General features: G+C 52.7%; 46 protein-coding genes, 1 tRNA gene and 2 pseudogenes (1 of these 49 cut by a window edge). 18 read left to right on the plus strand and 31 right to left on the minus strand.

Annotated features, from left to right (window positions below):
• Positions 1–991: 991 nt before the first annotated feature.
• The 5 genes from BMX58_RS04920 to BMX58_RS04940 all read left to right on the plus strand — a co-directional run bounded on the left by BMX58_RS04920 (position 992) and on the right by BMX58_RS04940 (position 6679).
• Positions 992–1441 carry a flavodoxin gene (locus BMX58_RS04920; RefSeq protein ID WP_068622735.1) on the plus strand — a complete coding sequence of 150 codons (450 nt, stop codon included), beginning with the start codon at positions 992–994 and terminating at the stop codon, positions 1439–1441.
• 83 nt (positions 1442–1524) lie between these two features.
• Positions 1525–2430: a hypothetical protein gene (locus tag BMX58_RS04925; RefSeq protein ID WP_068622734.1), complete on the plus strand. Its 906-nt coding sequence runs from the start codon at positions 1525–1527 to the stop codon at positions 2428–2430.
• A gap of 1254 nt (positions 2431–3684) precedes the next feature.
• Positions 3685–4929, plus strand: a complete 1245-nt coding sequence (locus BMX58_RS04930) for an aminopeptidase (RefSeq protein WP_068622733.1) — start codon at positions 3685–3687, stop codon at positions 4927–4929.
• A gap of 1174 nt (positions 4930–6103) precedes the next feature.
• Positions 6104–6367 (plus strand): hypothetical protein, encoded by a 264-nt coding sequence (locus BMX58_RS04935; protein ID WP_068622732.1) that lies wholly within the window; start codon positions 6104–6106, stop codon positions 6365–6367.
• A 239-nt stretch (positions 6368–6606) separates the two neighbouring features.
• Positions 6607–6679, plus strand: a tRNA-Arg gene (locus BMX58_RS04940).
• Positions 6680–6947: 268 nt separating this feature from the next.
• Here BMX58_RS04940 and BMX58_RS04945 read toward each other — a convergent pair.
• Together BMX58_RS04945 and BMX58_RS04950 are read right to left on the minus strand one after the other, a co-directional pair.
• The gene (locus BMX58_RS04945; protein WP_068622731.1) at positions 6948–7523 is read right to left on the minus strand and encodes an NADPH-dependent F420 reductase; all 576 of its coding nucleotides are present in this window, start codon (positions 7521–7523) and stop codon (positions 6948–6950) included.
• A 225-nt stretch (positions 7524–7748) separates the two neighbouring features.
• Entirely contained in the window at positions 7749–8654 is a 906-nt protein-coding gene (locus BMX58_RS04950) for a helix-turn-helix domain-containing protein (RefSeq protein WP_068622730.1), read from the minus strand.
• 112 nt (positions 8655–8766) lie between these two features.
• On the opposite strand from BMX58_RS04950, the gene BMX58_RS14635 reads away from it, so the two are divergent.
• Positions 8767–8928, plus strand: coding sequence for a hypothetical protein (locus BMX58_RS14635; protein WP_157077224.1), 162 nt, complete (start codon positions 8767–8769; stop codon positions 8926–8928).
• A 1401-nt stretch (positions 8929–10329) separates the two neighbouring features.
• On the opposite strand, the gene BMX58_RS04955 is transcribed toward BMX58_RS14635, so the two are convergent.
• Together BMX58_RS04955 and BMX58_RS04960 are read right to left on the minus strand one after the other, a co-directional pair.
• Positions 10330–11361 (minus strand): GMP reductase, encoded by a 1032-nt coding sequence (locus tag BMX58_RS04955; protein WP_068622729.1) that lies wholly within the window; start codon positions 11359–11361, stop codon positions 10330–10332.
• A gap of 226 nt (positions 11362–11587) precedes the next feature.
• Complete coding sequence (locus BMX58_RS04960) at positions 11588–12460, minus strand: LysR substrate-binding domain-containing protein (protein ID WP_068622728.1); 873 nt, start codon at positions 12458–12460, stop codon at positions 11588–11590.
• Between the two features lie 112 nt (positions 12461–12572).
• On the opposite strand from BMX58_RS04960, the gene BMX58_RS04965 reads away from it, so the two are divergent.
• Positions 12573–13643: a YeiH family protein gene (locus tag BMX58_RS04965; protein ID WP_068622727.1), complete on the plus strand. Its 1071-nt coding sequence runs from the start codon at positions 12573–12575 to the stop codon at positions 13641–13643.
• A 396-nt stretch (positions 13644–14039) separates the two neighbouring features.
• Here BMX58_RS04965 and BMX58_RS04970 read toward each other — a convergent pair whose 3' ends face one another.
• The 5 genes from BMX58_RS04970 to BMX58_RS04990 all read right to left on the minus strand — a co-directional run bounded on the left by BMX58_RS04970 (position 14040) and on the right by BMX58_RS04990 (position 18800).
• Complete coding sequence (locus BMX58_RS04970; RefSeq protein WP_068622726.1) at positions 14040–14342, minus strand: type II toxin-antitoxin system RelE family toxin; 303 nt, start codon at positions 14340–14342, stop codon at positions 14040–14042.
• 3 nt (positions 14343–14345) lie between these two features.
• The gene (locus tag BMX58_RS04975; protein WP_068622725.1) at positions 14346–14666 is read right to left on the minus strand and encodes a type II toxin-antitoxin system Phd/YefM family antitoxin; all 321 of its coding nucleotides are present in this window, start codon (positions 14664–14666) and stop codon (positions 14346–14348) included.
• Between the two features lie 278 nt (positions 14667–14944).
• Complete coding sequence (locus BMX58_RS04980) at positions 14945–16453, minus strand: DUF1538 domain-containing protein (protein WP_068622724.1); 1509 nt, start codon at positions 16451–16453, stop codon at positions 14945–14947.
• Positions 16454–16671: 218 nt separating this feature from the next.
• Positions 16672–17862 (minus strand): family 16 glycosylhydrolase, encoded by a 1191-nt coding sequence (locus BMX58_RS04985; protein WP_068622723.1) that lies wholly within the window; start codon positions 17860–17862, stop codon positions 16672–16674.
• Positions 17863–18080: 218 nt separating this feature from the next.
• Positions 18081–18800, minus strand: coding sequence for a hypothetical protein (locus BMX58_RS04990; protein ID WP_068622722.1), 720 nt, complete (start codon positions 18798–18800; stop codon positions 18081–18083).
• A gap of 278 nt (positions 18801–19078) precedes the next feature.
• Between BMX58_RS04990 and BMX58_RS04995 the strand changes: the two genes are divergently transcribed.
• From BMX58_RS04995 to BMX58_RS05010, 5 genes and pseudogenes are all read left to right on the plus strand, one after another.
• Positions 19079–19852, plus strand: a complete 774-nt coding sequence (locus BMX58_RS04995) for a sulfite exporter TauE/SafE family protein (RefSeq protein ID WP_068622721.1) — start codon at positions 19079–19081, stop codon at positions 19850–19852.
• Positions 19853–19882: 30 nt separating this feature from the next.
• A complete protein-coding gene (locus BMX58_RS05000) occupies positions 19883–20470 on the plus strand; it encodes an AEC family transporter (RefSeq protein ID WP_068622720.1) in 588 nt (195 codons plus the stop codon).
• A 61-nt stretch (positions 20471–20531) separates the two neighbouring features.
• Positions 20532–20627, plus strand: a pseudogene (locus BMX58_RS15110) (ABC transporter permease); the annotation flags it as partial.
• Between the two features lie 314 nt (positions 20628–20941).
• Positions 20942–21595 (plus strand): TetR/AcrR family transcriptional regulator, encoded by a 654-nt coding sequence (locus BMX58_RS05005; RefSeq protein ID WP_068622719.1) that lies wholly within the window; start codon positions 20942–20944, stop codon positions 21593–21595.
• A 92-nt stretch (positions 21596–21687) separates the two neighbouring features.
• Entirely contained in the window at positions 21688–23742 is a 2055-nt protein-coding gene (locus BMX58_RS05010; protein ID WP_068622718.1) for an ABC transporter ATP-binding protein/permease, read from the plus strand.
• A 171-nt stretch (positions 23743–23913) separates the two neighbouring features.
• Here the strand turns inward: BMX58_RS05010 and BMX58_RS05015 are convergent, their stop codons facing one another.
• Positions 23914–25107: a glycoside hydrolase family 16 protein gene (locus tag BMX58_RS05015; protein ID WP_068622717.1), complete on the minus strand. Its 1194-nt coding sequence runs from the start codon at positions 25105–25107 to the stop codon at positions 23914–23916.
• Between the two features lie 118 nt (positions 25108–25225).
• Positions 25226–25933: a hypothetical protein gene (locus BMX58_RS05020; protein WP_068622716.1), complete on the minus strand. Its 708-nt coding sequence runs from the start codon at positions 25931–25933 to the stop codon at positions 25226–25228.
• A gap of 296 nt (positions 25934–26229) precedes the next feature.
• Here BMX58_RS05020 and BMX58_RS05025 point away from each other — a divergent pair.
• Positions 26230–26349: pseudogene (locus tag BMX58_RS05025) on the plus strand (type II toxin-antitoxin system HicB family antitoxin); the annotation flags it as partial.
• 100 nt (positions 26350–26449) lie between these two features.
• The gene (locus BMX58_RS05030) at positions 26450–27244 is read left to right on the plus strand and encodes a Fic family protein (protein ID WP_068622767.1); all 795 of its coding nucleotides are present in this window, start codon (positions 26450–26452) and stop codon (positions 27242–27244) included.
• Positions 27245–27366: 122 nt separating this feature from the next.
• Here the strand turns inward: BMX58_RS05030 and BMX58_RS05035 are convergent, their stop codons facing one another.
• From BMX58_RS05035 to BMX58_RS05125, 19 genes are all read right to left on the minus strand, one after another.
• Positions 27367–28692 carry a 6-phospho-alpha-glucosidase gene (locus tag BMX58_RS05035; protein ID WP_068622715.1) on the minus strand — a complete coding sequence of 442 codons (1326 nt, stop codon included), beginning with the start codon at positions 28690–28692 and terminating at the stop codon, positions 27367–27369.
• A gap of 32 nt (positions 28693–28724) precedes the next feature.
• Positions 28725–30314, minus strand: coding sequence for a PTS transporter subunit EIIC (locus tag BMX58_RS05040; RefSeq protein ID WP_068622714.1), 1590 nt, complete (start codon positions 30312–30314; stop codon positions 28725–28727).
• 141 nt (positions 30315–30455) lie between these two features.
• Positions 30456–31241, minus strand: coding sequence for a MurR/RpiR family transcriptional regulator (locus BMX58_RS05045; protein ID WP_068622713.1), 786 nt, complete (start codon positions 31239–31241; stop codon positions 30456–30458).
• A 269-nt stretch (positions 31242–31510) separates the two neighbouring features.
• Positions 31511–33001 carry a glycoside hydrolase family 32 protein gene (locus tag BMX58_RS05050; RefSeq protein ID WP_068622712.1) on the minus strand — a complete coding sequence of 497 codons (1491 nt, stop codon included), beginning with the start codon at positions 32999–33001 and terminating at the stop codon, positions 31511–31513.
• Between the two features lie 24 nt (positions 33002–33025).
• Positions 33026–34456, minus strand: a complete 1431-nt coding sequence (locus BMX58_RS05055; protein ID WP_068622711.1) for a sucrose-specific PTS transporter subunit IIBC — start codon at positions 34454–34456, stop codon at positions 33026–33028.
• Positions 34457–34828: 372 nt separating this feature from the next.
• Entirely contained in the window at positions 34829–36181 is a 1353-nt protein-coding gene (locus BMX58_RS05060) for a leucine-rich repeat domain-containing protein (RefSeq protein WP_068622710.1), read from the minus strand.
• Positions 36182–36458: 277 nt separating this feature from the next.
• Entirely contained in the window at positions 36459–37694 is a 1236-nt protein-coding gene (locus BMX58_RS05065; protein WP_068622709.1) for an L-lactate MFS transporter, read from the minus strand.
• Positions 37695–38157: 463 nt separating this feature from the next.
• A complete protein-coding gene (locus BMX58_RS05070) occupies positions 38158–39069 on the minus strand; it encodes an AEC family transporter (RefSeq protein WP_068622708.1) in 912 nt (303 codons plus the stop codon).
• Between the two features lie 183 nt (positions 39070–39252).
• The gene (locus BMX58_RS05075) at positions 39253–40074 is read right to left on the minus strand and encodes a carbonic anhydrase (RefSeq protein ID WP_068622707.1); all 822 of its coding nucleotides are present in this window, start codon (positions 40072–40074) and stop codon (positions 39253–39255) included.
• A gap of 190 nt (positions 40075–40264) precedes the next feature.
• Positions 40265–41608 carry an adenosylmethionine--8-amino-7-oxononanoate transaminase gene (gene bioA, locus BMX58_RS05080; protein WP_068622706.1) on the minus strand — a complete coding sequence of 448 codons (1344 nt, stop codon included), beginning with the start codon at positions 41606–41608 and terminating at the stop codon, positions 40265–40267.
• A 10-nt stretch (positions 41609–41618) separates the two neighbouring features.
• Positions 41619–42311, minus strand: a complete 693-nt coding sequence (bioD, locus tag BMX58_RS05085) for a dethiobiotin synthase (RefSeq protein ID WP_068622705.1) — start codon at positions 42309–42311, stop codon at positions 41619–41621.
• Positions 42304–43275, minus strand: coding sequence for a biotin synthase BioB (gene bioB / locus BMX58_RS05090; protein ID WP_068622704.1), 972 nt, complete (start codon positions 43273–43275; stop codon positions 42304–42306). Before bioB ends, bioD begins: the two co-directional genes overlap by 8 nt.
• 17 nt (positions 43276–43292) lie before the next feature.
• On the minus strand, positions 43293–43892 hold the full coding sequence (locus BMX58_RS05095) for a biotin transporter BioY (RefSeq protein ID WP_084253872.1): 600 nt from the start codon (positions 43890–43892) through the stop codon (positions 43293–43295).
• Positions 43893–44316: 424 nt separating this feature from the next.
• The gene (locus BMX58_RS05100) at positions 44317–45297 is read right to left on the minus strand and encodes a LacI family DNA-binding transcriptional regulator (RefSeq protein WP_068622702.1); all 981 of its coding nucleotides are present in this window, start codon (positions 45295–45297) and stop codon (positions 44317–44319) included.
• A 588-nt stretch (positions 45298–45885) separates the two neighbouring features.
• The gene (locus tag BMX58_RS05105; protein ID WP_239420544.1) at positions 45886–47211 is read right to left on the minus strand and encodes a DEAD/DEAH box helicase; all 1326 of its coding nucleotides are present in this window, start codon (positions 47209–47211) and stop codon (positions 45886–45888) included.
• A gap of 76 nt (positions 47212–47287) precedes the next feature.
• Positions 47288–48289, minus strand: a complete 1002-nt coding sequence (locus tag BMX58_RS05110) for a Gfo/Idh/MocA family protein (protein WP_068622701.1) — start codon at positions 48287–48289, stop codon at positions 47288–47290.
• Between the two features lie 139 nt (positions 48290–48428).
• Positions 48429–49130 carry a DNA-3-methyladenine glycosylase family protein gene (locus BMX58_RS05115; protein WP_068622700.1) on the minus strand — a complete coding sequence of 234 codons (702 nt, stop codon included), beginning with the start codon at positions 49128–49130 and terminating at the stop codon, positions 48429–48431.
• 275 nt (positions 49131–49405) lie between these two features.
• Positions 49406–50284, minus strand: coding sequence for an aldo/keto reductase (locus BMX58_RS05120; protein ID WP_068622699.1), 879 nt, complete (start codon positions 50282–50284; stop codon positions 49406–49408).
• 99 nt (positions 50285–50383) lie between these two features.
• Positions 50384–51262, minus strand: coding sequence for a metallophosphoesterase (locus BMX58_RS05125; RefSeq protein ID WP_068622698.1), 879 nt, complete (start codon positions 51260–51262; stop codon positions 50384–50386).
• 236 nt (positions 51263–51498) lie between these two features.
• Here BMX58_RS05125 and BMX58_RS05130 point away from each other — a divergent pair, with 236 nt between their 5' ends.
• From BMX58_RS05130 to BMX58_RS05145, 4 genes are all read left to right on the plus strand, one after another.
• On the plus strand, positions 51499–52986 hold the full coding sequence (locus tag BMX58_RS05130) for a DUF1538 domain-containing protein (RefSeq protein WP_068622697.1): 1488 nt from the start codon (positions 51499–51501) through the stop codon (positions 52984–52986).
• Positions 52987–53655 (plus strand): P-II family nitrogen regulator, encoded by a 669-nt coding sequence (locus BMX58_RS05135; RefSeq protein WP_068622696.1) that lies wholly within the window; start codon positions 52987–52989, stop codon positions 53653–53655.
• A gap of 522 nt (positions 53656–54177) precedes the next feature.
• Positions 54178–55065: a transporter substrate-binding domain-containing protein gene (locus BMX58_RS05140; RefSeq protein ID WP_068622695.1), complete on the plus strand. Its 888-nt coding sequence runs from the start codon at positions 54178–54180 to the stop codon at positions 55063–55065.
• Positions 55066–55089: 24 nt separating this feature from the next.
• Positions 55090–55770, plus strand: a complete 681-nt coding sequence (locus BMX58_RS05145) for an amino acid ABC transporter permease (RefSeq protein WP_068622694.1) — start codon at positions 55090–55092, stop codon at positions 55768–55770.
• A 447-nt stretch (positions 55771–56217) separates the two neighbouring features.
• Here BMX58_RS05145 and acnA read toward each other — a convergent pair whose 3' ends face one another.
• Positions 56218–57671 carry the 3' portion of an aconitate hydratase AcnA gene (acnA, locus tag BMX58_RS05150; RefSeq protein ID WP_084253870.1) on the minus strand. 1240 nt of this gene lie beyond the right edge of the window, so the window shows 1454 of its 2694 coding nt (coding positions 1241–2694); its start codon lies off the right edge, out of view; its stop codon occupies positions 56218–56220.

Raw genomic sequence — 57671 nt, forward strand, 5'->3', positions numbered from 1 at the left:
GTCCTCCGTCGAACCTAGCCTCATCGGAGGTAAGGATTTCGCGTTCGTGTCAGCTCCGGCGTGGGGGTTCCCGCCGGCGTTCAGGTCGCGGCGCCTCGTCCTCCGGTGAACGCCGTCTCACCGGAGTTGCGGTTCCCGGTAATAGTCCTTCCTCCTGTGAACGAATGTTGGCCGGAGCTGGGCGCGCGAGCGGATGCTGTCCTCCGGCGAACCAGGCCTCGGCGGAGGTGGCGACTGTAGTGCACTCGCCAGCTCCGGCGTGGGGGTTCCCGCCGGCGTTCAGGTCGCGGCGCCACTTCCTCCGGTGAACGCCCCCTCTCCGGAGTTGCGCTTCCCGGTAATAGTCCTTCCTCCTGCAAGCGAATGTTGGCCGGAGCTGGGCGTGAATCCCGAGGCTGTCCTCCGGCGAACCAGGCCTCGTCGGAGGTGGCGGCTGTCGTGCACTCGTCTGCTCCGGCGTGGGGCTTCCCGCCGGAGAACAGGTCATGGTGCTTTTTCCTCCGGTGAACGCCCTCTCACCGGAGTTGCGGTTCCCGGTAATAGTCCTTCCTCCGAGGAGCGAATGTTGGCCGGAGCTGGACGCGCGGGTGGATGCTGTCCTCCGGCGAACCAGGCCTCGTCGGAGGTGGCGACTGTCGTGCACTCGTCTGCTCCGGCGTGGGGGTTCCCGCCGGTGATCGGGTCATGGCGCCTCTTACTCCGGTGAACGCCCTCTCACCGGAGTTGCGGTTCCCGGTAATAGTCTCTCCTCCTGCGGACGAATGTTGGCCGGAGCTGGACTCCCGGTCGGAGGCTGTCCTCCGTCGAACCAGGCCTCGTCGGAGGTGGCGATACCCCTCCCCGCGCCAGCTCCGGCGAAGGCCGCGCTCGTCGGAGCTGCGCGGCCTGGAAACCTCCGCCCTTTTCAATTCTGCGATTATTAGATGCCAACCACGCGGAACTTTGGTATACTTTGATTAGAAAGCAATCGCGAAAGAAAGAAGGAAATACAATGGCATCAGCATTGATCGTATACGCAAGTTTGACCGGAAATACCGAAGAAATCGCCGACATCGTCGCAGACCAATTGGAAGCATTGGGAGTCGACGTCGAAGTCAAGGAATGTTCGCAAGCCGCGCCTGAGGACTTTTTGGAGTACGACATGAACATCATCGCCACCTACACTTATGGCACGGACGGCGACCTGCCCGACGAATTCATGGACTTCTACGAGGAGATGGAAGACGTCGATTTCAGCGGCAAAATCGCCGGCGTCGTCGGCTCCGGCGACACCTTCTATGAATACTACTGCAAAGCGGTGGATGATTTTGAGGAACAATTCAAGAAGTTCGGGGCAACAATCGGCGCAGAAAATGTCAAAATCGACTTGAACGCCGAAGAAGAAGACATCGCCAACCTGCAGAAGTTCTCAGAAGCGATGGTAGCGGCGCTGGAAAAATAAAATCAAAAAAACATAAAGAAGAGTTAGCATTCGGGAGTACCTGCATCTGGCTCTTCTTTTTTACAACAGAAAGGAGGATACCGATGGATGTCGGGATGGAATATGAAATTTTGATGCTCCAGCTGGGGTCGCTGGCCCGCAAGCTGTTCAGCGCCGAGGAAAATCTTGCCAAGTATCAGGAAGCTTTGGAAAAGGCGATTGCCTCATTGGAAAAAGAGAACCGCGACCTCGAAAAGCTCCGGCACGACAGTTTTTCGAACACGCTGCTGAAGCTGTTCGGCAATTTCGACCGCCGCTACGACAAGGAGTACCGCGAAATCGTCGGCGCCAAGGTCGAGTTCGATAAGGCCTACGCGATGAAGATCGCCGCCGCGCGCCGGGTCAAGGAGATCGAGGCGGACATCGAGGAGAAGAAGCTGCGCCTGCGCAACATCAAAGAAGACGTGCTACGCAAGCATCCGGACATGGGCAAGGTCATCAGCGAACGCCAGCAGCAGATCCTCGCCCTGCAGCACGAATGGCGCGAGACGAACGAGGCCGAGCAAGCCGGAATCGCGGTGCTGGAATCCCTCTCGGACATCATCAGCGGCCTCGATGCCGCCGACGCGATTTCGACCTGGGACCTGATCACCGACACCAGCCTGATCCTGGATTTTTTGAAGCAGGACAAACTCGACGCCGCCGAAGCTTCGCTCTTGCACCTCGAGCAGACCGTCTACACGTTTGCCCGTGAGCTACGCGACCTGGATTTCGTCTTCGAAAGCGATCTCGAGACCATCTCCTCCACCCAGCGCGCGCTCGACATCTTCTTCGACAACCTCTTCTCTGACTGGGGCACCAAAGCCATCATTGAAAAGAACATCGAGAACCTGAAGAAGCTCCAGGACAGCACCGAGGACGTCATGGAGAACCTGGCCGAGAAGAAACGCGAACTGGAGACGACGCTGAGTGTACTGGCAGACGAAGAGGACCCAGTAGCGCCATCCTAGAGGTGGCGCTTTTTGTGTGCTCCGATGGACCGAGGGTTCACCGGAGTTGGGGTGCCGGTGACCGGATTTCCTCCGGTTACCGGCTGCCGGCCGGAGCTGGGCGCGTGGACGGATGCTGTCCTCCGGCGAACCAGGGGTCGTCGGAGGTGGTAACTTCGTGCGCTCGCCTGCTCCGGCGAAGGCAAACCTCATCGGAGCTGGTGCTCTCCTCCGGTGAGCGCCCTTCTCACCGGAGTTGCGGTTGCCGGTATCGGTTGTCCTCCTGCAAGCGAATGCTGGCCGGAGCTGAGCGCGACCGCGGATGCTGTCCTCCCGCGAACCAGCGCTCGTCGGAGGTGAAAACATCGTGTATTCGCCTGCTCCGGCGAAGGGGGTCCCCGCCGGAGAACAGGTCGAGGCGCCTTTTTCTCCGGTGAACGCCCTCTCACCGGAGTTGCGGTTGCCAGTAATAGTCTCTCCTCCTGTGGGCGAATGTTAGCCGGAGGTGGGCGTGGGAGCGGAGGCTGTCCTCCGGCGAACCAACGCTCGTCGGAGGAGAGAATATCCTGCGCTCGCCTGCTCCGGCATAGCGGGTCCCCGCCGGAAATCAGGTCTGGGCGCGCTCTTCTCCGGTGAATGTTCTCTCACCGGAGTTGGGCTTTCCGGTATCAGTTTTCCTCCTGTGGGCGAATGTTGGCCGGAGCTGAGCGCGGATTCGTATGCTGTCCTCCGGCGAACCAATGCTCGTCGGAGGTGGGGATGTCGTGCGCTCGCCTGCTCCGGCGAAGACAACCCTTATGGGAGCTGGTGCTCTTCTCCGGTGAACGCCCTCTCACCGGAGTTGCGGTTGCCGGTAATGGTCTTTCCTCCTGTGGGCGAATGTTGGCCGGAGCTGGGTTGGTTTGGGGCAGCGGTTCCTCCGGTTAACGAGGGTCTCGTCGGAGTTAGGAGCACCGACTGCGCTCCAGCTCCGGCGTAACGGGCACCCACCCATTTCCGCAACAAATTTGTTCATTTTTTAAAATGATATTGCATTTCCGGCGTATTTATGCGAATATAGTCATTGTAATCGATTTTATATCAATTACAGGAGCCCTTGTGGTTCCAGCTTCTGTTTAATCCCCCCAAGGTTAAATAGACAAAGCTCAGCTTCGGCTGAGTTTTTTTGCGTTTTGGGGTCAATTTCGCACAAATATAAAGGAAACTTATCTATTTTCTGGTGGTAAGTTGTGCTATGATAGTGCCAGTACGTTTTAGAATATGGGAGTGAAAATAATGGTATTACCGAATTTCGAGGAAAATCTGCAAAAATACGCCAAACTGTTGGTTTCGAAGGGGATCAACGTCCAGAAAGGCCACACGATCGTCATCAACATCGACGTCGAGCAGGCACCGTTCGCGCGGCTGCTGACGAAGGAAGCGTACGATTTGGGCGCCGAGGAGGTCATCGTCAAGTGGACCGACGATTTCGTCACCCGCGAAACCTACCTGCACACGTCCGAAGAACGAATGACGAACGTTCCGGCTTACAAGGTTGATGAAAGCCTCGACATGATCGAAAAGAAAGCCAGCCGCCTTTCGGTGCGCTCGGCCGATCCGGACGCGCTGAACGGCGTCGACGGCAAAAAGCTGGCCGCTGTGCAAAAAGCCAACAATGTCGCTTTCGAAGCGCAACGCATCGCGACCCAAGCCAACAAAGTGAGCTGGACCGTGGCTGCCGCGGCTGGCGCGAAATGGGCGGTGAAAGTCTTCCCGGATTTGGCGACGGAAGAGGAACAGGTCGATGCCTTGTGGAACGAAATCTTCAAGACTTGCCGTGTCTACGAAGCCGACCCGGTTGCTGCCTGGGATGCGCATGAAGCGCGCCTGTTGTCGAAAGCCGACGTGCTGAACGCGGAACAATTCGACGCACTGCATTATACAGCCGCAAACGGAACCGATTTGGCGATCGGCATGCCTGCTAACCACGTCTGGGAAAGCGCCGGCAGCGTGAATGCGCAGAACGAGAAGTTCATCGCCAACATGCCGACCGAAGAAGTTTTCAGCGCGCCTGATTTCCGCCGCATCGACGGCATCGTTAAATCGACAAAACCGCTGAGCTACGCCGGCAACATCATTGACGGGATGACGTTCCACTTCGAGAACGGCCAAGTGACCGAAGTGACTGCGGAAAAAGGCGAAGACACAATCAAGCGTCTGGTCGAAGAAAACGACGGCGGCCGTAGCCTCGGCGAAGTCGCCCTGGTTCCGGATCCGTCGCCGATTTCGCAATCGGGCATCGTCTTCTTCAACACACTGTTCGACGAGAATGCCTCGAACCACCTGGCGCTGGGTTCGGCTTACGCTTCGAGTGTGGTCGGCGGCACGGAAATGACGCAGGAAGAGCTGGCTGCGGCCGGTTTGAACCGCTCGACGACGCACGTGGACTTCATGATCGGGTCCGCGGATATGAACATCGACGGGATCCGCAAGGACGGATCGGTTATGCCGATCTTCCGCAACGGGGATTGGGCGTTTTAAGGTAATGTATTTTTGTGGGGCCTCCCGGCGACGGGAGGCTCTTTGTGTTGTTTGTGGTTTCGGGGGCGGTTGCAGGCCGCCCTTCGCGGGAGCTGGCGAGCGGGGGATGGCTGCCTCCTCCGGTGAGCGTTGGTTCGTCGGAGGACAGGCGTCGGCCGCTTTTCCAGCTCCGGCCAGCATTCCTTCGTCGGAGGAAAGACAATTACCGGCAACCGCTACTCCGGTGAGGACCCATTCACCGGAGGTAATGGCGCCTCGACCTGTTCTCCGGCGGGAACCTGCCTCGCCGGAGCTGGCGAGCGCAGGATATTCTCTCCTCCGGCGAGCGTCGGTCCGCCGGAGGACAGCCTCCGCTCACGTGCTCAGCTCCGGCCAGCATTCGCTCACAGGAGCTAGGACAATTACCGGCAACCCCTACTCCGGTGAGGGCCCGTTCACCGGAGGTAATGGCGCCTCGACCTGTTCTCCGGCGGGAACCCACCTCGCAGGAGCTGGCGAGCGGATGGTGTTCCCTCCTCCGGCGAGAGTTGGTACGTCGGAGGACAGGCATCGGCCGCTATCCCAGCTCCGGTCAGCATTCACCCACAGGAGGAAGGACAATTACCGGCAACCCCTACTCCGGTGAGGGCCCGTTCACCGGAGGTAATGGCGCCTCGACCTGTTCTCCGGCGGTGACCGGGTTCGCAGGAGCTGGCGAGTACACGACGTTCCCTCCTCCGGCGAGAGTTGGTACGTCGGAGGACAGACTGCGGTCCCGCACCCAGCTCCGGCCAGCATTCGCTCGCAGGAGGTAGGACGATTACCGGCAACCGGTACTCCGGTGAGCGGCCCTTTCGCCGGAGGACCCGGCGCCTCGATCTGTTCTACGGCGGTGACCGGCTTCGCAGGAGCTGGCGCGTGTTCGATGTTCCCTCCTCCGGCGAGCGTCGGTCCGTCGGAGGACAGCCTCCGCGCCCGCAACCAGCTCCGGCCAGCATTCCTTCGTTGGAGGAAAGATTATTACCGGCAACCGCTACTCCGGTGAGGATCCATTCACCGGAGGTAATGGCGCACACTTCTAAAAACGCTTTCTTAAGTTTTTCTAGCGGTCCGGCACATTGCTTTCGTTTCAAAAGGGGGTGGGCTATAATGTGGGTAGGGAACCAGACAGTTTTATGAAAGCAGGGTGTTTACCGTGATCGATCGGAAGAAAACGTTGGAGCAGCTCGAGGAGGTTTCGCATGCGGTGGAGCCGGAGAAGCCGTCCAGTATGAGTTGGCTGTATATTTTCGGGGCCATTGTGTTGATTTTCGGGCTCACCCTGCTCTTTCAGCAGCTGAGCGGGACGACGGATGGCGAGGTCAGGCCGGCCGACATCGAGAGTCTGCATGCGGAGGTCGCTGAGTTGAGGGATACCATCTCCGATTTGGAAGCGCGGATCGAGGCGTTGGAGGAATAAAGAGGTTAGAGTGTGATAAATCCCGGATAGAAATTGAGCACTAAGGGGACTAACACTAAGCGGACGCTTTTTGTCCGTGTGTGTTAGTCAGCTTAGGCACAGATTTCTGGGAGTCAGAACACGTTTCGGAGGGCGGCTGGTTGGCCGCCCTTTTTGTATTCTGCGGCAGCTCGGGAAATTTTTTCAAAATGGGTGTGGAAATTGCACGCATTAAGTGATACAATGGATAGTGTTCTGTTGGTCCTATAGCTCAGCGGATAGAGCACTCGTTTCCTAAACGAGGTGTCGGAAGTTCAATTCTTCTTAGGGCCGTAAAATGAATAAAACAATCGAACTTCCGACAATTTCATTATGTTGTCGGAAGTTCTGTTTGTTTTGGCGTTGATCCTTTTTTCGATTCAGAGTAGTCGTCGGAAGTTGAGCATACTTTTCCTTACGGATCGCCGACTGGTGCGGTCGGCGTCGACTTTTCGGCGTCCTTCAGTTTGCGTTTGGCCGACGCCACTAAAAAATAAAAAATCGGAGATTCTTCGCGGAATCTCCGATTTTTTTGCGTATATTACAGATGTTGGATCAATGTTTACTTGAAGATGCCGAAGCCGCCCGTCCAGCTGATCTTGTCGGCAGCGGCCAGCGTAATCTGCAGGAAGCCCATCGCTTCAAGTTCGCGGGCGCGTTTCAGCGAGCCGGCGTCGATGAATGCCAGTCCGCTGCCTTCCAAGGCGGCGATCAGTTTGTCCTTGGCTTCCTGGTCATCGGACGCAAGCAGCACCGTTGTCGGGTGGGCACCCGCCACTTTTTTGGTGGCCAGCGTGGCGGCGAAAGTCGTGTTGAAGGCTTTTATGACGGATGCGTCCGGAATTTCCTTGGCGATTTCCGCAGCAGCTGAACTGTCCGGCGGCACGACCAGGCTGTCGAATGTCTCAAAATTCAAGGGATTGGTGATGTCGATGACGATTTTCCCGGCGAACAGGTCGCGATGGGCAGCCAGGATGCCGGCAATAGCCGGATACGGAACCGACAAAACCACGATTTCACCCAGTTGCTCCACAGGCATATCTTTTGTGAGGTACGCCACTTCATTCCCGGCGGCCTCAAAATTACTCCCGATGGCACTTCCCATGCTGCCTTTGCCAAAAATAGTGATACTTGCCATTGTTCATTCCTCCTCTTGTGTAACCAATCGCTGCGCACTGACTTTTTATATACACTTACAAACCCATTATAGCCATTTGCCTAAAGGAAAGAAAATTTTTGCTCTTGCTACAGTTGGCGGATTGGGCAAAAAAATACAGCTATCCATTTGATCTGGATAGCCGAATTTTTTGTTCTTTCTGAGAAGATGTTGTAACCTCTATTTGATTTGCTATGGCGGAACACCTTAATCCTGCCGCGAAATTTCTAGCTGTAATGGACGTTTGAATCCCATATCCAAATAATACGAAAGTTCTTTATCTAAATCATCTATCAGTTTTGTATCTTCGATCGCGTTTAATATAGAGTATGCCTTCGCTATATGCTCGGAGCCTTCATCAATTTTTCCTGTTTTTTGCAGGATTATCCCTTTTCTGGAATAGGCAATCGCCAGTTGATTATATTTTTGATATTTCTTACATAAGGGAATCACGTTTTCCAAGTAGGAAAGAGCTTCAAGATATTTTTGCTCATCGATCAGCAAAACAGATAAATTAACTTCTATATTGATTAATAGAATATCAGCTTCCTTCAGATTATTATAAGGGATTAATTGTTTCGTCGCTCTTTCACCAATGTTGACGGCTACATCAATCGGGAAAATGAACAAAATGGTGTTTATCAATCGGATATCCAGTAAATACCATTTATCAAATTTCTCCAAACGCTCCCAAATTTTTTTTGCAAATGATTGTGCTTTTTCTACGCTTTGATTCGTATTTAAAGCAATCAAACTTTCGCATGCGTAGAAAATATCTCTCAACAAGTAGTCTTCATCGACTGTTAAGTAGGCAACCAGCTCATCTTTAAGCAATTCCAAATTATCAGGGTGATTATAATTCAACGAGAAAAATTCATTGATGAGTTTTTCTTTTTCGGTTAAATTTTGTTTATTCAATATGTACTGGAACTCTTCTACTGATACATTAAGTTTCTCAAGGATCAACAACCATTTTCGAAAAGTTGGTTCTATTTCATTTCTTTCTACTTTAGAGTACGCAGATTGCCCCATGATGCCTTCTGCGACATACTTTTGAGAATAACCCCTATCTATCCTAATCTCTTTAAAAACATCTCCAAAGTCTTTCGCCATACCTTCACCTTCCTTTTTAATAGTATTATACGACTAATTGATTCAAAATGCATTTTTCTCATTTATAATGTGACTATGAAAGAAAATATTTTGTAGAAACGGGGTAGCTGTCATGAAAAAATTTATTGTTTTGTCCTTGGTTTTAGGAATTATCGGTAGTACTGGTTCTATTGTAAAGGAAGCAACTGCTGATGCCAATAAAGATGTTCAACATGAACAAGTAGCAAAAGCACCAACAAAATATTCCACTAATATGATTTGGTTTATCGGATAAGTAAAGTTATTCAACAAACTTTTACTTACAGATCCAATACAGGCGGCACAGGTCTATCCGGAAAAAGGAAAAGCAGGTCAGGACGCGTGTCCTAACCTGCCTACTGCCTAAAGCAGTTGATTTATCCACTTATTTTTCCGGCAAACCCATAAAATATAGTAACTACGGGTAAAACAGTCTGGGGCCGGATTCGGACTCCGGCCCCAGACTGTTCGCAGCTGTTTAATTCCTTCAGCGTCTTTTCCGCTAAGCCCATCAGCTCAAACCTACAAAGTGTAGCGAGGAATTCATATTCGTTCATTCAAAAAGGTGAAGTATGTATTGCGATCAATTATTAAAACGGGATGGGGTACTGCGGGGAGGCTTTCGTCTACTGGATAGACAGAAAAGAAACTTCAGGCTGCTCCTTTAGTGATCGGTTGATATAAACCTACCTCCAGCGATTGCTTAAAATATGTTGTACAATTGACGTTGTACCATTGCGATTCAAACAAAAGTTGTTTCCAAAAGTAAGAGCTCTCTTACTAAGGTAAGTATAGCACCACTACGCGATCTTTTCTATTTGTTTTTTAATGTCCAAAAAACAACGAAATTTCAGCCAATATTGAACACTATGAAATAACAAGCAAAACTAAACATTGCTGTGGCAACAAAATTTGATTAGTTTATCAAATTTACTTACTGCATAGTTAGGAAAACACCAACCAGAATATTATCCGAATGACTGAAGGAAGCTCAACTTCCTTATATTCGCGCGAGAAAAAATACAATATTGTATTTTGCGTGATGACTGCATTTTTATCGCCATCTTGCTTGCATTTTTGGGAATTAGTGCACAAACTTTATACAGCATCTTCAAAAATACGTTCATATATCCAGGAATGTCAAACTATTGTTCCTGAAGCAATATATACTTAATATTCTTATGAGTGCCTCTCCCAGAAAATTCTTGTCTGGTTAGCCACTAATCGAATCCTGTTTTGAAAGCGCAACCAATTCCGGGTGATATTTTCTGCTGATTTCGCTAAAAAAGCAACCCGCAGCGGTTTCCGATAGTTATCGGGTGCCGTTGAGGGCCTACTTTTGTTTGTTTTTCTCGATAAAACATTCCACTTCTCGAATGATGGCCAGCTGCACGGGTTAGCCCTTCGAAATAATCGAATAGCTGAGGAACATTCGATTATTTGCCTCCGCATCGGGCCGAAATTGTCGAATGTCAAGAAACATTCGGCAATTTGCTTCCGCATCGCACTGGAATCGTCGAATACTTGAGCGGCATCAGACAATCTCGGCCCCGCAGTCAAAAAAAACGAGAATGCAGTTTGCATCCTCGTTTTTTTTTTTCAGTTGTCAAGTCGCTTAAAGTTAATGACATTGAGCGAACCCGTTCCGCTATTCTTATTATAGAATCGTGTCGCCTTCGCCGTATGAGCTGCGGCCGGCTTCGATGATGCTTTGGTTGCTGTCGCCGTTGTAGATCGAGTTCTTAACCAGGACATAATCGCACTTGCGGATCGCCGTGATGTCTTTTCCGCCTGCATATGAGATCGATGACTGCAGATCTTCGCGCATTTCGTTCAAGGTGTCGGCGATCGTGCCGCGGTAAGGCGTCAGGATCTTCTTGCCTTCGACGTTTTTGCGTTGGCCTTTTTGGTATTCGGACGCGCTGCCGAAGTACTCTTTGTAGAGACGGCCGTTGATTTCCTTCGTTTCGCCCGGTGATTCGTCGTGTCCGGCCAACAAGGAGCCGATCATGACCATCGTCGCGCCGAAACGGATCGATTTCGCGATGTCGCCGTTTGTGCGGACGCCACCGTCAGCGATGATCGGTTTGCTGGCAGCTTTTGCGCACCAGCTGACCGCAGCCAACTGCCAGCCGCCCGTACCGAAACCGGTCTTTATCTTCGTCGTGCAGACTTTACCAGGCCCGATTCCTACTTTCGTAGCATCGGCTCCAGCATTTTCCAATTCACGGACGCCTTCAGGAGTGCCCACGTTTCCGGCAATCAGGAACGTTTCCGGCATCACTGCTTTGACGTGTTTGATCATGCGGATGACTTCATCGGAATGACCATGCGCCACGTCGATTGTTGTATATTCAGGAATGGCCTTTTTAGCCACTAATTCATTCACAAAATCAAATTCAGCCTCTTTGATCCCCAAGCTGATGGAAGCAAACAAACCTTTTTCATGCATGTGTTGGATGAACGGCAAACGGCTCGCTTCATCAAAACGGTGCATGATGTAGAAATACCCTTCCCGCGCCAATTTCTCGGCCAATTCTTCATCCAGGATCGTCTGCATATTCGCAGGAACCACCGGCAATTTGAACGTACGGCCACCCAATGCCACAGTCGTGTCGCATTCGGAACGGCTTTGAACAACACTCTTGTTCGGAATCAGTTGGACATCTTCATAATCAAAAATTTTCATTTACTATTTCCCTCTTTCTGTTAGTGCACAATACCTTTTGGGAATCGCTTTACACAGACACGGACGTGAAGGCAAAAAATGTCTTCTATCGTAAAGTCCCTATAGTAAGTTACACTACTGCTTACAGTTTGTCAAAGATTAATTGTTGATGAAAAGATTGATTTTCTTATGATCGTCACGAAAGGCTGACAGCTCCCGCATCCCAGTACAGTTCGGTGCTTCCCCATCAGCGATAAAAAGACAGCAATTCCTGGAGCGGCCCACGATCGCGTAAGTCCTTCAGATGGACGACATGGAACGGATGCGCTACAGCGAAGCGCCGGATTGGAATTTCCTTCAGCGTACCTGCCTCCAGTTCGGCATGTACCGAGATGCGGTAGAGGAAGGCGATGCCCCGGTTCTGCGCCACCAACTGCTTGATCGGGCCGATGCCGCCGACGACGGTCGCCCGTTCGAAGCTGCTGAGGCTCGCTCCCTCCGAGAGCAACGCCTTTTCCAGTATCCGCCGCGATCCGGAACCTTCTTCGCGGAGGAAAAGATGCTCCCTGAAGAGCACCGATAAATCCTGTTCGTTGTGCCACAACGGGCTGGCGGCCGCACAGACGCCGATGAAAGGCTCGTCGGACAGCTTACCGAAACCGAATTGGCTCTGGTTGAAGCCGCCTTCGATCAGCGCGAAGTCGATTTTCCCCGTCTGGATCATACCTGTCAGTGTGGCGGTATTGTCGACGATCATCGACAGGTGATGGCGCGGATGCCGCTCGAGATAACGCCCGATCAGTCCCGGCATGACGTACTCGCCGATCGTCAGTGTGGCCCCGAATGTCAGCGTCGGGGCATCATCGTGCTGCAGCAGTTGTGAGCGGATCCTTTGCACATCGCGGTTCAGCAGCGACAACTGTTCCTCCAGGTAGCGGCCCTTCTCGGTGACCAGCAGCTGCTTGCCTTCGTAGCGGAACAGCTGGACGCCCAATTCCTCCTGCAGGTGCTGGATGTGTTGGGTGACGGCCGGTTGCGTGATGTTCAATTTCTTGGCGGCTTTCGTGTAGCTACCCTCCTCGATCAGCGTGAGGAACGTTTTGTAGCGGTAATCCAGCATGCGTAGCACCTCCAATAATTTTTACTTATACCTGCATAATAAATCATTATTTTTATTTATGCAAAAAGTCGGGTAAAATAATGAATGCAAGCATCAATAGGGGGTATTCTTCATGAAATTGAACGCAATCAACAAGGAACTCGACGGCGCCCTGCCCGGCCTCGCCGCCAGCATCCTCATCTCGGTCGTCAGCCAATGGGTGGCGCGCTTCCTGCCGACGCTGGGCGCAGCGCTGATCGCCATCCTGTTGGGCATGCTGCTCGGCAACACGCTCCTGGACCGGCCGGAATTGGGCCAAGGCACCAAATTCTCCGAAAAACGGCTGCTTGAATACGCCATCGTCCTGAATGGGCTGATCCTCGATTTCCAAGTGCTGAAATCGGCCGGCCTCAAGGGTTTCGTCTTCATCATCCTGCAGATGGCGCTGACGATTTTCGTCACCTACCGGTTGGGCAAAGTCTTCGGATTCGGCAAACGCTTCGCGCTGCTGATGGGCGCCGGCAACGCAGTCTGCGGCTCCTCCGCCATCGGCACCGTCGCGCCGATCGTCCAGGCCGACAACAAAGACAAAGGCATCTCGATCACGATCGTCAACCTGTCAGGGACCTCGCTGATGATCCTGCTGCCGATTCTGGGGGCAGTGCTGTACGGCAACGACACGTTGCGGACATCTGCTTTGATCGGCGGCACCGTCCAATCCATCGGCCAAGTCGTCGCCTCCGCCAAACTCGTCAATGACGAAGTCGTCACCCTGGCGACCGTCTTCAAGCTCATGCGCGTGCTGCTGATCATCGGCGTCGCCGTATTGTACGGGCGCATGAACATGAATGAAGGAGAAGCTTTGTTCACGCGCAAAAAACGCGCGGGGTATGCTGCTGATCCTGTCATCGGAGCGGAAGCGTCCGCCAGCCCGGCCGCCGTCTCCTACGGCGTTCCTTGGTTCCTGACCGGATTCGTCGTCTTCTTCCTCATCCGCAGCTTCATCGGCGTCCCTGATAGCGTCCTCGTCGCATCCAAAGCCCTCAGCACCCAATTCGAAGTCGCCGCCCTCGCCGCAATCGGCATGCGCGTCAAATTTGCCGACATCATCAAAGAAGGCCCCAAAGCCATGCTTTACGGGCTGACTGTTGGTGCTGCGCAGGTCGTTATGGCTATTGCGCTGATTCGGGTGTTTTTCGGATAAATGTTCAAAAGCATCAGTTCCTGACGGAGCTGATGCTTTTTTTGTCATAAATTAGGGCTTTCGTTGGCTCTTCGGTATCTTCGCTCCTGCGTTCAGCCGACATAATCGCGGTTCGTTGGCTCTTTGGTATTTTTCGATTTTCGTTTAGTCGACATACCACAAAAACGTCGACTCTTCTTTAGTTTTCATTCTCCGTTCAGTCGACTTAGGTGCTTCTCAGCGCTGTGCAGACTAAAAAAGACAGCCGACTCATCCATCTTTGGAGAGGCGGCTGCCTGGTTTTTGTATATTTGAAAAGCCTATATGTTATTCTCGGGAGTTTTGTGTATTTGTACGACATATCTACGCTATCACGTCTATTTCGTATCAACCGAGCATATGTATATGTTTTTACATTCACCCTTGGTCAGGTTTGATTCTATTTTCTGCTGTTTTATAAACCTCTTTGTTGTCGCGTTTGCCGATTGCGACTATTTGGATAACCTCGATTTTGCCATTTGCCTCGCGAAATACGATTCGAAGCCCCATCTTTTTGTTTTTCAACTTCCTGCACTCGCTCAGTGAACCATGCAATGCCTGTCCTGCTTGCATGCCGGATTCTTTAATCCTAACAATAGCTTTGTCCACGAAAATTTTCTGACTTCCATCCAGAGAATTATAATCTTGTTTAGATAACGCCGTCCATTCTATCTTATGCACAAACTACTCCCACCCGTCATTCTCATCTATGGTCAGAAACTGATCGGCGTTAGTGCCACGGACTTCTTCATCAGAAAATAGTTCCAAATCTTTGATAGCTAAACGCTGTGCTACTACTAAGTCCATTACTTGCTCATGCAATACTTCGATTTCGTTTGTCAAAGATTCGTACTGTTCCTGCGTAAGCATAACCCCAGCAACATCTCCACGATTAAAAACGTAGACCGGAGTGTTTTCTTTTTCGGCTTTTTTAAATATGATGGTTGGGGATTTTTTCACTTCAGATATGGAAGTAGTTGGGACATCAAGAATTTTAAAGCTCATTACTATCATCTCCTTACTTTATCCCAATTATACATCATCCCAAAAACTTTTAAAAGTCTTTTTACGATACCTTTAATATAAAAAAATGGTTATTAATTTAAAGGAATAGATGCTGATTACGATGCGCGTACAGCCAGGCGGCGGCTCTTCGGTATCCTCCGTTCTTCGTTCAACCGTCATACACAAACCGTATTCGGTTATTCCCACCCGTCGTCCTCCTCCACGACAAGTTCTTCTTCAGCTTTAACATTCCGCACTTCTTCATCGGGATCCCCTCGCTATTCTTTTTCAGTTTTATTTTTAAATTCTGTATCCATTGTTTCCTTCGCCCTCATCTTATACACGAGCCCCAAAATCTGGACGGCGATGATCGGGGTCATGGCGACGAGGGCGATCATGCCGAAGCTGGCCGAGATGAGGTTGTCGCCGGGCATCGCGCTGGCGGCGCCTTGGATGAGGGAGAGGATGAAGGTAGCGGTCATCGGTCCGGAGGCGACGCCGCCGGAATCGAAAGCCATGCCGACGAACATTTTCGGTACAAAATAGGTCAGCGTCAGCGCGATAAGGTAACCCGGCAGGAGGATATACCATAGATGGATGGCCGGAAAGAGAATGCGCAACATAGCAAGGGTGATCGCTATGCCGATGCCGATTGAGAGCACAGTCTTAACGGCATTGCGGTTGACTGCACCCTTGGTGATATCCTCGATTTGGTGCGTCAGGACATGGACAGCCGGTTCCGCTACGACGGTCACAAATCCCAGCACAAAGCCGATCGCAAGCAAGTATTGCTTGTTTTCCAAAGATGCGACGCGGAAACCGATTGTCCGGCCGACATCCATGAAGCCGGCTTGGGCTCCGAGGAGGAACAGGGTCAGTCCGATGTAGGTCAACAGCAGTCCGTAGAGGATCCACGAGACGTTGCGGCGCGAGAGGCGGAAGGAGTAGCGCTGCATCAGCAGGAAAATCAGCGTGATCGGCAGCATCGCGAACAAGACTTCTTCGGCCACGATCGGGATTTTTTCAAAGAACGGCGCCAGCAGGCTGGTGGTTTCCAGGGTATCGACCGGCGATGCCGGCGGGGTGATGTTTCCGGCCGTGAAGAGGTCCATCAGGAGGATGGCGATGATCGGGCCGACCGAAACGATGCCGATCAGCCCGAAGCCTTCAGTGTTGGCGGCGAGGTTGTCCTTGCGCAGAAGTGTGACGCCGAGCGCAATCGACATGATGAACGGGACCGTCATGGCGCCGGTCGTCGCGCCGGATGCATCGAAAGCGATGGCCAGAAACTCATCGGAGGCGTTCAGGGCGAGCAGGAACACGATGGCATACAGACCGATCAGCAGTTTGTGGAGGACGATGTTGCGGACGATCCGGATCAGGCCGAGCGCCAACAGTGCGGCGATGCCGAGCGAAACGACAAGGATGATGGGCCATTTCGCGACGCTGCCTGCCGTCAGGCGTTCGACCTGCCCCGCCAGGATGTGCAGGTCGGGCTCGGCGATGGAAATAATGAAACCGAGCGCCAGACCAGCTCCGGCCAGGATCATGCAGTTGGCGGTTTTGGAGAAGGTCCGGCCCATCGCCTTGCCGATCATGCTGACGCTGAAGTCGATGCCGTGCAGGAAAATCGATAGTCCGGCGGTGATGCAGATGGCGCCAAGGAGAAAGCGCCCGAGTTGCAAAGCGGTCAGCGGTGTCAAAGTGGCATGCAGCAAAAGGACAATCGCGATGATGGGCAGGACCGCCTGCAGCACTTCGCGGACTTTTGACAGGAACAGTTTCATCGGAGGCACCGCCTTTCTTGGCATGGCGTTCGAGGTGGTTATCTTGCTTCCATTATAACCGAAAAGGCGGTGCGTGAATAATCGGAGGGATTGTGCTGGGTTTTGGAGGCGGGTTCCCCCGCCTGAGGTGCAGTCTGTCGGGTGCGGGGAACACCGCCCTGGAATTGCGCCCGACGAAGGTGCCGACTGTAGGGTGTTTTGCGGTTTTCGGTTTCCTTTCAGTTGACGACGATTTGCAAGATTGCTTTTCGGGTTCCCAGGATGGCAGAGGGTACACCGATGATTTCGCCTTTCAATTTGAAAGTACCGGGTTGCTCCAGTTTTTTCAAAATCGCAGGCGTCAGTTCCTCCCATTTGACCCATTGCTGCGTATCGGTCCCGTCATTGTAGCGGAGCGTGACATAGGACGGGAAGCCGACAAGCTGGCCGTGTTCAACGGCATATTGTCCGGCTGGCAGCGTGAATGTCGCTTCATCCTGGGAGACGATTTTCAGTTTGTCGACTTGTTCGAAATCTTCCGGCACCTTTTTCCAGACTTTCATGTAATCGATCTGGAACACTTTCGGATAGGGCGCGGCCGGATCGAAGGGACCGACCCACCAATTTTCCCGCCCTTCGTAGGCTGACAGGATGGAGATCATCGGATAGGCGACCTCGGCTTGGAACGTCCCGATCTCTTCGTCGTCGAAATAGAAGACGAAGCCTGCCGGAGTCCATTCGAACGTATAAAGATGGAATTCATTGCTCAGATCGGCATCGCCGACATCAAAGACGAAATGCTGCTCCCGCGCTGCCGGATCCCGGTGCGCGTACAACGATGCCGTGACGACGTTGCCGAAATTGAGGGCATTCTCGAAGACATCCACTTCCACATCCTGTTCCGGCGTGTCCTGGATCCCGACGAGCCACCAGGCGGCCATATTGCCGAGGCTGTTCATCATTTTCGCCCGGATTTCGAAAACGCCGTATTGCGAAATGAAGCCCATGAAGGGTTCGATGTCGTTGCGGACTTCCAGGCCTTCGCGGAATTCGTGCAGGCCGGTCCGGTTGCCGGTCATCACGCTGGATGTGCGGACGGTACCGTCGAATTCGGGATTCCACGGCTGCGTATCCTCGGTGAGGATCAGATTCAGATTGCCGTCCGCCACTTCGTAGACGGCGCGGGCTGCTTCCGGATCCGGCGTCCAGGAAGCCAGATACTGGTCGTTCCAGATGGTTGGATCGAGCGGATCATCGTCGAAGTTTTCTTCGAAAATGAGCCGATAGTCGCCGTTGTAGACCGGTATCATTTCTGTTTCATCCCCATTCGCCTGCCACGCGCGCAAAAATGCGTAATCCGACTGGTGGAGCCAAAAAAAGAGCGCCGCAATCACAGCAACGGTGAGGAGCGGTTTGATTTGTTTCTTCATCAGGATTCATCTTCTCTCGTGGGTTTGGGCTGACGGAGTTGGCTGCGGGTACCACGGCATTTCCTCCGGTGAAGCTTTGCTGACCGGAGGTGGGGTCTGTTTTGGATGGCCCAGCTCCGGCGAGGCCGTGCTCGCCGGAGTTGGGCCGCGATCGTTGGGCTGTCCTCCGGTTAAGAGCAATCTCGCCGGAGGACGGGATTCGTCGGCGCCACGTGTTCTTATGGCAACCATTCGTAGTCTTCGGGCAGCCCGATCTGTTCCGGTGCGGCCGTGTCGCTTATTTCGATCACATCGAGGATGAATTCATTCTCGCCGGAAGCCGAGCAGATCTGTTTCAGGATGTCGCCTTCGAAATAATAAAACATCCGGTCGCCGTTCGCGGCATAATATTCCTCGTAGACGAGGCCCTGGTCCTCCCATTTGCCCACATAGGTGCTGCCGCTGTCGTTGAACGGCGGCGCTGCGATGATGCCGTCGTCTTCCGCTGCTTCAGCCGGATCCGCGCCTTCGTTCCGCGCGATCGTCCGGTTCAGATGATCGACAACGTAAGCCAGTCCATCCAAAGTGAGATAAGTCGTGTCCGTTCCCTCGCCGCTGATGCGGACGGCCTGATCCGCGCCATCTAGGGCGACCGTCATCTCCCGGTCCTCCAGCTGCTCACCTGTGAATTCAAGGAAATGGTACTGCGCCACGTATTGTCTACCCGCAAATATCGCGAAATAGGGCTCGGCCAAATGGGCTTCCTCGATGCTCGATTCGTTTGCGGATGACGTTTGGGCGGCGCCGTCGCTTCCCGCGATTGATCCGACCACTTCGCTTTGGCTGCTTGCGGCGACACTGCTTGCTTCGTCCGATGCAGCTCCACCGTCCAACCCGCAGGCGGCTGAAAATAATGCGATCGCCGTCAGCATGCCTGTTAAAGCTGTTCTTCTTTTCATTTTCCAAAACCTCCTTACGCAAAGCAAAAATTTTTGTTCCGTTTTCCTGACTTTGGTTTCCTTGTGTACATTATACTCCCTGAATCATTGTCGCCACTATGGAAAGCACTCCGCCTCGCTAAAGGTGGCGAATGCAGGTGCCCGATCCGCGTCCTATTATTTGCATCTGCTGCTCCATTGGGCGCACAATAGGAGTGAATGAACAAATTGTCTCGCGCTGTCCCTGCTCAATTATCCTGGTGTTTTTCGTATGCCATCAAGCAAAGGTTGTGAAAAAAATGATGTACGTGATCGTCTGCCTTGTTGCCCTTGGCGCATCTTTTTTGACCCTTTTCTCGGGCTTTGGGCTGAGCACCCTGCTGATGCCCGCCTTCGCACTGTTTTTCCCGTTGGAAGCGGCGATTGCCATGACGGCGGTCGTCCATCTCGCGAACAACGCCTTCAAACTGGCTCTTGTCGGCCGGAAAGCCGATAAGGAGGTGCTGCTGAAATTCGCCCTGCCCGGCATCGCCACGGCTTTCGCAGGCGCTTGGCTGCTGAACTATTTTTCCGGATTGCCGGCGTTCGCAAGCTATACCCTCGGCCAAAGGGAATTCCAGGTTACGCCAGTCAAGCTCGTCATCGGACTGCTGATGGTCGGTTTTGCATTGCTTGAGTTGCTCCCTCGCTTTGAAAAGATGGCGTTCGCTAAGAAATGGTTGCCTTTGGGAGGCGCCGTCAGCGGTTTCTTCGGCGGCCTGTCCGGGCATCAGGGCGCCCTCCGCTCCGCTTTCTTGAGCAAAGCGGGCCTTGAGAAGGAAGCCTTCATCGCGACCGGCGTCGTCGCTGCCTTCTTGATTGACCTTACCCGGCTGTCTGTGTATGCGGGCCATCTGGGCACCATCGGCAAGAATGCCGACTGGGCGCTGGTCGCCGCTGCCATCGCTGCCGCTTTTGCGGGTGCATTCGTCGGCTCCAAGCTTCTGAAAAAAGTGACGTTGCGCGCAGTGCAGCTCATCGTCGGCGTTATGCTTGCCTTGATCGGTATTTTGCTCGCTGTCGGACTGATCTGAAAATACGATTAGTTTAGGGGGGAATGTTTCATGAATGACATCTTGGTAATTGCTTTGAAGGTCTTTCCCGTCATCGTGCTCGCGACGTTTTTGGATAAGGTCGGCTGCAACCAAACCGGCAGAAAAAGGATGAGCCTGAAGGATCAGATCAAACATATCGTCAAATCGCCTTTCCTGATCACCATGTTCTTGGGAATTCTGATTTCCATGCTCGGCGGCCGAACGTTTTTCCACACGAACCCGCTGACCTCCGCTTTGCTGACTACCGCGGGAATGCTCGCGGACATCACTTTGCCGCTCATTCTGCTGGTGATTGGCTACGAACTCCATTTCGATCTGAAACAGCTTTTGGTTCCGCTGCCGGCGGTATTGCTCAGGATTGCGATGATGCTGCTGTTCGCCTACCTGCTGAACACTTTTGTCATCGACAGACTGCTTGGCTTGGATCGGCTGTTCCAGATGGCCGTCTACACCATGTTCATCTGCCCGCCCACTTTCATCATCCCGGTCTTCATCGAAGGCGATTGCCCGGACAAAAGCTTCATCCTGAATTTCCTTTCGCTGAACGTCATTTTATCCATCGTGACGTTCATCATCCTGATGACGGTGCTGCTGTGACGGCCTGAATGAGCGGGGTTTCCCCGCCGAAAAGGCTTTGGCGGTTTATTTTGGGCCGCGACTGGCCGTTTCTCCCCGCCACGCCGGTTTTGGCGGGGAAACTCCGGCCAACAAAGCCGCCAAGCTCGATCCAATCGAAGCATTGCGGCACGACTAGACTTATGAACGTTAAAAACAGCCATCAAACCTCAAAAAATCGAGGTCGGATGGCTGTTTTGCGGTTTTGGGTCTTTGTGGCCGGCGGGCTGGTGCCCCGTCAGGATGGATTCCTCGCCGTTATTCATCTTTTTGGGCGGTCGTCGGGGGGCAAAAAGATGGATAAATCGCTGATATCCATCTTTTCCGGGCCGGGCGGTTCTTCCCGACAGATGTGCGTTCTGTCTGGTGTTTTGCGGTTTTCGGTATCCGTTCGCTTGCTTGTTCGCGCGGTTCCGCGTAAGATGGGGAGGACTATCGCATGAAAGGGGCAAAATGGAATTGGATGAAATTTTTGAACTGTTTAGGCACAGGATCCAGCACAATGAAAAGTTGACGCCTAAAATGCAGGACATCCTGCACGCCAGCCTGGTCCTGTTTTCCGAAAAGGGCTACTCGAATACCTCGACGAAGGATATCGCCCGCCTGGCGCAAGTGGCGGAAGGAACGCTTTTCAAGCATTTCGGATCAAAGGAGAATCTGTTGTACGCCAGCCTGTTGCCGATCCTCGGCAGCTCGCTCGAGCAGGCACTCCCGGCTGCGATTCTTCAGGATGAAGCGAAATTGGCCGCGCTGTCTTTCGCGGATTTTTTGCGGCTCGTTTTGCCGGAACGTATCGATTTTGCCAACAACTCGATGAAAATCTGGAAAATATTCATGACGGAATATCTGTATCAGGAAGAGATGCGCGCCAACCTGCTGTCGCTGCTGCCTGTCGAATCCCTTAGGAAAATCCATACACTCCTGGATAACTTCAAAAATAAAGGCGACATTTTGGATTGGCCGAATGAAGAGATCATCCGCCTGATCCTCAGCACTGTCGCTGGTTACGTCATCGCCTGTTCGATGCAGCTTGCTTCCGCGAATGATACGAAAAAAGACATCGGCCACCTGATCCGTTTCCTCGAAAAAGGACTTCGCCCAGATTAGCTCTTGACAATCGCTTTGTTGAAGGGCTATACTGAGTCCACATCAAAAAGTGAGTGATTAATCACTTTTATCCAAAGAGGAGGAACAGACAAATGGCATTTTTGGAAGTTAACCATTTGAACAAATATTATCCGATCACCGACAGCGAACGTTTCCACGCATTGAAGGACATCCAGTTATCCTTCGACAAGGGCGAATTGGTCTCGATCATCGGCGAGTCCGGCAGCGGCAAATCGACGCTGATGAACTTGTTGGGCGGCTTGGATTCGCAATTCGAAGGCGAAATCGTGGTGGATGGCCAGAACATCGGCCAATTCAAGGAAAAGGAAATGGTCGCTTATCACAAAGAGAAGATCGGTTTCATTTTCCAGAGTTTCAACCTCGTCCCTCACCTTTCGATCCTGGACAACGTCACTTTGGCGATGACGCTCTCGAATGTCGACGGCAAAACCCGCAAAGCGCGCGCCAAAGAAGTGCTGGAACAGCTCGGCCTGAAGGATCATTACAAAAAGAAACCGAACCAATTATCCGGCGGTCAAAAGCAGCGGGTGGCGATTGCGCGGGCGCTCGTCAATGATCCGGACATCATCATCGCCGATGAACCGACCGGCGCACTTGATTCGCAGACAAGCGACCAGGTGCTGGACATCATCCAGGATATCGCCAAGACCGGCAAACTGGTCATCATGGTCACCCACTCGGAGCGCGTGGCTTCGCGTTCGACTCGCGTCGTGACGATCGACGACGGCAAAATCATCAAGGACGAAAAACGTGAACCGCTGCAGCTGCACGATAATGCTTTAGAGTTGAAGGCGCGCCAGGAAAACAAAAATCTGAGTTTCTTCGCGGCCATCCGCATGGCTCTGCTGAACATGCGCGAAAAATTGAGCCGCAACATCCTGATTGCGTTGGGCGGCAGCATCGGCATCATGAGCATCATCCTGATGCTGGCGCTCGGCAAAGGCGTCAACGACTACCTGACCGACACGATGAACGAAAACGTCAATCCGATCATCAGTGAAGCGCGGATGACCGAGGACACCCAGTCCGATCCGGATGCAGTCAGCGAGACGGTTGCCGTCGCCGAAGCGGTCCCTGCCCAACAAACCGGCATGGGCGGTGGCGGAATCGGCGGCAATCTGGCGGCCAACAATCCGGCTGCGCAACTCTCGAAGAACATCCCTTTTGAAGAGGAAAATATCGCTGAACTCGAAGCCATTCCGCATGTGGAAAAGCTCGAATTGGCGTATGCGTCCTTCTCGATGGGCAGCGATATGGTCGTTTACGAAGGCGAGAATTACCCGTTCATGAATTTCGGGACAACTTCGGAAAATATGACCGACTCGAACATTCTGCACGGGGCGTTTCCGGAACAGGGCGAGGTGCTGATCACGGAGGAGATGGCTGAAAATATGGCTGGGGACGCGGAAGCGATGATCGGCGAAGATGTCGAGGTCAAGCTTTCCGTCAACGGCAATGCGCTGAACGGCACCTACACGGTCAGCGGGATCTACACGGCCGGCAACGCAATTGGTCCTGCGGGCGCGTTCGATTCGGTCTTCATGACTATGGACACGTTCGCGGACATGAACATCGCGAACGGCCTGACTGTGGAACCGAATGTCGTGTATCTTTTCGCGGATGAAACGAGCAACTCCCAGGAGATCAAGGACGCGATCAGCGGTTTGGGTTATGCGGGGTCCTCCACCGATACGCTGGCTAAAACGTTCACGAAAATGCTGGATATCTTCACCTATATCCTGGCTGGTGTGGCGGGCATTTCCTTGTTCGTGTCGGCCATCATGATCCTGACGGTGCTTTACATCAGTGTCGTCGAGCGGACCCAGGAAATCGGCGTCATCAAAGCGATCGGCGGGCGCAACAAAGATATCCGCCGCATCTTCGTCTCCGAATCGTTCCTGATCGGCTTGTTCAGCGGGGTGCTTGGTGTCGGCATCGCCGCCCTGCTTTCAGCGATCGGCAATGTCGCGGTCGAACGCATCTTCGGGACGACCATCCTGCACATGACGCCGACTTACGCTCTGTTGGGAATCCTGGCGAGCGTCATCATCAGCGTCATCGCCGGCGTCTTCCCAGCCAACAAAGCCGCCAAGCTAGATCCGATCGAAGCGTTGCGGCACGACTAGATAGAATTGCAAAAGCAGCCCCGCTGCCGGATTTGATTCCGGTGCTGGGCTGCTTTTTTTGGTTTGGTGCCGGAGTGCCGGTGAGCTTTGTCGGGCATTTGGGATGCCTTCCTGGGCTGAAGCCCGACAGATACGCGTTCTGTCGCGTGTTTTGCGGTTTTCGGTAATCATTCAGTCGACTACGATCTGCAGTGTCGCTGCGCGCGCCTGCAGGATGGAGGCGGGAACGCCGATGATTTCCCCTTTGATCCAGCTGTGGCCGAAAAGCTTCAGCTGTGCCGTTTGCAATGGACCGAGCTTTTCCCATTGGACCCATTGTTGCGTATCGGTGCCGTCGTTGTAACGGAGCGTGACGTAGGACGGCATGCCGTCGATCCGGCCGTCAGTGATGGTATAGCCGCCCTTTTGCAGCCGGAAGACCGCTTCATCCTGGGAAACGACTTTGAGTGTTGCGACCTGTTCCTGATCTTCAGGCACTTTTTTCCAGACTTTCATGTAGTCGATCTGGAACACTTTCGGATATGGCGCGGCCGGATCGAAAGGGCCCACCCACCAATTCTCCTGCCCTTCGTAGGCGGACAGGATCGAAAGCATCGGATAGGCGACCTCGGCTTGGAAAGTCCCGATCAGCTCATCATCGAAATAAAAGACAAAGCCTTCCGGAGTCCATTCGAACGTGTAGATATGGAATTCATTGCTCAAATCGGCATCACCCACATCAAAGACGAAATGCTGCTCAACCGCGTTCGGATCGCGGTGCGCATATAGCGAAGCCGTGATGGCATTGCCGAAATTCAGGGAATTTTCGAAAACGTCGAGCTCGATATCCTGCTCTGGTGTGTCCTGGATACCGACGAACCACCAGGCACACATGTTGCCGAGGCTGTTCATCATCTTCGCACGGATTTCAAAAACGCCGTACTGCGAAATGAAGCCCATGAAAGTCGGGATTTCGTTCTGGACGCTCAGCCCGGGCTTGAATTCGTGCAGCCCGGTCCGGTTGCCGGTCATCACGCTGGATGTCCGCACAGTCCCGTCGAACAGCGGGTTCCACGGCTGCGTTTCCTCATCGATGATCAGGTTCAGGTTGCCGTCCGCCACTTCGTAGACGGCCTCCGCCGTTTCCGGAGTCGGCGTCCAGGAAGCCAAATACTGGTCGTTCCAGACAGCCGGATTGAGCGGCTCCTCATCGAAATTCTCCTCGAAGATGAGCCGGTAATCGCCGTTGTAGGCCGGTATCGCTTCTGTTTCATCCCCGTTCGCTTGCCACCCGCGCAGAAATGCGGGATCCGACTGGCGGAGCCAGAAAAAGAGAGCGGCGAAGGCCAGCAAGGCGATGATGATTATTTTTATGTGTTTCTTCATTCGGATTCATCTTCTCTCGTGGGCTTGGGGCTGACCGGAGTTGGACCGCGATTGTTGGGCTATTCTCCGGTTAATGGTTTCCCCGCCGGAGGACAGGGTTCAGTGGCGGCATTTGTTCTTAAGGCAGCCATTCGTAGTCTTCAGGCAGTGCAATCAGTTCCGGTGCAGCCTTGTCGCTGATTTCGATGACGTCCAGAATGAATTCATTTTCCCCGGAAGCCGAGCGGATCCGTTTCAAAGCTGTGCCTTCGAAATAATAGAACATCCGGTCACCGTTGGCGGCGTAGTATTCCTCGTAGGTGAAACCCAGTTCTTCCCAGGTGCCGACATAGGTGCTGCCGATGTCCTTGAACGGCGGGGCTGCGATGATGCCGGCATCTTCCGGTGTTTCGGCGGGATCGGCGTTTTCGTTCCGATCGATCGTCCGGTTCAGGTTATCGATTTCGTAGGCTTGCCCGTCCAAAATTAGCGAAGTAGTGTCCGTCCCCTCTCCGCTGACGCGGATTGCCTGGTCAGCGCCAGAGACGGCGACCGTCAGCGCGCGGTCCTCGAGCGCCTCGCTGGTGAATTGGCGGTAATTGTATTGCGCCACATACTGTCTGCCCGCAAAAATCGCGAAATACGGCTCCGCCAGACGGGTGCTGTCTATGCTCGATTCGGTTTCTGCAGATGCTTCGCTGGAGCTTCCCGCGATTGACTCGACCACTTCGATTTGACTGCTGGCCGCGATGCTGCTTGATTCGTCCGATGCGGCCCCGTCCTGTCCGCAGGCGGCCAAAAATACGGCGATTGCCGTCAATGTCCCTATCAAAGCTATTCTTCTCATTTTTCCAAAAACCTCCTTAGGCAAAGCAAAAGGTTCATCCGGTTGTTCTGGCTTTTGTTTCCTTGTGTTCATTATACGCCGGAATCATCGCCGCCACTATGAAAAGCACTTCGCATCGATAAAGGTGGCGAAAAGATGGATTTTTTGTCGGTATTCATCTTTCCGGGCGCTGATTGGCTCGAAAAGATGGATTCTATCAATTTATTCATCTTTATAGCCGCATGAAAAAATGCCGCAATCAGCGAAAATAATGATGGCTTGCGTATCTTACTTGTGAGTGGGTCATTTTGATGCCCAACAAAGTCGTGAAAAAGACGCTGACGATCCCAAATTATTTGAATGAACTCGGCATCGAAAAAGGCATCAACTTCTCTTTGACACTGACAGAGGCTTTGAAAGAAAAATTTGGTGTCTGATTCAGCGGCATCATTCCATAATTAGATGTATAATCATTAGGAAGCACGTTACTTTTCCATTTGAAAAGGGGGTTTTGTTATGGACTATCCAGAAGGCAAATTGCCGCCCAGTTATGATGTCGCGGAAAATGAGTTGCCTTATCAGATTAAATTGGCGCTATGGCAGACGGCATTTGGCTTGCAAAAAGTGGATGGACTCAGCCCATCCGAGTACATGGTCGAACTGGCCTACGAACATATAGAAGGAAAAAAAGGATACGAAGCCATTTATCGCGAAATTTCGGATTACCACCGGGAGGCCCAGATGGATGCGGGTACGGTCGAGGCGGATATCGTTTCTCTCCGGATTGCGGAGTTGTTGGCCGAAGATCACTTCCTGCTCTCCCCTTCCACGCTGTTGGGCATCCATCGGCATTTGTTTACGGATGTTTTCCCGGAAGAAATCCCAGTGGGCAAGTTCCGGACGGTGAATATCACAAAGAAAGAGCCTGTGCTCGATGGGGAAACGGTCCAATACAGTTCGCATTTCATGATTCAGGATACCTTGGCGTACGATTTTGAAAAGGAAAAGAAATTCTCGTACAGTGACCTGACCCATGAGCAAAAAGCACTTCATGCGATGGCATTTCTGGCTGATATTTGGCAGGTCCATCCTTTCAGGGAAGGAAATACCCGGACAGTCGCTGTTTTCGGCATCCAATATTTGAGAAAATTAGGGTTCCAAATCGACAATTCGCTCTTCAGCGAACATGCCGCCTATTTCAGGAATGCCCTCGTGCTCTATCATTGTCATGGTGAGAAACAGAATAAAGAATTTTTGAAAATGTTTTTCGAAAACTTGCTGTTGGACAAAAAACATGTACTAGCAGATGAAGACATGTATGTAAAAGAATAAGAAAAAATGTTCAAAAGAACGCAAAAAAGATTCCTGTCTATTAATGAACAGGAATCTTTTTTTCATCAGTTAATACTCATGTAACACCCAACGAACTGGATGCAAGTCGAGATTTCTTACTATCAATGCAATTCCGGCCAATACGCTTTGTTGGCCGCAATCAGATCATCCAGAATATCCTTGGCAACTTTTGCGCTTGGGACCGTTTTTGAGAGCGTCAAGGCTTGCCATAGTTTTTGGTAGCTCTGTTCGACATAGGCTTCCACCACTAGTTTCTCGACCGTCACTTGCTGGAACATCAAGGACTGTTCAAATGCAGGGATTTTCCCTTGGGCCAATGGTTCCGGACCGTCATTCCCCACGATACATGGTACTTCCACCATCGCATCATCAGGGAAATTGGCGATTGCACCATTGTTTTCCACAATCATCAACATTCTTTCATGGGTGTTGAACGCAATCGCGCGGGCCAAGTCCACAATGAAGGAAGCATGGCTGTCGATATGGAATCCACCATCAACCGCTGTTCCTTTTTCGATGATATTACGTGCGGCAGTAAAGACTTCTTTTTCCCGTCCGTTCATCACTTCATTGGCACGCGTATAATTGCGATCGGAATGCGCCACTTCATAATCCGGGTACAAATAATATTTCAGATAGGTATTCGGCAGATAACGCGGATTAACAGCCAGCAGATCCTTCGCTTTCTTATGCGTTTCTTGCCAACTCTGGTCCATATGTTGCGTGTCGACTTCAATTTGGGTCAAATAACCATTCTCCGCTACGTATTCGCGGATCTGATCGATGTACTCATGCCCCTCTTTGTCTTTAACACTTGTCCACCAGCCAAAGTGGTTCAGTCCAAAATAACGGACTTCCAGGTCTTGCGGATCTTTCCCGATGATTTGCGACATCCGGCGCAGCGTCCCTACCGGCATGTCGCATATGTTCAGCACTTTCGAATTCGGGCGCAAGACACGGCAGGCTTCGGCCACAATCGCAGCCGGATTGGAATAATTCAGCATCCAGCAATCAGGCGAATAAGTTTCCATATGGTCGATGATTTCCAGCATCCCCGTGATGCTCCGCATACCATATGCAATACCCCCTGGTCCGCAGGTTTCTTGGCCGATTACGCCATGACGCAATGGAATCTTTTCATCCTTTTCACGCATTTCATATTTCCCGACCCGGATATGGGCCATACAAAAATCTTTATCCATGAACGCTTCTTCGGGATCCGTTGTATACGAAAATTTCAAATCAGGTGCTTGTTCCTTCAACAAGATTTCCAGAGCCTCCCCCAGCACAGCTTGGCGGTCTCCATCATTGTCGTACAGCACTAATTCACGCATCGGGAACCGCTCTATATTATCCAACATCATCATCACGATACCTGGTGTGAAGGTGCTGCCACCACCCGCAATGACTACTGAAAATTTCTTCATAATCCATTCATCCTCACTTTTATAAATTCAGTTTATTCTTCAACGATTACTCTATTCAATACCCTATCTACTGTTTTACGAATGCTATTTACCTGCAGACCATAAACCACTTGCACATTTTGACCTTTCTTGATGATTCCACTTGCTCCAGTCTCGTTCTTCAAAGTCAGCTCATCCACTTTGTCAGGATCGGCCAGCGTGAGACGCAAGCGAGAATAGCAGTTCGTGACGGTTTCAATATTCTCTTCCCCGCCCAAAGCAGCCACAATCGTACGCGCCAATCCCAACTCGTTTTCAGGTTCTACTGTTTTAGATTTCTTTTTTTGATAATCCTTTTTCGAGTACAATTTGGTTTCCTGTCCCGACTCCTCGCGACCGATCGTCTTGTAGTCAAATTTCGTGATCAAGAAACGGAACAAGTAATAATAGACTACAAAGAAGAATAAGCCGACCACAATGTACATCGGCCAAACGGTCCGTTCTGTCCCGAGTGGAACATTATACAAAAGGAAATCTATGAATCCATTCGGCCCGATTGCTCTGACATTCAGGACATTCAACAAAACCATGCTCAAACCGCTCAAGCCGGCATGAACAATAAACAATAAAGGTGCAACGAACATGAACGAGAACTCGATCGGCTCAGTTACACCGGCGATAAAGGACGTCACTGCAGCTGGAATCAAGATAGCACGGGCTTTTGCTTTGTTTTCAGGACTTGCTTTATGGTACATCGCCAAGCAGGCACCGATCAGTCCAAACATTTTCGAAATTCCGCGGGCATCCCAAATGACGCTCGGTGCTAATAATCCACCATCCGCCTTGGCGATCTCAGCAAAGTAGATGTTGCGCGCACCCTCAAAAGTTTCCCCGCCGATTTCAGCGATACCGCCCAATTCAGTGTACAGGAATGGTGTGTAGACCAAATGATGGAGGCCGGTCGGGATAAGCAGGCGTTCCAATGTTCCGTAAAGGAAGATGCCGAAATTGCCGCTCTGGTTGATCAAATTCCCTAAGCTGCTGATGCCGCCTTGGAAGAACGGCCAGATGTAAGTGAACAGGATGCCCAGCAAAACAACAACCGGAATCAGAATGATGAATACGAACCGGGTCCCGCCATAGATTTGGAACGCATTGTTGAATTCTTTGTCGGCAAAACGGTTATGGACGATTGCGGTGACAATTCCGAGGAATATTCCCAAGAAGACGCCCATGTCCAAGACTTGGACACCTAAGACCATCGTCTGTCCGGTTCCTTGCAGGTTACCTTCCACCAGCATGCCTTGCAAGCCCATAAAACGGTTCATGGCATTGATGAAGACCAGATACCCGAGCAAGGCAATGAATCCGGCCTCCGCTTTTTTCTTGTTGGCTAATCCAACGGCCAACCCGACACAGAATACGACACCGAGATTCACTAAAATAGAAACGAGTGATCCGGATAGGATTGTTCCGAATCCGGTTGTAACCGGGTTATTCAAAAACGGCAACACTTCAAGCAATCGTGCGTTAGTAAAAAGATTTCCGATCGCGATCAAAATACCGGCTATCGGCAAAATTAAAACGGGAATAAACATCGCTTTGGAAAATTTCTGCATGGTGTCCATGACTCTCTCTCTCATTTGTTTCCCTCCAATATGATTTCTTTAACATGACTACAGTTTAGCGGGAATCCATTGGAAATAAAAGGCTTTCATAACGGTAAAAAACGTGTTCCGCAAAGACGAAACACGTTTCACTGGCTATTCTGTTTTGCTGCTTTTTTAGGCTTTTTCTGCCTCTGTCGGTTCATCGACTTCATTGATTTTTTTCAAATAACGGCTCAATAAGTATTCCATCAGCAACAACGTAAAGGGAAAGAATGTGTTGGGCAACAAATTCCGATCATCCAGCTTATGTTGGTCGGTCACCTTAAAATTGAGATCGCTACAATCACCCAACCGGTTGGGCGTTTCCTTCGTGAAGGCTACTGTAAAGATGCCTTCATCCTTTACCCTCAGCACCTTTTCGATGACACTTTGGGTTTCTCCCGATTTGGAAATGGCTACGAAAGCGCCGATGTTCTTCAGGTTATTCTCCAACACACCGATAGAATCCAATGTGGTTGCAAGGATGACTTGTTTTCCCAAGAGCAACAATTTTTTGTAGAGGTACTCGGCTGCGATCGCTGAAAAACCGGCAGCATAGATGAAAATGAATTTCCCCTCCAAATTCAACGCCTTTTCGATGAACTTATCCATATCCTCTATTGAATTATGCTGCAGCACAAGTGCATAATCCAACTGGAAAAATTCGTCTTCCGTCTTTCCCGCAGGCACTGTTTCGGCATTCACAAGCGGGAGCAAGTGATAATACAGATCGATGAAACCTGTGTATCCCAATTTTTTTGACAAGCGGATGACGGTTGCAGGTGAGGTGTAATTTTCTTTAGCTATCTGGCGGACACCCTTCTGCAGGACTGTATCCATATTGCTGATGATGTAGGTCAACAGTTTCTGATCAGATTCGTTTAATTCCTTACCTTGAACTAACTTTGAAATATCTACCACTCACGGATTCACCCCTAAAGTTTTTGTCCTATCCATTATAACGAAAATTAAGCTGTATATACCTATTGGTTCAAAAATATTTGTTGAAATAGCTGAGTTTTTCGATTCGATTTAATTTGCTGCAGTCCGGTGGAGCGATGCGAAATAATCTTTTTGGCGGACAATTGTGTCGAAAACTTCCGGGCTGTTCAAATCCAAAAAGCCCCCACTATTCAAACACCGCGCGCAGTGTTTGAATAGTGGGGGTTTTCTGATATTATTCTGTTGCTTCAGGCCAATTCCCAAAGCGCAAGGCTATAATCGACTGTGCTGCCTGCCACGAGCGACAGGCCGTTTTCGCCGGCCTGCGGGAAGACGCGGGAGGTGAAGGTGCCTTCGCCGTCGTTGACGAAGATTTCGATCGAACTGGTGTCGACGAAGATCTGCAGTTTCACCGTATCCATCTGTCCGACCGCCAAAGTGCGGGTCGTGCCGTAGCTTTGCGCGAACGGGATGCCGCAGCGGCTGCGGTCGATCGTGATTTTGTTGGTTGACGGATCCAGGGTGATGCGGAAACGTTTGTCGTTGGCGGCATCTGCGCAGAGATCCAAGGTCACCGGCGCGTGCTTGTCCGAAGTCGGGAAAGCCAGATCCAGCTGCAGTTCGTAACAGTTGCCGCCGTTGCGTTCGATGCGCTTTTCACCCGCCAGCAAACCGGCTTCGGAAACCGATTTTTCTTTGCGCAAGGCAACCAGTTCGCGGACGGGTTGCTGGATCAGTTTGCCTTCCTTGACCGACAGTTCGCGCGGCAAAGTCAGGCAGTGGGCCCAGTCTTCGCTGTCGGTCGGGTACGCGACATCCGGCAAGCCCATCCAGGCCGTCAGGATGCGGCGGCCGTCCGGGCTTTCGGCGGTCTGGGTGGCGTAGAAATCGAAGCCGGCATCCAGTTCCCGGAAGCCATCGTGCGCCAATTTCAGTTCATCCAGCCGGAAATCATCGGCGATGACGTAGCCGGTCTGGAAAATGTTGTGGTAGCGGTCGCCTTCCGGCTCGATTCCCTGCGGCGAAAACAGCAATACCGTCTTGCCGTCGATTTCGAACAGGTCCGGGCATTCCCACATGTAGCCGAAATCAGGCAGGCCGGCATCGACTTCGCCCATCAGTTCCCACTCCACTGCATCCACCGATCGGTACAAGAGGATCGTGCCGGTCTCATCGCTGCGCTGGGCGCCGATGACGGCATAATAGATGCCGTGCTGCTCCCAGACTTTCGGGTCGCGGAAGTGGTCGGTGTAGCCTGCCGGATTGCCGGCGATAGCGGGCGGCAGGAACTTGGTGAAGCTGCCGTCCTCCTCCATGCGGGCAACGATCTGGTTCGGCACCCTTTCCCATTTTTCCGTGCGGACATTGCCTGTGTACATGATGTGCAGTTGGCCGTCCTTGACGAAGCCGCTGCCGGAGTAGACGCCGTGGCTGTCGTACTCTGTGTCGGGCAACAACGCGACGCCCTCTTCGTTCCATTGCACGAGGTCCGTCGAAGTCAGATGGAACCAGTGCTTCAGGCCGTGGACCGCGCCCATCGGAAACCATTGATAGAAGAGATGCCATTTGCCGTCGAAATAGGTGAAGCCGTTCGGATCGTTCAAAAGGCCTGTGTTCGGTTGGATGTGGTAATTTTGGCGGAAGGGGGACTGCGCCACCCTTTTCGCCAGTTCATCGAGATAGTTGTCGGAATAATCCGAGAGTTTTTTATAGCGCTCCTCGCGCGTCCATTCTTTCATCGTTTTATTCCTTCCTTTGTAACTTTATTTAGCTTCCTTTTTACTCCAGTCGCGTTTGCTGAAGAAGTAGGTCATGGCTACGGTCACGACTGTCGCGATCAGCATGCCCAGGACGTAGAACCATAATTGTTCTTGTTTGATCGAGATGACGCCTGGCAACCCGGCTGCGCCCAATGCGATCGCTTTGACTTTGAAGAAGGAAATGAATGCGCTGCTGACGCCGGAACCGATCATCGCTGCGTAGAACGGGTAGCGGTATTTCAAGTTGATACCGAACATCGCAGGCTCAGTGATCCCCAAGTAAGCGGAAATTGCGGATGCGGAAGCCAAGCTTTTCGTTTTTTGCTCCTTGATCAGGAAGAACATCGCCAATGCTGCAGCACCTTGGGAAACGTTGGACATTGCTGCGATCGGGAAGATGAACGTACCGCCTGTTTTGGCGATGTCGGCCAACAATTGCGTTTCGACAGCGATGAAGCTATGGTGCATACCGGTAACAACCAGTGGTGCGTAGAAGAATCCGATGATCGCGCCGCCGATTGCGCCGGTTGTGTCATACAACCAAACCAGGCTGTTTGTCATCACGTCGCCGAGCGTGCGCGTCAACGGGCCCACCAAGGTGAAAGTCAGGAAACCAGTGATGATCAAAGCGAACAGCGGTGTGACCAGGTTATCCAATGATGTGTGCACGCGTTTGTGCAGGAATGTTTCGATTTTAGCCAGGATGAAAGCTGCAAACAGGATCGGCAGGACTGTTCCTTGGTAACCGACTTTCGCGATTTCGAAGCCGAAGATATCCCAGAAAGGCACTTCGCCCGCCGCCAAAACGGATGGATAAGCATAAGCGTTGACCAGATCCGGATGGACCATCAACATCCCCAAAACAGCTCCCAAGTATGGGTTTCCGCCGAATTTCTGCGTCGCGCTGAAACCGATCAGGACAGGCAGGAAGACATATGCCGCATTGGAGAAGGTATTGATCATCGCCGCAAAACCTTCGAAGGCAGGATACGCTTCAATCAGCGATTTTCCGGCAACGAACAGATCCTGTGCAGTGAATACGTTGTTCAAACCCATCATCAAACCACAAGCAACGATGGCCGGGATGATCGGTACGAAGATATCCGAAAGCATCTTGACGCCCTGTTGGATCGGGTTCAGTTTTTGCGTACCGGCTGTCTTGACTTCCTCTTTGCTCATGGCGTCGATGCCGGCCATTTTAATGAACTCTTTGTAAACTTCATTGACGGTTCCGGATCCAAGAATGATCTGATATTGGCCGGCTGTGGAGAATGTCCCCTTGACTACATCCAAGTCGTCCAATTTCGCTTGATCGACTTTGCCTTCATCCTTCAAAACCAGGCGCAGGCGTGTCGCGCAGTGCGTCGCTGCCTGTACGTTGTCTTTTCCACCGATATCCGTCAACAATTCTTCTGCAATCTTTTTGTAATCCATTTTTTCTCCCTCTTTCCTTAGATAGGCTGTGCGATAAATAAGTGCAATAAAAAATTGATCTCATTTTTCGGAACCGGTTCCTTTCGGTTCCAAAATGATAAGGAGCTGGTTTTTCGCATCGTTGAAACCGGTTCCTCTTGATATGTATGGTAAACCCTTTCAAAGATAAAGTCAAGCGTTTTTCTTAAAAAATTTCTCCGATTGTAAAAATGGAGACACCAAACGCAAAGGCACCCTATTGTCCGAGCGCCTTTGCGTGTTTAGTGCATCCAGGCTTTAACAAGGCCGCAATGTCTCTCCAGAGGCGTCATCCACCTTCAGTTTCTGCAGACAGATTTCACAAGGAATGCAGATTCCAGTCTCATGCACTCATTATTCGAACCAGGTGATGTCGCAGCCCGGCAGAGCGCTCTGCAGCTCTTCTTGTTGTTGGGTATTGATGCCTGACCTGCTGATCAGCAGTTTCCCCAACTTGGCCAGACCCATCAAAGGTCTGGTATCACTGATCGGATTCTCATTCAAATCCAAGTACCAAAGTTCCGTCAGGTTCGCCAAAGCAGTGATGTCGCTGATCCGGTTACCGGCCAGACTCAAATGTCTGATTTTTGCAAGGCTAGCCAAGCTGTCGATCGCGCTGATCTGATTCTGCGCCAAATCCAGGTAAACCAATTCAGTAAGGCCTGCCATGGCTCCGGCATCTTTCACTTGCGCCCCTCTGACCTCGAGGTGGGTCAGTTCCAGCAAATCCGCCAAACTGCCCAGTTCCTCGACCGGCGTATTGTTCAGATCCAGGCGCGTCAGTTTCGTCAGCTTGGCCAATGGGGTGAGGTCGCTGATTTCAGTCCCGCTCAAGTCCAACGTCAGCAGGTTCCCCAATCCCTCCAGCCCGTTGGCGTCGCTGATCCCGGTGCCGCTCAAGTCCAGTGTCAGCAAATGCGTCAATCCGGATACGGCGCCGATGTCGTTTATGGGCGTGTTCTCCAGTTCTAGGATGGTCAGCTGCGTCAAGCCGGATACGGCTGCGATATCGGCGACCTGGGTATTGCCCAAGTTCAGGTAGCGCAGCTGTTGTGCGTCCTTCAAGGCAGCAATATCCTCGACTCTGGTGTTGCGCAAGTTCAATGACTGGAGGCTTTCCATTCCAGTCAAGGGACGGATATCGTTGACGGCGGTGTCGTTCAGGTAGAGCATCGCCAACTGCTTTAACCCCGCCAACGGTTTGATGTCTTCCAGCTTGTTGTTGTTCAGATACAACGTTTTGAGCCGGGTCAGATCGGCCAAGGCTGCAACGTCCTCAACTCGGGTATGGCTGATATCCAGGTATTCCAGTTGCGACAAGCCGGCCAAGCTGCTAATGTCGCTGACTTCTGTTTGGTTCAGGTGAAGGATCCGCAAATTGGTGAAATGTTCGATCCCATCAATGGCGCTGATGTCTTTGTTGCCCAGATAGAGCGCGTCAACCGCTTCGACGTCACTTGCCGCAAGCTCGCCTTCTTCTTTGCCGATCAGCTTGCGCACATAAAGCTCCAGGTCTTCATCGGCGAATGTCAGTACCGTGCCGGCGCCCGCAGTTTCGCTATCCTTTTCTGTTTCCTTATCGCTGGCGGCTTGGGCGGAGCTCTCCTGGCTGGTTTGTGCTCCACTCTGTCCGGTTGTCGTTGTGCTGGTGCAGCCCGCCAGTGATAGCAGGACGAAGAGGAACAGCAGCCTTATTCTTTTTTCCATAAAAAACAGCCTCCTTTTTTGGGAAAAAACTGCCAGAGCTGACGACATGCACTATGCTGGAATGGGTCGTCAGAACGTGATCGCTGAATCGAATCATTTTGATCCGATAATAATCTGCCTTATGCCTATTATAAGGCTCCTCCTGTTTAAGCGCTACCATTAAGGGTTTCCTTGCCTTTTGCGGGCATTCAATCCCTATGTTTTTCTCATTCAGAAAAAAAAACAGGCCGAGCTTCGGAGTCTTTCTCCGAAGCCCGGTCTGTTTTGAATGATGTCTCTATTGGGCAGCTTCCACAGCCGGCTTGGCAGCGCCTTTGCTTTTTGCATAGACCAGACTCAAACCCAATCCGGCAAGAACGACTGCTATCGCGACGTAGAAGGCTTTCGTGAAGTCGCCATTGTTTGCGGCAGCCAACGAAGCGGTCACTTTCGGCGCAACGAAAGCGGCGCTCGAAAAGCCAATGAAGACGATGCCGTAGTTGACGCCCTGGTTAGCCGGACCGAAATTATCCATGACCAAGCCCGGAAAGATGCCCATGACGCCGCCGAAGCAGAGTCCCAAGGTGACGACTCCGACAGCGAAAGACCAGATTTGGTTGACGCTGACGAGCAGGACGAAGGCAAAAATGATCGCGCTGTAGATGATGATGACCGCGCGGATCTGGCCGATGCGATCGGAGACCGCGCCCCAGAATACCCGTCCGGACGTGTTGCTCAAGGAATATAGGCTGACATAAGCGGCTGCAGCCGAGGCCGACAGACCGAACATCGACTGCCCGATCAACGAGGCGTTCGAAGCGATCATCAAGCCGGAAAAGGCGCCCATCGCGAACATCAGGATCAGCAAGTAGAAAGCCGGACTCGCCAGCATTTCCTTCCAGTTTTTGTTTGCTCCGCTTACCTTGGTTGGCACGATTTCAGAGGCTGCAGCCTCTTGCGGCACAATCTGTTTCGGCGCCGAACGGATGAACAGGCTAAAACAGAAGCCAATCAGCGCATACGCCAAGCCCATACGCCAGAAAGCCTGGCTAACGCCGTAGCGTTCGATCAGCGCATTCGCGATCGGCGCTGCGATGATTGCCGCGCCGCCCATGCCGCCGGTGATCAGTCCGGAAGCCAAGCCTTTTTTGTCCGGGAAGAAACGGATCGTATTACTGAGGCAGGCGGAATAGGCAAAATTCTGCGCGAAACCTCCGAAGATGCCGTAGATCAGATACAGTTGGAAAATGCTTGTCGCCTGCCCGGTGAAGGCGAAGCTGACCCCGAAGAGGACGACGCCGATGCGCGCGATCCATTTCGCCCAGCCGCGGTCCGTCAAATAGCCGCCGAAGATCATCGGGATCGGCCCCACTGCCGAATTGAGCGCGAACGCCATCATGATGTCCGGCACCGCCCATCCCCGCAATTCCGCCAACGGCCCCGCGAACACACTGAATGTGTAGACGATACCGGAGCACAACAAGATCCCCATCGAGCTTATCAGGACCACCCAACGATTTGTTTCTTTTGTCATTCTTTTTACCCCTTTTCCGATTTCCTTGTCTATTTTTCAGGGCTGGCGGCAGGCGAGGCGTGCCGCTGTCCCAATATTTGCTGATGCCTTTCATTTTTGAAGGTTGTTCCAGTATGCCACGGAAATCGGCTATAGGGTAACACTTAATTAATATATATAGTTATAGCCTGATGTTATACATTAGTAAGCTGATCAATTCTGAGGGCTCATATTGTTCCAGTTGTGCGTCCGGAGTGCTCTTCTCTCGACAATAAGGATACCGAAAACCACATAACGTCCGACAGATCCTCCTTCTGTCGGGCTTTAGCCCAGGACGGTGTCGCGGATTGTCGAGAAATCACGCTTCTGTCGACAAAAACAATACCGAAAACCGCAAAACACCCGACAGCCCGCCAGGAATTTGGCTACAAAAAAATAAGCCGCCTCAGTCAATCTGAGGCAGCCTGATTCATTGCATAAGTTGTTAGCCCATCACTGCCAGCACGAGCGGCATCGCAAAAATCCCGATCAGTATCGAGACGGAATTCATGAAGGCGGAGGTTTCGACGTCCCCGCCGGCTTCGTCGGTGAATCCGGTCGCCATCGATGCGATCGGCGAGAAGAACAGCATGCAGAGGATCGTCTTCACGACCGCCGAGACCGGCAGGAAGAGCACGATCAGGATGGAAAAGATCAGCGAAAAGCCGTAGCGGATGGCCAAGTATTTGAAGGCCAACTTGAAGCGGTGCGCATCCAGGCCCAATTCCAGACCGACCCCGATCATCAGCATCGCCATGAACGTGTTTGCGCCGCCCACAGTCGAGGTGAAGGTGATGACGGCATCCGGCAGGCGCAAATCAAAGATGCGCATCAGCAACAGGATCAGGTACGTGTCGAAAAGCGGCGAAAGGAACATCAGCTTGAGGAAGCCCAACAAAGTCGTTTTTTGTTGTTCGTCAGCAACCGAACGGGCCCAGCCGTAGCCGATACCGGCGGCGCCGAAGGAATTGCCGACATCGAAAAGCGAAGCGAAAATGACCGACTGCGGGCCCATCAATCCGGCAATGTACGGCATCGCGAAGGCCCCGACGTTGTAGCTGCCGATGTTGACGATGGCGAAAGCCTGGGCGATGCCACCTTTGCGCTGGTTGACGAGATAACCGGTGACCTGCTGGACAAGGTTTGCGACGACGCCGATTGCGGTCAGAAACAAGAGGTTGTAGGTGATGTCGAAATTATTGAAACTCGTGATCAGTGCGCACGGCAGCGTGATCCGCAACACGATTTTTGAAATTTTCGGAAAATCATCCGAGCTGACCCACCCGATCCGTTTGATGACGTAGCCGATCACGATGATCATGATCAACGATGCGGCTTTTGCTGCTATTTCCCCCATTACGTTCCCCCTGCTCGCGTTTTTCCTTCTATTATACCAAAAATAATCCGGCTGCAGCGCACCCCTCCGTATTTTGTAATCGCGTTACGGATCCTGGAAAACGAAAAAAGTCCCGCCGGCCCAAATGGATGGGCGCGGACGGAACTTTTTCCCAGTGCGATGAACGCACCGAAATTGGTCTGGCTACTCTTCGTATTTCAGAACGGAGCGCTCACCCAACGGTTGGACTTCCCGGTTGTTGCCTTCGTAGTACTCGTTGAAGGCCGCGATCTGTTCCGAGGAAGCTTCCACCGGGTTCGCCAGCACATACCACTCGACATTTTCGGTCAGCGGCGGTGTCGTCAAGGAACCCAGGTAATGGTAGTAGCTTTTGTTGGCCGGCAGCAGCTCGGCAACATTCAGGCTGAGTCCGCTCGCAACATCAGATTCTTCATTGGCCTTCACATCATCCAAAATCGCCTGGAAGGCAGCATTTGCTGCGCCTTCTTCAAAGAAGACCGCGATGACCGCCAAACGGCCGTCCTGGGCTTTGTGGACGAAATGCAGTTCGATCGGATAGTGTTCCCCATCCAAGGTGTGCTCGCTCGGCGAATGCAGATGGAATTGCTTCAATTCGAAGCTGCGTCCGGCGATCGTTGCTTGGCCGCCGTCCTCCATCTCGATGCTGTGGCCGTTGTCGATCACATCGATGACCTCTTCTTCGTAGTCCAGGATGAGCGACCCGTCTGCGTTCATCGCTTCGGCTGCACCCGTTTCGATGTTGATCGGGGATTGCATTTCGCCAGATTCGAAAGTCCAATCCTCCTGGTTTTCATAATCCAGGTGCTCTTCGGCTGCTGCTTCGGTTGTTTTTTCAGTCGTTGGCTCGGACGTTGCCTCAGCAGTCGCTTCCTGCACGCCGCTTTCCGCTTCCGTCGTTTGTTCTTGGCCGCAGCCGCTCAGTCCCAGTAAGGCGAATGCCCCCAGCACCGCCAAATATTTCTTCCATTCTTTTGCATGATTCATTTCCCGTTCTTCCTCCCCTAAAACAATATCCGTTTATTATACAATAATTCACAAATGAATTTCTGTTCCATTTGCGAAAAACAATAATCTGACAGGTTTCCCCTTCAGTTCGCTGTATTCAAAAGGATATTGCGTTGGGAGGAAGGCGGGCCTATCCGGTCCCGATTGCGGTTCCGGATGCCGGCATGAGCTAGCTTCCAAGCACTTCGGCGATTGCTTCAGCGCAGATGGCGATTGCTTCGTCCAGTTCTGCTTCGGTTATCGTCAGCGGCGGATTGAAATAGAGCACATTCCCGAGCGGACGCAGAATCAGACCCTTTTCCAACGCTTTTTTGTAGATCTGATAGCCGATCCGCAATCCCGGTTCGAAACCGGTCTTCGCCTGCTTATCGGTCACCAGTTCGATGGCATGGATCAGGCCGATATGGCGTATTTCCCCTACGTTCGGGTGGTCCAGCAATGTTGCATTCAGACGCTCGGTCAGATATCCGGCACGGATCGCCGCTTTTTCCAGGATCCGCTCCTCGCGCAAAACCTGCTGCACCGCCAGTGCCGCGGAACAGCCGAGCGGATTGCCGCTGTAGGTGTGGCTGTGCATGAAGGCTTTGCCTTCGCTGTATTCGGCGTAGAAAGCAGAGTAGATTTTGTCGGTCGTGATCGTGATCGCCATCGGCAAATAGCCGCCGGTCAGCCCTTTCGAAACGCACAGGATGTCCGGGCTGACGCCGGCATGGTCGAAAGCGAACATCTTGCCGGTCCGGCCGAATCCGGTTGCGATTTCATCGGCGATCAAAAGGACGCCATAGCGGTCGCAGAGGGCGCGCAGTTTTTTCAGATAGAGCGGCGGATAGATGCGCATGCCGGCGCTGCCCTGCACCAACGGCTCCACAATCATAGCGCAAGTTTCGGCCCCGTGGTCGGCGAAGGCTTTTTCGGCATAGGCGAAGCATTCACATCCGCAGCTGTCGCGCTTCTTGCCGAAAGGGCAACGGTAACAGTCCGGCGCTTCGATCTGGTGGGTGTCCATCAGCATCGGCCGGTACATTTTGGCGTACAGATCCATGCTCCCGACCGCCAACGCGCCCAATGTTTCGCCGTGGTAGCCATCCGTCAGGCACATGAATTTTGTCTTCTCCTTGTGTCCGGTCTGATACTGGTACTGGAAACTCATCTTCAGCGCGCACTCCACCGCTGCCGAACCGTTGTCGGAAAAATTGAACTTCGAGAGCCCATCCGGAATGATGTTCATGAGCGCTTCGCACAAAGCAATCGCCGGCTCATGGGAAAAATTTGCGAAGATGACATGCTCCAGTCGGCCAAGTTGGTCAATGAGCGCCGCGTTGATCGTTGGGTTGCGGTGTCCCAACAAATTGCACCACCACGAGCTGACGATGTCAAGGTAGGCTTTGCCGTCCTTGCCGTAGAGGTACACGCCTTCGCCGCGCTCGATGATGATCGGCTTCAGTTCCTCATAATCCTTCATCTGCGAGCACGGGTGCCAGATGTATTTCAGATCCTTTTCGACCAGATCCATGCGGCTGTCCTTATCCATACAATCCGGCCAGCGTCGCCGCTTCGATGGCGATGGCCGTATCCCCCTTTTTCACGCAGGCGAGGACGGGCACGCGGGTGAGCACCTCGACCATTTTCCGGTTATCGCGCATCATCGCATCGGCCGCGTCGTAACGGTTCAGGATGATCCCCTTCACCGGGATTCCGCGCCTTTTCATGTAATCGACCGTAAGCACGGTCGCGTTGATCGTCCCTAGCCCGGCATCCGCGACAACGATGGCGCCCAGCCCCAGAGCCGTGATGACGTCTTCCAGCAGCAGCTGCGCGTCAGCATCGTAGCGGAGCGGACAGACGATGCCGCCGCTCCCTTCCATCGTCACGAAATCGTAGCTGGCCAGCGCCTGCTCATAGACCGCCTTCACGACCGCTATCTTCACCGGATTATCCTCGATTTTTGCGGCCAGATGCGGCGAGACGGCCGCACCGTAGACATACGGAACGAACATCTCCGCTTCCCTCTCCGCGATCCCCGCCACCCGGGCGACATAGGTTGCATCATCGACATGGAATCCTGCCGCCGTCCTGTCGACTCCGCTCAGGGCAGCTTTGCAGTATCCGGCGGAATGACCGGCCTCGCGCAGCTTTTTGACGATCAGCGCCGTGACGTACGTCTTCCCGACATCCGTCCCGGTCGCGGTGATGAACAGCCCTTTCCCATCAGTCATTGCGCAGCACCACCTCATAGCCGAGTTCGTCCAGCAAGCGCATGTCCTGCTCAATCGTGATGCCGTCCGTCGTCAGCATGTCGCCGGAGATGGCGGCATTGGCGCCGGAAAGGAAACATTGGCGGCCTTTGTCCGCCAGCAGCCCCCTCCCGCCGGCCAGACGGATGAAGGCATCCGGCACCAACAGCCGGAAGATCGCGATGGTCCGGGCCATTTCGTCGTCGCTGACGATTTCATTTTCCGCGAATGGCGTGCCCGGGATCGGATTCAGCAGGTTGACCGGGATCGAACGGATGCCCATTTCGCGCAGGTCGATCACCATATCGATGCGGTCCTCCATCGTCTCGCCCAGACCGATGATGCCGCCGCTGCAGACGGTCAGACCGGCCTGCTGGGCGGCGCGGATGGCGGCGATCTTGTCGTCGTAACTGTGGGTCGTGCAGATGTTCGGGAAGTTCCGCCGCGACGTTTCCAGGTTGTTGTGGACGCGGGTCAAGCCGGCCTGCTTCAATTTGGAAAATTCCGCTTCCTCCAAAAGTCCGAACGAGCCGCAGAGCGCGATGTCCGATTCCTTCTGGACGGCCTCAAGGCTTGCGCAGACCTTGTCGACTTCTTTCGCGGACAAGGCCCTGCCCGAGGTCACGATCGAATAGCGCAGCACGCCGCGCGCTTCGTTGTATTTGGCCTGATCGACGATTTCCTCGGATCCGAGCAGCGAGTAGGCTTCGACCTTCGTGCGGTAATAGCGCGATTGGGCGCAGAACTTGCAGTTTTCTGAGCATTTGCCGCTCTTGCCGTTGATGATCGTGCAGACGTCGAACACATTTCCGCAGAAGTGTTCCCGCACTTCATTTGCGGCTGCGCACAGTTCCTCCAGCGGCGCTTCGGTCAAGTCCAGGGCCTCCGCTTTGGTGAGCTGCCCGCCGGCATAGAGTTTGTTTTTGATGGCTTCCATTGTCGTCATTTTCGTTTCCCCCTCTCCTATAGCCCTTTGCGGATGGCCGGGATCAGCCGCTTGCCGAGCGATGCGCCGAGGAAACAAAGCGCGATGTCGCCGGGAACCGACAAAAGGAAACCGTACAGGAACAGCGGCCCCATCGCGATCGGGGTGTTGATGACGTAATTGCAGAGGAGGTAATAATAGATCAGCCCGAACACATACACGATGCCCAGACCGGCCAGTCCCGCCAACAGCACCCGCCGGAACGAAGGCTGCGCGGCCTTGTGCGCGATTATGCCGGTCACATAGGTGCCGACGCAAAAGCCGATCAGGTAGCCGAAGCTTGGCTTCAGGATGTAGCCGATGCCGCCGCCTTCTGCGAACACAGGCAAGCCGGCCAACCCCATCAGCACATACAGCGACACGCTCGTCGCGCCGAGCCTGCCCCCGAGCAGGACACCCGCCAGCAGCGTGAACAGGAATTGCAGTGTGAACGGCACTACCGGCACCGGCACATGGATGAAGGCGCCGACCGCGATCAGGGCGGCGAACAAAGCGCACAGCACCATTTCCTTCGTGGATAATTTTGTTGCGGACCGTTTTTCGGTCTTTGCTGATAAGACAGTTTCTTTTTCGCTCATCTTGTTTCTCCCATCATTTTTGTTATAGTCATTGCCTCCATGATGGCATAGTCCAAAAACTATGTCAACCTTATATTTAAACAGGGTAACAATGAAAAATTGAGAGAAAACGTGCCGTTTTTCGTTTTAAGTCTTCCAGACGCTGTTTTTGGTGCCTGTACTTTTTTTGTTTTGCGGAAAAGGATAAAGAAAAAAGACCCTCTCAGATTGAGACGGCCATTCATCTATCCGTTGCATCCAGATACGCGTGCTGTCGGGTGTTCGCGATCCCGTCTTGGGCGTTCGCCCGACAGATCGGGCTTTTGTCCGGTTTCCGGTATGCTCCGCTCTTCGATTGCCCGACAGTTGCCCGAAATCTTGACCCATACAGAAAAAAGGAGATGCCTCCTGTAAGACACCTCCTTTTGCCGCTGCCGGGCAGCGGCTATGCATTTTTTTTGGTTGATTCCCTGATCAGCAGCTCGTTGTCCAACGTCTGAATCATGGCGACTTCTCTTTCCGATATCAATTCCATCAGGATTTTCGCGGCCAATTCGCCAGACTCCTGGAAAGGGTAGTGCACGGTCGTGATGCGCGGGTAGACCGCTTCGGTGATCTCGTAGCCGCCGAAGCCCGCCAAGGAAAGCTGATCCGGTATTTCGATCTGCAGTTCGTGGGCCGCGCGCATGATTCCGATAGCGATGTTGTCGGTCGCGCCGATCACGAAAGTCGCTTGCGATTGCGGCAGGGTTTCCAGCGCCTTTTCGTAGGCGTCCTTCATGGCAAAGCTGGTCTTGACGAAAGTGTAGTCGATGTCGTGGCCTGCGAATGCCTGCTCGATGCCGTTGCGCCGGGTCACCCCGACCGCCTTGTCGGATTCGTCGACCCCGAAGACGAGAATGTTCCGGTGCCCGTTCGCCACCGCATAGGATCCGACCGAGAAACCCGCTTTCTCGTCATCATGGATGATGCAGTGGAAAGCGGGATGCGATTGCCCGACGATGACGACGGGGACATCGGCCTCTTTGAAGGCCTTCACGTGAGCCGGCGTGATCGCCGCCGCAAAGAAGACGATGCCGTCGACGCGCTGCTTCGCCAGCGTCGAGATGGCTTCGATCTCGCGCTCGCGGCTCTGGTCCGCATTCGTGATCAACAGTTGGTTTTTCGATAGGCGCAGACTGTTCTCCAGACCGCGCAACGCTTCGTTCGTCGCAAAGGAGTTCAGGCGCGGAATGATCGTCCCGATCATATGCGTGCGTTTCGCTTTCAGGCTCTGGGCAAATTTGTTCGGTTTGTAGTCATGTTCGGCGACGATTTCATCGAGTTTCGCTTTTGTTTTTTCGCTCACCGCTCCGCCGTTCAGGTAGCGCGAGACAGTGCTCTTCGCCACGCCGGCAAGCTTGGCGATATCATTGATGGTGACCATTGCTGGCGTCCACCCCTTTCTTGTCCTGCATAACGGACTTTGTTCCGTATCCGTATACAAATCGGTTCTCTGCTTTTGATTATACAGATGTGCGGGGTCAGCCGCAACGGACCGATAGAGAAAAATGCGGATCAGTTTTTCTTGGATTTTGCGCCAGCTCCGAGGAAGCCGGCTTGGCCGGAGTTGGCTCCGCATCCCGAGCCTCAGCTCCGGGGAGAGAATGCTGGCCGGAGATGGGTGCGAGCGCGGAGGCTGTCCTCCGACGAACCAACGCTAGTCGGAGGTGGCATCGTCCTGAGATCGCCTCCTCCGGCGAAGGCACTGCTCATCGGAGCTGACTCTTTCCTCCGGTGAACGACCCTCTCACCGGAGTTGCGGTTGCCGGTATCGATTGTCCTCCGGGGAGGAGAGCCTTATCGGAGCTGAGGCGGAATGTTTTCGGTCTGCTCCGGCGAGCGCGGGCTTCGCCGGAGCTGGCCTCGGATTATCGCATTATCGACTCTTTATCCGATCCCCGCCCACCCCCATCAACCGCAAAAAATCCGCACGCTGCCGCGGACAGCCGGCAGAATGCGGAAAGTTCTTCAGTTATTCGGATGGTTTCTCTTCTTTTGGCTTGCGGCGCGCGCCTTTGTTTTTCTGGTCCTTGGAGCGGACTTTTTTCTTTTTGGCTTTTTTGGTGAACGATTCCTTCACCGCTTCTTCCTCTTTCAAAACAGCTTTTTTCTGGATTTTGGCTGCTTTGGCTGCGGCCGGTTTTTGCGCATCGCGGATGGCGGCGCGTTCTTCGCGGCTCGGCAGCTGGTCGACGAGTTCGCCGCCGTAGATGAAGAATTCCTTCACTTCATCCGGATGCGGTGCGAAGCGTTTGATGTCGCGGCTGTTGCGGTCGTTCACGAGCGACAGCACGATGCCTTTTTTGCCCATCCGGCCCGTGCGTCCGGAGCGGTGCAGGTAGGTTTCCTTCGAAAGCGGCAGATCATAATGGATGACGTACGGCAGATCCTGGATGTCGATTCCTCGGGCGGAAACGTCCGTCGTCAAGAGGAACGTCACGTTGCCTTTGCGGAATTCATCCATCGCGCCCTTGCGCTGGGCTTTGCCGTAATCGCTGTGCAGCATGCGGACGTTGATGCCCTCGAACTGCAATTTTTGCGCCAAATAATCGAGCTCCTGCGTGGCGTTCACGAAAACGAGCGCCTGCATGCCTTCCAGGTTGCCCAAGCGGCGCAGCATTTCCGGCCGCTTCCGCGTCGGCGCCTCGATATAGCCATGGATCGTCTGATCCATGAATCGGCCTTCCTTGGTCGTGTCGAACCAAAGCGGCTCGGTATTGAACCATTTCTGGATATCCTGCAGGTTTTCGCTGTTGGTGGCCGAAAAGAAACCCATCTGGCGGGAACCCGGCATTTTTTTGATCAGATCGCGCAAAGCTCCCAGATGCTCTTCCTGCAGCAGATAATCTGCTTCATCGAAGATGACCGTTTTGATGTTGTGCAGTTTCAATTTTTTCTGGTTGGCTAATTCCAGCAAGCGTCCCGGTGTGCCGACGACGATTTCCGGTTTCTCCTTCAGCTTGTCGATCTGACGGCTCACGTTCGCGCCGCCGATGATCACTTGCGCGCTCAAGTCCTTCAGGGAACCCCATTCGGACAGGACGTGCCCTACTTGGTGCGCCAACTCCTGCGATGGCACGAGCACCAACAGCTGCAACTCTTTGTTGGCTTCCGTCTTCTGCAGCAACGGAATGGCGTAGGCCAATGTTTTGCCTGTGCCGGTCGGCGAAAGTCCGACTACGTCATTTCCCTCCAGTAAAGGTTTGAAAACATTCTCCTGGATCGGCGTCGGCAGTTGAAACCCCATTTCGAGCCAGTATTTTTCGAATGGCATCGCCATTTCTTCCATCATCATCATTTGTTTCCTCATTTCTTGTAATGCAGTCGTTTTTGCGCTGCGGTGCTTGCCTCATGCGGGGCCAGCGGTACGTGTGCTACGCTAAATCCGCCGGGTAGACGATGCCGGCCTTTTTGCGCAGGGCTTCTATTGTCCGGTTGACGTCTCGGCTGATCTGCGTCCAGCGTTCGTAGTCTTCTATAGTATCAGGATTTTCCGGATCGTTCAAGACGCGCGCGAAGGCACGGACCTCGTCATCCATGAAATGTCCGGAGGCTTTTTCGGCCAATTGGTAGCGCTCCTCGCTCTCGCCGTCCACCAATTCGACTGATTGGATCAGGTTGACGCCATCGAGGATCAGCGTTTTTTTGCCGCTGTAGATTTCCGAAGCCGCGAAGGAGTTGTAAATTTTCGCAGCGTGCAGGCTGACGTTGAAATACGGATATTTCAGCAGCGCCGTGCCGGCTCCGTCCACGCCCGTCTGGACTTTCTTGGCCGCATACTCCACATCATCGGGCATACCGAACCAAGCGATGGCGGCGTACAGCAGGTAGACGCCCAAATCGGCGAGCGCCCCGCCGGAAAAAGCGAGCGAGAAGATGTTCGGTTCTTCGCCGGCCAAAACTTGGTCGTAGCGGGAGGAATACTTGGCGTAAGTGAAGCTGGCGCCGTCGATTTCGCCCAACTTGGCGATTTCGTTTCCGACCAGCGCGAAGTTCGGTTCATGTAGGTGGCGGGCGGCTTCAAACAGGAAGACGTTGTTGGCTTTGGCGGCTGCGAAGGCCGCTTCCCATTCGCGGCTGTTCGAGAAGATCGGCTTCTCGACGATGAGGTGCTTTTTGTTTGCGATGGCCAACATGGCTTGTTCGAAATGGAGGCTGTTCGGCGATGCGATGTAGATGGCGTCCAATTCCTCCAAGGCTGTGAATTTTTCCAAGTCCGTGACGAAAATATCCGCGCCGTAGCCTTCCCCGAAGCTTTGGGCGGTGAACTGGTTGCGGCTGTAGACCGCCTTTATTTCGAATTGTCCGGATGCTTTTGCCGCTGTAGCGAATTCGTGCGCGATGCTGCTCGTTCCGATGATACCTAATCTGATCATGGCTGTATCCCCTCATTCATGGTTGTCTTTGAAACATTCTATTCTTATTCTACACTAATCCAGGTCGGATTGCTTATTGACAGCCATTTTTTTGGAGCAAAAAAGCATCCCGTTGCGGATGGGATGCTTGCTGTTGGCATTATAGGCTTTGTTTTTCCGCCCGTTTCAATTCTTGGCGCTGCTTTTGGCGTTTCTTCTTCTCGGCTTCCGTCAGCGGCGCATAATCCTGCAGATCCGGCAGGGCGCCGACGGACACTTCCCACAGGTAGAGGCTCGCGACCGACCCGTACGGTGCGTAACGCCGTTTGTACTTCTGGAAAAGCTGCTTCGTGATCTTGCGGTGATGGTAGATCATCCGCAGACCGCGATGGATGGCGAGGTCGTCCCAACTCAGCACGTCCTGACGGCCCATCGAAAAAATCAGCAGCATCTCTGCCGTCCATTTGCCGATGCCGCGCAGCTGCGACAGTTCGGTGATGACTTCCTCGTCGGATTTGCCTTTCAGCGCCTCCAGATCGCATTCTCCGGAAAGGACTTTTTCGGCTGCCTCGCGGATATAGGTCGCTTTGCGCGTCGACAAGCCGCACTGTTGGATCACTTCGACACTCGCTCGGCAAATATTTTCCGGCGTGATCGCTCCGAAAGCGGCGAGCATCCTTTTCCAGACCGTCTCCTGGGCCTTCATGGAAATCTGCTGGCCGACGATATTGTTGACGAGCGCCGAAAACAGATCCGCGTCGATCGGCCGTTCGATCGGCCCAATCCGGTCGATGATTTCGCCCAATAGCGGATCTTTCGCCTTCAGATGGCGGACCGCTTCTTCATCATAATAAAAATTCATGTGCTCCACCCTTGTTCTGCATATTTACAGATATTATAGCATTTTTTTGTGTTTTTTTGTCGACAGTTGCGTGCGCTCTCGACATTACGGAATGCCTTCCTGGGCTGATGCCCGACAGAAGATCGATCTGTCGGGTGTTTTGCGGTTTTCGGTAATCGTTTTGTCGACATATGGGCAATCTCTCGACAAGACGCACCAAGTAATCGCCGGAACAACCGACGAACAAAAAAGAAAAGCTGGGGACCCGCAGGCCCCCAGCTCTGATTTGACCGGTATTATTTGATGCCGTGAGTGTCAACCCCGATTCGCTTGCCGAGGTTGTGGTCTTGGTGACCCCTTACGAAGTTGCTGTCTTTCTTGATGCGCGTGATTCTTTCCAATTCTTCATCCGTCAGGTTGAAGTCGAACAGTTCAAGGTTTTCTTTCATGCGGTCGGCATCCTTCGTTTTCGGAATCGGAATAAGATCGCGCTGAACGGCCCATTTCAGAATGATCTGCGCCGGTGTTTTGTTGTATTTTTCAGCGATTTTCAGGACTTTCCCGTCTTCCAATGCTCTGCCCTTAGCCAGCGGGCTGTAGGCCATCGTTACGATGTTGTTGTCGTAGCCGAAATCGTCGACTTCTTCCATCAGATGGAACGGATTAATCTCCAATTGGTTCACGACCGGTTTGATGCGGGAAGTCGCCAATAAGCCCTTCAGATCTCCGCGAGTGAAGTTGGAAACACCGATACTGCGGACGATTCCGGAATCCTTGGCTTCTTCCAAAGCTTTCCAAGTGTCCGCCGTTACGGCTTCATCATTGCTTGGGAAGTGGATCAGGAACAGATCGATGTATTTCAGTCCAAGACGGTCGTAGCTGGCACGAATCGCGTCTGTTGCTTTTTCATAGCCCATATCGTCTTTGCCGAGTTTGGTCACGACGAAAATATCCTCGCGGGAAATGCCGGCATTGATTGCTTTATTGATACCGCGGCCCACGCCGACTTCGTTGTCGTACATGCTGCCTGTGTCGATCAGGCGGTAACCGCGCATGATGGCCATGAAGACCATTTCTTCCGCTTCAGCATCGCTCACATTCCAAGTTCCGTATCCGATTCCTGGGATTGTAAAACCATCATTCAAAGGCATTCTGTCCATTAAGCTCTTCACCATGATAACCCACACTCCTTCTACTTATTTCCTTAAGTGTAACGCAATTCCGCCAGAAACACAAAAATTATTAATGCGCTTTCATAACAAACTGAAGGAAAATCACTCCTCCCCTTCCGGAACGGTATCGTGCGTCAATGTTACGACGACCATTTCTGGACGGTTGTTGATGCGGAACGGGAAAGACGAGCCGCCGATGCCGCGGCTGACGACCAGTTTCTTATCCGGATCCGTCGGCAGCAGATAGACGCCCTCGGTATGTTGCGGCATCCGGCCCTGTCCAGGCGCAAACAATCCGCCGACTTTCGGGATACGGATTTGGCCGCCATGCGCATGCCCGGCGAACGTGACGTCGGCTGATTTTTCCGGATCGGTATGGTACTTCAGAAAATGTTCAGGACGGTGCGCCAGCAACAACCGCGTCTGGCCCTGCCAATCCTTTCTTAGCCTGATTTTTTTCAGGAAGTCCTTCGTGATTTTCTGAATGGCCGAACTCTTGTCGCTCAAACCCATGATGACGATGGGCTTCCTGCCCTTGGCCACGACACTGATCGCCTCATCGTCCAATAAGCGGATTCCGTTTTTTTTGTACAGATCCACCGCGATGTGGAACATCGGCGAATGGCGGTCGTGGTTCCCGGTGATGGCATAGGTCGGCGCAATCGCCGCCAATTTACGGAACAGCTTTTCCGCCACCGTTGGATCAAAGAGCGCTTCGCCTTGGATCTGGTCGCCTGTCAAAAAGATGAAATCCGGCTCGGCCGCCTTGGTCATGTCGATCAGCTTGTTCAGATTGATTTTCTCTTTCGGCAAATGGATATCGGAAAGCTGGACGATCTTCAACCCTTCATTTTCCGGCGCCAGATGCTTGACCGGAATCGTATACTCGGTTTTCTGGATCCAGGTGTTTTGGAGATGCAGATAAGCCGCTGTGCCCGCCAAAACGGCAGTCTTCAGCAGGCTTTTGTTTTTTATGTTCATATTGATCATCCTTTGTGAAACCCTATTGTTACCTTTATTCTAATGCTTTCGGGCGCGTCCGTCAAAACAAAACGGCTGAGGATGCACTGAGCGGATCCCCCGAAAAAGCGTAACAATATTGCTCAATACCATAAAAATCGGTGTATCTTACTTCCTATTTAACAGTTTGCGTGTTATGTTTAATATATGGATATTACTCTTCAACATTATAACATCAATATGGAAGGAATGAATCTATGCGTATATTTACAGAAAAATTGAGGGAAGTACTGCAGTCAGTGCTTCCGATCACCCTGCTTGTCGTCCTGCTCCACTTCACATTGACCCCGCTTGAAACGGTGGACCTGCAAAGGTTCCTGTTCGGTGCATTTTTGATCATCATCGGTTTGTCCGTTTTCCTCTTCGGCGTGGACATCGGCATCACGCCGATCGGGAAATTCCTCGGGAAAGGCTTGGCCCGCAGCAACAGCATGAAATACGTACTCGGGATGGGGCTTGTGCTCGGCTTTTTCATCTCGATCGCGGAACCAGATCTGCACATTTTGGCCGCGCAGGTTTCCGAGGTCACGAACGGCATGTATCCGAAAAATCTGCTGTTGGTCGTCGTTTCTGTCGGAATCGCCGTGCTGCTGACGCTCGGCCTCTTCCGGATCGTTTACCGTTATCCGCTCAACAAGGCCTTCACGTTCCTCTATCTCGCCATTTTCGGCTTGGCCTACTTCAGCACCAACGACCTGTTCGCCATCGCTTTTGACGCATCGGGTTCGACGACCGGCGCTTTGACCGTCCCCTTCATGTTGGCTTTGGCGGTCGGGGTGGCTTCCCTGAACCGGCGGACGCAATCCGCGGAGGAAGACAGTTTCGGCCTGGTGGGGATCGCTTCAACCGGCGCCATTTTGGCCGTCTTGATTCTGGGCTTGTTCGTCCGTTCCGATGAACCGCTCTCGGGCTCGATTCCAGCCAGTGCTGCCACGGTAACCGATTGGTTTGCACCATTCCTGCACGAACTGCCGAAAATCGCCGGCGAGATTTCATTGGCCGTTTCACCCATTCTGATCATTTTCGTCCTGAATCATGCGTTTTTTGCTGACGAGAAGCTCTCCAAACGCGCTTTCCGGCGCATTTTCCTTGGGATGGCCTACCTCTTTGTCGGCTTGGTGCTTTTCCTGACAGGCGTGAATGCCGGTTTCATGGAAGTCGGCCGCAAACTTGGCATGCTGATTGCGGGGATGGAAAGCTCGATTCCGGTCCTCCTTGTCGGCTTCGTCCTGGGCGTTCTGGTCATTTTGGCGGAACCTGCCGTATATGTGTTGACTCATCAAATAGAAGATGTTACAACAGGTTATGTGAAACGCGGTATTGTGCTGGGATTCCTGTCGATCGGAGTCGGGCTCGCTGTCCTCTTGTCGGTCGTGCGTGTGCTCGTTCCCTGGCTGCAATTATGGCACTATCTCGTCCCCGGCTACCTGATCATCATCGCCCTCTCCTACAAAGTGCCGAGCCTCTTCGTCGGGATCGCCTTCGATGCGGGCGGCGTCGCTTCGGGTCCGATGACGGCCACTTTCATCCTGGCATTCATTCAAGGCGTGGCGGAAATCACGCCGCACGCCAATGTCCTCTTGGAGGGCTTCGGGATGATCGCAATGGTGGCGATGATGCCGATCATTTCGCTGCAATTATTGGGCGCCATTTACCAGCGCAACAGTGTAAAGGAGGGTCTTTAATTGACCGAAAAAATTGAAAACGCACGATTCTACGACGTCATCTTTGTCGTCGTCAACATCGGCAAAGCCAGCCGCGTGCTTGAAGAAGCGAAGAAATGCGGCATCACCGGCGGGACCATCATGCATGGCTCCGGCACGGTTTCCAGCACCCTTTTGCGCACAATCGGTTTTTATGAAGTGAAAAAGGAAATCCTCTTCATGGTCTGCGCGCGCGAAAAGACGCAGGCTGCCATCGAACACATCAGCTCGCTCTTCCATTTCGAGCTGCCGAACCGCGGCATCCTGTTCACCAGTCCGGTTTCGCACCTGCTGGGCACGCACGGCGAACGCCTGCATCTGCACGAGCAGGGTGCCCATCCGTTGATGGCCGATCACGAAGTCTTCTTCACGATCGTCGCTGCCGGATCGGGTGATGAAGTCGTCGAAGCGGCGGCTGCGGCAGGCGCACGCGGCGGCACTCTCTTCCATGGCACCGGCGCTTTTGCGGATCAATGCCGTAAAGCGTTCGGGATCGAACTCGACAGCGGCAAGGACATCATCATGAACCTGGTCAGCGCCGATGTCGCTTCCGCGGTGGAGGCCGCCATCGCCGAGCGGATGCAGCTGGATGTGCCCGGCAACGGCTTCCTGTTCAGTTTCGATGCCGAAAATGTGCACGGGGTCCGTTAAAGACAATACGGCTGCTGGTCAAATACACAAGAAACCAGGTTGGCATTCGATGCCGATCCGGTTTTTTTGTGTACTTGAGCAGCGATTCCCGAATGCTGCTTGGATATTCGCTAATTTTGCCTCGCGCTGAAGTCAAATTCCCGAATGACACTTGGACATTCGAGAATCGCGCCCCACGCCGGTGTCAAATTCTCGAATGTTCCGCGGATATTCGATGATTCCCTTCCCGACTGAGGCGAAATTTCCGGATGTGCCTCCCTTCATTTCCAGTATCTTTTGTTGCATATTGCCACGGCTGTTCTCCACTTCACAAACTGTTTTCCAAACTGTAGCAACATTCGCAGCGATCCTGCTGATTTTTATGAGAAAACATGCGAATTTTGTTCAATCTTTTTAATGAAACTCATTTATAACAGCTTATAGAACTGTATTATTTTTATGGATAAAACGGTTGCTTTCAGTCCGGATACGTGCTATCTTATGTCTAGTTCATATTCGAGGAAAAAAGGAGAGGTTTCACGGATGGTTAAGAAAAAGAGAGTTTGGTTTGGCGGTTTGACGGCATTATTGGGTTTGACTTTGGCGGCCTGCGGGAGCGGCGAAACAGCCGACAGCAGTGCGACTGATACAGCAGCTTTAACTGATTCAGAAACAGCATGGGACAAGATCGAGGAAGCCGGCGTGCTGAAGGCAGCCACTTCCGGTACGCTTTACCCTAATTCCTATCACGACAAGGAAACCGACGAATTGACCGGTTACGAAGTCGAGATTCTCCGCGAAGTCGCTGAACGCATCGGCGTGGAAGTGGAGTTCACCGAGATGGGCGTTGACGGCATGCTTACTTCCGTAAACAGCGGCGCCGTGGATGTTGCAGCATTCGGGATCGACCGCAACGGCGAAAATGCCGACAAATACAATTACACGACCCCTTACAAATATTCATTCGGAGCCATGGTTGTCCGTGCATCCGACAACTCCGGCATCGAATCGTTGGAAGATCTGAAAGGCAAGATTGCTGCCGGTGCGGCAACAACAACATACATGAAAGTTGCGCGTTACTTCGGCGCGGAAGAAAAAATCTATGACAACGCGACAAATGACATGTACTTGTCTGATGTGGCGAACGGACGTACCGACGTGATCCTGAACGACTACTACGCTCAGAAATTGGCTACTGCCGCTTTGCCGGACATCCCTGTAAAAGTGCATGACATTTTCTACAACCCGTCCGAAACCAATTTCTCGATCAAAAAAGGCAACGACGAATTGACCGACAAGTTCAATGCTGCTTTGGAAGAAATGCGTGAAGATGGCACTTTGGCGGAATTATCCAAACAATTCTATGACGGCGCGGACGTGACTGTGCAGATCGAATATGACTTCCCTGTCATCGACGTAAGCGGAATGTAGTAGGAACAGAAAGGTGGACAAGACATGTCAGGCATCCAATGGCAGTATATCTTCAATCCGGAATTGGCTCTCGACAGCCTGCCGTACGTCCTGCAAGGGATGGGCTATACGCTCGGAATCGCGTTGACCAGCATGGTGAATGGCACGTTGCTTGGCTTTGTCCTTGCCCTTCTGCAGCTGGCCAAGTTCAAACCTTTGCGCTGGCTGGCGCGCCTCTACATCTCCTTCATGCGGGGAACACCGACTTTGGTCATTCTGTTCCTGCTCTACTTCGGCTTTCCGTTCATCGGCATCCAGTTCACGGCGGTCACGGCGGCCATCATCGGCTTCAGCATGAGTTCGGCCGCCTACAGCGCGGAAATCATCCGTTCCTCATTGAATTCCGTCAATTACGGCCAATGGGAAGCGGCTTATGCCTTGGGGCTGAAATGGTCGTTCATCATGCGCAAAGTCATCGTGCCGCAAGCGCTGCGGATCGCGATCCCGCCGATGAGCAACGTACTTTTGGACCTGATCAAAGGTTCGTCCCTGGCGGCGATGATCACCGTTCCGGAAATGTTCCAGAACGCCAAGATCGTCGGCGGCCGCGAGTTCGACTACATGACCATGTACATCCTGGTCGCGCTCATCTACTGGGCGATCTGCAGCATCTTCGCTATGTTCCAGACACGCATCGAAAAGAAACTGTCTTTGTATGTGGAATGACACAAGCAACGTTGTATGCTGATACAGGAAACAGGAAAGGCCCCCGACGAATCACAACATTCGTCAAGGGGCCTTTCCTGTTTTTGGGGCTTGGTCAGTTGTGCTCCGGGGAACCGGACGCTCGCCGGAGGTCGGTGTCCTTTTGCAGGTTGAACTCCGGGGAAGCACGGTTCCCCGGAGAACAGCACTTTGCGGCGCTCATTTCCTCCGGGGAAGAAGCCGCTCGCCGGAGAACGGCGCTTTGCGGCGCTTCTGTCCTCCGGCGGCAATCGGGACAGGAACAATCCGGCAGTTGTCTGCCATTCCAAAAAGGAACCCATTAAAATCAACTAAACGCAAAAAGCAGGCTGTTACGGGCCTGCTTTTTGCGTTTATTGGAAGCCGGAGTCGGAGGCCGTCTTCCTTCTCTATTTATCGTTTCACTCGGAATAGCATCATCAGAAAAGCTTATTTGATCTTGTTGCGCAAGACCATCGGCAGAATGCCTTTGTTGCGGTAATAGTCGATTTCGATTTCGGAATCCAACCGTGCAATGGCTTGGAATGTTTTTTCCGTTCCATCGGCTGCTTTGGCGGTTACCGTAATCACTTCATTCGGTTTCACATCATCCGAAATGGCGATTGCGTACTCTTCCAAGCCTGTCAATCCCAGCGTATCCGCATCTTCGCCTTTGAGGAATTCAAGCGGCAGCGCACCCACCATGATCAGGTTGGAGCGGTGGATCCGTTCGAAACTCTTGGCGATGACCGCATCAACACCCAACAGTCTGGCGCCTTTTGCTGCCCAGTCACGGGAAGAGCCCATTCCGTAATCGTCTCCGGCCAAGATGACCAATCCGGTGCCATCCTCTTTGTATTTCACGCTGGCATCGAAAATCGGCATGATTTCATTGGTCGGCACATATTTCGTGTAGCCGCCCTCCAAGCCGTCCGCCAACGCATTTCTCAGACGGATATTCGAGAAGGTTCCGCGTACCATCACTTCATGATGGCCCCGGCGGCTGCCGTATGAGTTGAAGTCTTTCGGTTTCACGCCACGCTCCATCAGATATTTTCCGGCAGGAGACTTCATAGCGATCGCTCCAACCGGCGAAATATGGTCGGTTGTTATCGAATCCTGGAACTTGCCCAATACGCGCAGTCCTTTCAGAGTCGCGATCGGTTCAGTCTCCAATTGGAAGTTTTCGAAGTATGGCGGATTTGCGATATAGGTTGAATCGGCATCCCAATCGTAGACAGGTTTGTCCACTGATTCGATTTTGTTCCATAGATCGTTCGAATCAAAGACGGAACGGTATTCTTCCTTGAACATATCCGCAAGGACGCTTTCGTTCACAACTTTTTGGACTTCTTCATTGCTCGGCAAGATGTCCTTCAAGTAGACAGGTTGCCCTTCTTTGTCCGTACCGATCGGATCAGTGGCCAGATTCACTTTGACATTACCCGCCAAAGCATAGGCGATGACCAAGTGCGGCGCTGCCAGATAACCGGCTTTCACTTCCGCATGGATACGGCCTTCAAAGTTGCGGTTACCGCTCAAGACAGCCGAAAGGAGGATGTTGCCTTCTTTGGCGGCTTCACTGACTTCCGGTCTCAGCGGGCCGGAGTTCCCCACGCAGGTCATGCAGCCGTAGCCGATGATATTGAAGCCCAATGCTTCAAGGTAAGGCAATAAGCCTGATTTTTCGTAATAACGGGCGGTGACTTTCGAACCCGGAGACATCGACGTTTTGACGTAGCGTTTCACGGATAAGCCTTTTTCAACCGCATTTTTGGCCAATAAAGCAGCGCTCAGCATCAGGTAAGGGTTGCTTGTATTCGTACAGCTGGTGATGGCAGCGATGGTCACCGCTCCATTTTCCATTTCTTCCTGATAGCCATCTTCATAGGTGATCGTTACTT

Source organism: Trichococcus ilyis, from assembly GCF_900109135.1.
Taxonomy (GTDB): Bacteria; Bacillota; Bacilli; order Lactobacillales; family Aerococcaceae; genus Trichococcus; species Trichococcus ilyis.

Coding starts and splice junctions, on each gene's coding strand:
- BMX58_RS04920 (WP_068622735.1), top strand. CDS start 992: ATGGCATCAGCATTGATCGTATACGCAAGTTTGACCGGAAATACCGAA.
- BMX58_RS04925 (WP_068622734.1), top strand. CDS start 1,525: ATGGATGTCGGGATGGAATATGAAATTTTGATGCTCCAGCTGGGGTCG.
- BMX58_RS04930 (WP_068622733.1), top strand. CDS start 3,685: ATGGTATTACCGAATTTCGAGGAAAATCTGCAAAAATACGCCAAACTG.
- BMX58_RS04945 (WP_068622731.1), bottom strand. CDS start 7,523: ATGGCAAGTATCACTATTTTTGGCAAAGGCAGCATGGGAAGTGCCATC.
- BMX58_RS04950 (WP_068622730.1), bottom strand. CDS start 8,654: ATGGCGAAAGACTTTGGAGATGTTTTTAAAGAGATTAGGATAGATAGG.
- BMX58_RS14635 (WP_157077224.1), top strand. CDS start 8,767: ATGAAAAAATTTATTGTTTTGTCCTTGGTTTTAGGAATTATCGGTAGT.
- BMX58_RS04955 (WP_068622729.1), bottom strand. CDS start 11,361: ATGAAAATTTTTGATTATGAAGATGTCCAACTGATTCCGAACAAGAGT.
- BMX58_RS04960 (WP_068622728.1), bottom strand. CDS start 12,460: ATGCTGGATTACCGCTACAAAACGTTCCTCACGCTGATCGAGGAGGGT.
- BMX58_RS04965 (WP_068622727.1), top strand. CDS start 12,573: ATGAAATTGAACGCAATCAACAAGGAACTCGACGGCGCCCTGCCCGGC.
- BMX58_RS04975 (WP_068622725.1), bottom strand. CDS start 14,666: ATGAGCTTTAAAATTCTTGATGTCCCAACTACTTCCATATCTGAAGTG.
- BMX58_RS04980 (WP_068622724.1), bottom strand. CDS start 16,453: ATGAAACTGTTCCTGTCAAAAGTCCGCGAAGTGCTGCAGGCGGTCCTG.
- BMX58_RS04985 (WP_068622723.1), bottom strand. CDS start 17,862: ATGAAGAAACAAATCAAACCGCTCCTCACCGTTGCTGTGATTGCGGCG.
- BMX58_RS04990 (WP_068622722.1), bottom strand. CDS start 18,800: ATGAAAAGAAGAACAGCTTTAACAGGCATGCTGACGGCGATCGCATTA.
- BMX58_RS04995 (WP_068622721.1), top strand. CDS start 19,079: ATGATGTACGTGATCGTCTGCCTTGTTGCCCTTGGCGCATCTTTTTTG.
- BMX58_RS05000 (WP_068622720.1), top strand. CDS start 19,883: ATGAATGACATCTTGGTAATTGCTTTGAAGGTCTTTCCCGTCATCGTG.
- BMX58_RS05005 (WP_068622719.1), top strand. CDS start 20,942: ATGGAATTGGATGAAATTTTTGAACTGTTTAGGCACAGGATCCAGCAC.
- BMX58_RS05010 (WP_068622718.1), top strand. CDS start 21,688: ATGGCATTTTTGGAAGTTAACCATTTGAACAAATATTATCCGATCACC.
- BMX58_RS05015 (WP_068622717.1), bottom strand. CDS start 25,107: ATGAAGAAACACATAAAAATAATCATCATCGCCTTGCTGGCCTTCGCC.
- BMX58_RS05020 (WP_068622716.1), bottom strand. CDS start 25,933: ATGAGAAGAATAGCTTTGATAGGGACATTGACGGCAATCGCCGTATTT.
- BMX58_RS05035 (WP_068622715.1), bottom strand. CDS start 28,692: ATGAAGAAATTTTCAGTAGTCATTGCGGGTGGTGGCAGCACCTTCACA.
- BMX58_RS05040 (WP_068622714.1), bottom strand. CDS start 30,314: ATGAGAGAGAGAGTCATGGACACCATGCAGAAATTTTCCAAAGCGATG.
- BMX58_RS05050 (WP_068622712.1), bottom strand. CDS start 33,001: ATGAAAGAATGGACGCGCGAGGAGCGCTATAAAAAACTCTCGGATTAT.
- BMX58_RS05055 (WP_068622711.1), bottom strand. CDS start 34,456: ATGGATTACAAAAAGATTGCAGAAGAATTGTTGACGGATATCGGTGGA.
- BMX58_RS05060 (WP_068622710.1), bottom strand. CDS start 36,181: ATGGAAAAAAGAATAAGGCTGCTGTTCCTCTTCGTCCTGCTATCACTG.
- BMX58_RS05065 (WP_068622709.1), bottom strand. CDS start 37,694: ATGACAAAAGAAACAAATCGTTGGGTGGTCCTGATAAGCTCGATGGGG.
- BMX58_RS05070 (WP_068622708.1), bottom strand. CDS start 39,069: ATGGGGGAAATAGCAGCAAAAGCCGCATCGTTGATCATGATCATCGTG.
- BMX58_RS05075 (WP_068622707.1), bottom strand. CDS start 40,074: ATGAATCATGCAAAAGAATGGAAGAAATATTTGGCGGTGCTGGGGGCA.
- bioA (WP_068622706.1), bottom strand. CDS start 41,608: ATGGATCTGGTCGAAAAGGATCTGAAATACATCTGGCACCCGTGCTCG.
- bioD (WP_068622705.1), bottom strand. CDS start 42,311: ATGACTGATGGGAAAGGGCTGTTCATCACCGCGACCGGGACGGATGTC.
- bioB (WP_068622704.1), bottom strand. CDS start 43,275: ATGACGACAATGGAAGCCATCAAAAACAAACTCTATGCCGGCGGGCAG.
- BMX58_RS05095 (WP_084253872.1), bottom strand. CDS start 43,892: ATGAGCGAAAAAGAAACTGTCTTATCAGCAAAGACCGAAAAACGGTCC.
- BMX58_RS05100 (WP_068622702.1), bottom strand. CDS start 45,297: ATGGTCACCATCAATGATATCGCCAAGCTTGCCGGCGTGGCGAAGAGC.
- BMX58_RS05105 (WP_239420544.1), bottom strand. CDS start 47,211: ATGATGATGATGGAAGAAATGGCGATGCCATTCGAAAAATACTGGCTC.
- BMX58_RS05110 (WP_068622701.1), bottom strand. CDS start 48,289: ATGATCAGATTAGGTATCATCGGAACGAGCAGCATCGCGCACGAATTC.
- BMX58_RS05115 (WP_068622700.1), bottom strand. CDS start 49,130: ATGAATTTTTATTATGATGAAGAAGCGGTCCGCCATCTGAAGGCGAAA.
- BMX58_RS05120 (WP_068622699.1), bottom strand. CDS start 50,284: ATGGTGAAGAGCTTAATGGACAGAATGCCTTTGAATGATGGTTTTACA.
- BMX58_RS05125 (WP_068622698.1), bottom strand. CDS start 51,262: ATGAACATAAAAAACAAAAGCCTGCTGAAGACTGCCGTTTTGGCGGGC.
- BMX58_RS05130 (WP_068622697.1), top strand. CDS start 51,499: ATGCGTATATTTACAGAAAAATTGAGGGAAGTACTGCAGTCAGTGCTT.
- BMX58_RS05140 (WP_068622695.1), top strand. CDS start 54,178: ATGGTTAAGAAAAAGAGAGTTTGGTTTGGCGGTTTGACGGCATTATTG.
- BMX58_RS05145 (WP_068622694.1), top strand. CDS start 55,090: ATGTCAGGCATCCAATGGCAGTATATCTTCAATCCGGAATTGGCTCTC.